Source organism: Kitasatospora sp. SUK 42 (assembly GCF_015776785.2).
In the GTDB taxonomy this organism is placed as follows: Bacteria; Actinomycetota; Actinomycetes; order Streptomycetales; family Streptomycetaceae; genus Kitasatospora.
On record NZ_LFMD02000007.1, the window covers coordinates 616,770 to 672,559 of the forward strand.

Below are 55,790 nucleotides of genomic sequence, written 5' to 3' on the forward strand. Positions count from 1 at the left end.
GAGGCCGGGGATGTCAACATATCTGGCGTTGACTTTTGGCACGCTGTTGAGTTCTCAAGGAACGGACGCTTCCTTCGAGCCGCCTTCCAGCGGGCCCTCCGGGCGCTTCGTTCTTTCGTGTTTCCAGCTTATCAGACGTTTTCCGCTCCGTTTACCGGGGCTTTTTTCGTCTGAAATCTGGTGTTAACCGCCGGGTTGCGGCGACCCGACCGACTCTAGCGGGTCGGCGGCCGGAGCGCGAATCGGGGCGCACCACGGGTCACCCGGGCGGCGGCATGATTTGTTGCTCTCGCGAGCATATACAGCAATGGTCCCGATTCGCCAAGATGCCTGTAGAGTGCGGCGCATCGACCAAGAGGACTAGACCACTCACGGGTCGGTGCGACGCCGGCCGGAAGGGCGGGCGGGGGCGTGGGTCTTCGCCCGGGAATGTCAACAGATGTCCGAAGTTGGCATGATTTAGGCTTCAGTTGATCGTGTGCCGCACACGCGGCCGCTCGCTGTACTGCGTACTTGGGAGGCACAACCATGACCACTGTGACGTCGCCGCTGACCGGCCGGGTCGTCGGGCTCGCCAATGTTCCCGACCCGGTGTTCTCGGGCGCGATGGTCGGCCCGGGCACTGCGGTCGACCCGGTTCGCGAGCCCACCGAGGCGGTGGCTCCGGTGGACGGCGTCGTCGTCTCCATGCACCCGCACGCGTTCGTCGTCGTGGATGCGGACGGGCACGGTGTGCTGACCCACCTCGGGATCGACACCGTCCAGCTCAACGGCGAGGGCTTCGAGCTCCTCGTCAACAAGGGCGACACGGTGACCCGCGGCCAGGCCGTGATCCGGTGGGACCCGGCGGCCGTCGAGGCCGCCGGCAAGTCGCCGATCTCGCCGATCGTGGCGCTGGAGGCCACCGCCGACTCGCTGGGCGACGTGCGCGAGGACGGCGACGTCCAGGCCGGCGACAAGCTCTTCAGCTGGAGCTGACCTCTTTCACTCCCTTCTAACGCCCGCCCCGCAGGAGATGACGGGGCGGCCCGGCATTCAGCGGTTCCCGGCGGGGCCGCTCCTCTCAGCGGAGAACAGGTACATGGAGAAGACACTGCGCGGCGTGGGTGTCAGCCACGGGGTCGCGATCGGCCAGGTGCGGCACATGGGCACGGCGGTCCTGGAGCCCCCGGCCACCCAGATCCCGACCGAGGACGCCCCCCGCGAGCAGGCCCGTGCCCAGGCCGCCGTCGAGGCGGTCGCCGCCGACCTGATCGCGCGCGGCAACCTGGCCGGTGGTGAGGCGCAGGCCGTGCTGGAGGCCCAGGCGCTGATGGCGCAGGACCCGGAGCTGATGGCCGACGTGTCCCGTCGGATCGCCGTCGGCAGCAGTGCCGAGCGCGGTGTGTACGACGCCTTCGCCGCCTACCGCGCGCTGCTGGCCTCCGCCGGGGAGTACCTGGCCGGGCGGGTCGCCGACCTGGACGACGTGCGCAACCGCATCGTGGCCCGGCTGCTGGGCGTGCCGATGCCGGGTGTGCCGGACAGCGACGAGCCGTACGTGCTGTTCGCGCGGGACCTGGCGCCGGCCGACACCGCGCTGCTGGACCCGACGCTGGTGCTCGGTTTCGTGACCGAGGAGGGCGGGCCGACCAGCCACAGCGCCATCCTGGCGCGGGCCATGGGCGTGCCGGCCGTGGTCGCGCTGCCGGGGGCGACGGACGTCGCCGAGGGCACCGTCGTCGCGGTCGACGGCAGCTCGGGCGACGTGCTGCTGGAGCCGACGCAGGAGAAGCAGGACGAGCTGCGGGCGGTCGCCGCCGAGCGCAAGGCCGCGCTGGCCGCCTCCTCCGGCCCGGGTCAGACCTCGGACGGGCACCGGGTGCCGCTGCTGGCCAACGTCGGCGGTCCGGCGGACCTGCCGGCGGCGCTGGAGAACGGCGCGGAGGGCGTCGGCCTGTTCCGCACCGAGTTCCTCTTCCTGGACGACTCGGCGAAGGCTCCCAGCGAGGAGAAGCAGGTCGAGGCGTACCGCAAGGTGCTGGAGGCCTTCCCCGAGGGCCGGGTCGTGGTGCGGGTGCTGGACGCTGGCGCGGACAAGCCGCTGGACTTCCTGACCCCGGCCGACGAGCCGAACCCGGCGCTCGGCGTGCGCGGCCTGCGCACCCTGCTGGAGCACCCCGAGGTACTGCGGACGCAGCTGCGGGCACTGGCCAAGGCCGCCGACGGCCTGCCGGTGCACCTTGAGGTGATGGCCCCGATGGTGGCCGACCGCAAGGACGCCAAGGACTTCGCCGCCGCGTGTCGTGAGGCCGGGCTGGACGCCAAGTTCGGTGCGATGGTGGAGATCCCGTCGGCCGCGCTGCGGGCTCGGGCGATCCTGCAGGAGGTCGAGTTCCTGTCGCTGGGGACCAACGACCTCGCGCAGTACACCTTCGCGGCCGACCGTCAGGTCGGTGCCCTGGCCCGGCTGCAGGACCCGTGGCAGCCGGCGCTGCTGGACCTGGTCGCCGCGGCCGCCGAGGCGGCGCGGGCGACCGGCAAGAGCTGCGGCGTCTGCGGTGAGGCGGCGTCGGACCCGCTGCTGGCCGTGGTGCTGACCGGTCTGGGCGTCACCAGCCTGTCCATGGGCGCGGCCTCGCTCCCGTACGTGCGCACCACGCTGGCGAAGTACACGCTGGCGCAGTGCCGCCGGGCGGCGGAGGCGGCCCGGGCCGCGGACAGTGCCGAGGAGGCGCGGGCCGCGGCGCAGCAGGTGCTCTCGGGCGAGTAGGACGAGCAGGACGAGCAGGACGAGCAGGGCGGACCAGCAGAGAAGGGGCGCTCCCCCACCTTCGCGGTGGGCGGGGCGCCCCTTCGGCGTTCGTCGGGCCGGTCAGGCCTGGCGGTCGATCCGGAGCTGCTCGAAGAAGCGCAGGTGGTCGATGTTGTCGACGGAGCCGGGGTTGACGGCCTTCTCCAGCGGGGTGCCGGAGAGGATGCGCTTGACCGGGACCTCGATGCGCTTGCCGGTGAGGGTGTGCGGCAGGCCGCGGACGGCGATGACCTCGTCGGGCACGTGGCGCGGGGAGAGTTCGGTGCGCACCGAGGTGCGGATGCGGCCGATGAGGTCGTCGTCGAGTTCGGCGCCGGGGGCGAGGACGACGAACAGCGGCATCCAGTAGCCGCCGTTGGGCTCCTCCAGGCCGATGACCAGGGATTCGGCGATCTCGGGGAGGCGCTCGACCACCTCGTAGATGTCCGAGGAGCCCATCCGGACGCCCTGGCGGTTGAGGGTGGAGTCGGAGCGGCCGTGGATGACAACGGTGCCGCGGGAGGTGACGGTGATCCAGTCCCCGTGGCGCCAGACGCCGGGGTACATGTCGAAGTAGCTGTCGTGGAACCGGGTGCCCTCGGCGTCGTTCCAGAAGCTGGTGGGCATGGACGGGAGGGGCTTGGTGACGACCAGTTCGCCAACGGCGTCGGTCAGCGGGTGGCCGTCGACGTCCCAGGACTCGACGGCGGCGCCCAGGCAGGGGGCCTGGATCTCGCCCAGGTAAACGGGGAGGGTGGGGACGCCGCCGACGAAGCAGGAGCAGACGTCGGTGCCGCCGCTGACCGAGGCGAGCCAGACGTCCGCGCTGACCTCGTCGTAGATCCAGCGGAAGCCGTCGGGCGGGAGCGGGGAGCCGGTGGTGCCGATGCAGCGGACGGCGGAGAGGTCGAGGTCGCGGCCGGGGTGGAGGTCCGCCTTGCGGCTGGCGCCGATGTAGGCGGCGGAGGTGCCGAAGACGGTGGTGCCGGTGCGGGCGGTGACGGACCACAGGGCGCCGGCGTCGGGGTGGCCGGGGCTTCCGTCGTAGGTGACGATCGTGGACCCGACCAGGAGGCCGGCGACCAGGAAGTTCCACATCATCCAGCCGGTCGAGGTGAACCAGAAGAAACGATCCTGCGGGCCGAGGCCCAGCTGGAGGCCGACCTGCTTGAGGTGCTCGACCAGGATGCCGCCCTGGCTCTGGACGATGGGCTTGGGCAGGCCCGTGGTACCCGAGGAGTAGAGCACCCAGAGCGGGTGGTCGAACGGGAGCTGCGCGAACTCCGGCTCGCCGTCAGGCTGTTGGGTCGGACCTGAGACGAGGTCGGCCCAGTCGAGGGCGCCCTCGGGGGCCGGGCCGCCCAGCAGCGGGACGTGCACGACGGTGCGCAGCGAGGACAGTTCGCGGCGGAGTTCGGCGACGACGTCGGTGCGGTCGTGGGCCTTGCCGCCGTAGTGGTAGCCGTCGACGGCGATCAGCACGTCCGGTTCGAGCTGCTGGAAGCGGTCGAGCACGCTGCGGGCGCCGAAGTCGGGGGCGCAGGAGGTCCAGACGGCGCCGATGGCGTTGGTGGCCAGCAGGGCGACGACGGCCTGCGGGATGTTGGGCAGGTAGGCGGCGACGCGGTCGTGCGGGCCGACGCCCCGGGCGCGCAGGGCGGCGGCGAGGGCGAGGACCTGGCGGCGCAGCTCGGCCCAGGTGGTCGGGACGGGGTGCTCGCTCGCCTCGTCGAGGTGGAGGATGGCGGGCTGGTCGGCGTGGGCCGGGTCCTCGGAGTGGCGCAGGACGTGCTCGGCGTAGCTGAGGCGGGCGCCGGGGAACCACTGCGAGCCGGTGCGGGTCCCGTCGGTGAGGACGGCGTCGGGCATCCGGGGGTCGGCGAGGACGGCCTCGGGGGCCTGGCTGAAGCGGACGTCGAACCACTGCGTGACCGCCGTCCAGAAGCGGTCGAGGTCGGTGGTGGACCAGGCGTGCAGGTCGGCGTAGCGCTGGGCGGCCTGCTGGTCGTCGTCGGCCGGGGCGAGCGGGGCGGCCGGGGCGCCGTGGTGTTCGGCGGCCCAGGCCTGGAAGGCCACCAGGGGGGTGGCTGCGGCGCGAGCGGGGTTGGGGCGCCAGAGCGGCTGATCCTGGGATGGGGTGCTCACGGTGGTGGTCTCCCGGCCGGTGGTGGGGACGGGCGGGCTTGTGGCGGACCCGTCCGGTTGGGCTGTCGGTGCAGACCATGCCATGCGCGCGCCCGCTGCGCCAGGGTCGGCCGGTGGGCGGCCCGCTGGTCAGCGGGGGGTGTAGGAACCGTTGAACCAGGAGCGCAGGACGTTGTTGTGGAAGTCCCAGACGAGTGCGGTGTCGGCCGTGGCGAGCAGCCAGCCCTCGGTCTCGTCGGTGGGGCGGGACGGCGGAAGCTCGGCGAGCGGGCGGGCGGGGAGCAGGCCGCAGAGGAAGACGAACCGGCCGTACGGGTCGGAGGCGGTGGAGACCAGGGTGATGTCGGCCGGGTCGGCCACGATGCCCGTCTCCTCGTGCAGTTCGCGCACGCAGGCCTGCTGCCAGCTCTCGCCGTAGTCCATGTAGCCGCCGGGGAAGGCGAGTTCGCCGTAGCCGGGTTCGATGGTGCGGCGGATGACGACCAGGGCGGGGTCGGCGTCGGGCCGGGTGACGGGAAGGACGGTGACCGCGACGGGCAGCGGGTTGCGGTAGCTGATCTCGGCGCAGCCGGGGCAGGTGCGGGGCCAGCCGTCGGTGCCGGGCGGGTAGGGGGTGCCGCAGAAGTGGCAGTGGGAGAAGGGTCGGTGGAGCGTCCGGGGTGCGTCGTCGGTGGTCATGGCCGGATGGTAGTCCGGTCGGTTGACGGGCCTTCCCCGGGCTCCGGCTCCTCTCGGGTGGGACGGAGCAGGGCGGGGTGGAGCAGTCGGGCGTCGCCGGCGTGGTAGGTGCGGGCGCGGGGGCCGCCGCGGGCGCCGCCGCGCTCGGTGGTGCCGCCGGTGCTCTCGACGAAGCCGGGGACGGAGAGGACCTTGCGGTGGAAGTTTCCGGGGTGGAGCTTCTCGCCCCAGACGGCCTCGTAGACGGCGCGCAGCTCGGGGATGGTGAAGTCGTACGGGAGGAAGGCGGTGGCCAGCGGGCTGTACTCGATCTTGGCGCGCACCCGGTCGAGGCCGTCGGAGAGGATGCGGGCGTGGTCGAAGGCGAGCCTGATCGGGTGGGGGCCGGTGTGCCCGTCGACGCCACCCCCGTGGGTGTCGGCGGGCACACCGGTGGCTCGGGGGCGGTCGCCGGACCGCGGGGCCAGGTCGAGGTCGGAGACCGGGTGCCAGGCGGCGGCCGCGGCGTCCGTACCGGCCCGGGGGTCGGGCAGGTTCGGGGCGAAGGCGAGGTAGGCGACGGAGACGACGTGCATCCGCGGGTCCCGCTCGGGGACGCCGTAGGTGCCGAGCTGTTCGAGGTGGAGGCGGCAGAGCGCGGCCTCGGCTCCGGAGCCCTGCAGGCCGGTCTCCTCGGCGAGCTCGCGGGCGGCGGCCTCGTCCAGGCCCTCCTCGCCGGCGCGCAGGAAGCCGCCGGGCAGCGCCCAGCAGCCCTGGTGGGGCGGAGCGCCGCGCTCGACCAGCAGCACGTGCAGGCTGCCCCGGCGCAGGGTCAGGGCGACCACGTCGACGGTGACGGCGATCGGGGTGTAGGCACGCGGGTCGTACGCGGCGAGCCACTCCTGCTCGGTCGCGGGCCCGGTGGTGGGGCCGGGGGACGGTTCGTCCGCCGCCATCGCCGGCTCCTCTCCGCGCGCCGGGGCAACCGCCGCTGTCGTTCTCGGGCTGAGCACAACGTAGCGACTGCGTTCCCCGGCGGCAAATGGTTTTCCCCGTCGGCGAGGGGCTCCGGCTTCTAGGCTGTGACCAGGAACGACCCGCTCCCCGAGGAGGCCGAGATGCCCACTGCTCCCCCGTCGGACTTCGCCGCGGCCCTGGCGGCCGGCCCCCTGGTCCTGGACGGCGGGATGTCGAACCAGTTGGCCTCGGCCGGCCACGACCTGTCGGACGAGCTGTGGTCGGCACGGCTACTGGCGGACGATCCGGAGGCCGTGGTGGAGGCGCACCGGGCGTACTTCGCGGCGGGCGCGGACGTCGCCATCACGGCGAGCTACCAGGCGAGCTTCGAGGGCTTCGCCCGGCGCGGGGTGGGCCACGCGGAGGCGGCCCGGCTGCTGGCCGGCAGCGTGGAGCTGGCCCGGGAGGCGGCGCGGGCCGAGCCGGGCGGGCGGCGGCGCTGGGTGGCGGCGTCGGTGGGCCCGTACGGGGCGGTGCTGGCGGACGGTTCGGAGTACCGGGGCCGGTACGGGCTGAGCCGGGCGGAGCTGACGGCCTTCCACCGGCCGCGCCTGGAGGTGCTGGCGGCGGCCCGGCCCGACGTGCTGGCGCTGGAGACGGTGCCGGACGCGGACGAGGCGCGGGCGCTGCTGGAACTGGTGCGCGGACTGGGGGTGCCGGCCTGGCTGTCGTACAGCGTGGCGGGCGACCGGACCCGGGCCGGGCAGCCGCTGGCGGAGGCCTTCGCGCTGGCCTCGGAGGTGGACGAGGTGCTGGCGGTGGGCGTCAACTGCTGCACGCCCCAGGACGCGGACCGGGCGGTGGCGGTGGCCGCCGAGGTGACCGGCAAGCCGGTGGTGGTGTATCCGAACAGCGGGGAGCAGTGGGACGCCGGCCGTCGCGACTGGCGCGGGGAGCCGACGTTCCGCTCGGCCCGGGTGGGCGGCTGGCTGGCGGACGGGGCCCGGCTGGTCGGCGGCTGCTGCCGGGTCGGGACGGACGGGATCGCCGCGCTGGCGGCCGAAGTCGCCGTGCGGCGCGGGCTCCTGAGCGGCGTGGAGGGCTAGGGCTGTCCGGCGGGTCGCCGGGGGGCGGCGGCGGAGGTTAACAGCAGCCCGAGCGCAGGTTACCGAGGGGGAAGGTGCACGGACGGAGGAGGGCCTGGCAGACTCGTCCCGTCACCACTGCGGTCGACAATGTCGACCGCCTGTCAGCGCGGAGGTACTCATGCCCGGCCCGATCCAGTCGCTTTCCCGGGCCGCCGCGATCATGCGCCTGCTGGCCGGCGGTGAGCGCCGGCTGGGCCTGTCCGAGGTCGCGACGGCGTTGGACCTGGCCAAGGGCACCGCGCACGGCATCCTGCGCACGCTCCAGCAGGAGGGGTTCGTCGAGCAGGACCCGGAGAGCGGCAAGTACCAGCTGGGCGCCGAGCTGCTGCGGCTGGGCCAGAGCTACCTGGACGTGCACGAGCTGCGGGCCCGGGCGCTGGTGTGGGCGGACGACCTGGCCCGGGCGGCCGGGGAGACGGTCTACCTGGGCGTGCTGCACCAGCAGGGCGTGCTGATCGTGCACCACGTGTTCCGGCCCGACGACACCCGGCAGGTGCTGGAGGTGGGCTCGATGCAGCCGCTGCACAGCACCGCGCTGGGCAAGGTGCTGCTGTCCTACGACCCGGTCGCGCGCGGCGAGCTGGGCGACGGTCCGTACGAGTCGTACACCCTGCGGACGTTGACCGAGACGGCCGACGTGGACGCCGAGTGCGCACTGATCCGCGAGCGCGGCTGGGCGGACTCGATCGAGGAGACCTGGGAGGGCGTGGCCTCGATCGGCGCGCTGATCCAGGACCGGCGGCGCAACCCGGTGGGCGCGGTGTGCGTCAACGGCCCGATCGAGCGGGTCTGCGAGGACGGCTTCGTGAAGCCCTCGCTGGTGGCCTCGGTGCGCAGCGCGGCGCGGGCGATCTCGCGCGACCTGGGCGCCGGGCGCTTCTGAGCGGACGCCCCGGGCGCCCCCTCCGGGAGCGCCGCGGGAGCACCGCGTCGCATTTTCGTCACGCTGAGGCGCGGACGGGCGGGAGGCCTGTCCGCGCCTTGGCGTTTTGTCCTAATTTCTGACACTCCACTGGGTAACTTCGACGGATGGGTCAAGGGAAGGGTCACAGCTGCGTAACCCCGCCTTGACGCGGGGGCGACCCGGGGAGGAAGCTTCCGCATGACGGTCGACATTGTCGAACGACGGCCGGGAAGATCACTCCCGCGATGCGCTCACCCGCACAGCGATCGACCGGCCCACCCCCACCCGCACCTCCGGGCCATATAGACAAGGGAGTCTTTGTGTCCGCGTTCTCCAACGGCGACGTCTTCGTCGGCGAAACCCTCGGCACCGCCGCCCTGATACTCCTCGGCGGTGGCGTCTGCGCCGCCGTGACCCTCAAGAAGTCGAAGGCCGTCAACGCCGGATGGCTGGCGATCACCTTCGGCTGGGGCTTCGCGGTCCTGATCGCCGCCTACATGTCGGCTCCGAAGTCGGGCGCCCACCTCAACCCGGCCGTCACCATCGCGCTCGCCGTCAAGAGCGGCGACTGGAGCCAGGTGCCGGTCTACCTCGGCTCCCAGCTGCTCGGCGCGATCATCGGCGCCGTGCTGGTCTGGGCCACCTACCTCGGCCAGTTCAACGCCAACGAGGAGCCCACCCTCGGCATCTTCTCGACCGGGCCCGAGATCCGGAACCCGATCCAGAACGTGATCACCGAGGTCATCGGCACCTTCGTGCTCTGCTTCGCGATCCTCACCATCGGCACCAACAACGGGCTCTCCCAGTCCGGCACCGGCACCCTGATGGTCGCCTTCACCGTCGTCGGCATCGGCCTCTCGCTGGGCGGCCCCACCGGCTACGCCATCAACCCGGCCCGTGACCTCGGCCCGCGCATCGCGCACGCCCTGCTGCCGATCCCCAACAAGGGCGGCTCCGACTGGTCGTACGCCTGGATCCCGGTCGTCGGCCCGATCCTCGGTGGCCTGGCGGCCGGCGGCGTCTACAACGCCGTCTTCTAGAAGCCCCTCCCCCGAGGGCGGTGTCGAACCCGCCGAGCACGGGGACTGACCGGACAGCCGCACCGCCGTGCGCCCGCGTCAGGCCCACCCACCCCGTAACCCCCCGAACCCGAGCCGAGGACCCTCCACATGACCTCCACTGGCAACTACATCGCCGCGATCGACCAGGGCACCACCTCCAGCCGCTGCATCATCTTCGGCGCCGACGGCCGGATCGTCGCCGTCGACCAGCAGGAGCACCGGCAGATCTTCCCCCAGCCCGGCTACGTCGAGCACGACGCCGCCGAGATCTGGACCCGGGTGCAGTCGGTCGTCCGCGGTGCGCTGGAGAAGGCCGGCCTGACCAAGGACGACATCCGCGCGATCGGCATCACCAACCAGCGCGAGACCACCGTCCTGTGGGACAAGCACACCGGTGAGCCGGTGCACAACGCGCTGGTGTGGCAGGACACCCGCACCGAGGCGCTCTGCCGCGAGCTGGGCCGCAACGTCGGCCAGGACCGCTTCCGCCGCGAGACCGGCCTGCCGCTGGCCAGCTACTTCGCCGGCCCGAAGATCCGCTGGCTGCTGGACAACGTCGAGGGCCTGCGCGAGCGCGCCGAGCGCGGCGACATCCTGTTCGGCACCATGGACACGTGGGTGATCTGGAACCTCACCGGCGGCGTCAACGGCGGCAAGCACGTCACCGACGTGACCAACGCCAGCCGCACCATGCTGATGAACCTGCACACCCTCGCGTGGGACGACAAGATCGCCGAGTCGATGGACGTGCCGATGGCCGTCCTCCCGGAGATCCGCTCCTCCGCCGAGGTGTACGGCGAGGCCGTCGGCGACCTGGCCGGCGTCCCGGTGGCCTCCGCGCTCGGCGACCAGCAGGCCGCGCTGTTCGGCCAGACCTGCTTCGACGAGGGCGAGGCCAAGTCCACCTACGGCACCGGCACCTTCCTGCTGCTGAACACCGGCGAGAAGGTCGTCAACTCGTACCACGGCCTGCTGACCACCGTCGGCTACCGGATCGGCGACCAGAAGCCGGTCTACGCCCTGGAGGGCTCGATCGCCGTCACGGGCTCGCTCGTCCAGTGGCTGCGCGACCAGCTCGGCATCATCTCCACCGCCGCCGAGATCGAGACCCTCGCCAACACCGTCGAGGACAACGGCGGCGCCTACTTCGTCCCGGCCTTCTCCGGCCTGTTCGCCCCGTACTGGCGCTCCGACGCCCGCGGTGTGATCGCCGGTCTGACCCGGTACGTCACCAAGGGCCACCTGGCCCGGGCCGTCCTGGAGGCCACCGCCTGGCAGACCCGCGAGGTCGTCGACGCCATGGAGAAGGACTCCGGGGTCGAGCTCACCGCCCTCAAGGTCGACGGCGGCATGACCAGCAACAACCTGCTCATGCAGAACATCGCCGACGTCCTGAACGCCCCGGTCGAGCGCCCGTACGTGGCCGAGACCACCGCCCTCGGCGCGGCCTACGCGGCCGGTCTCGCCGTCGGCTTCTGGAACGACCTCGACACCCTGCGGGCCAACTGGCACCGCGCCGCCGAGTGGACCCCGCGCATGGACGAGGACACCCGGGAGCGCGAGTACAAGAAGTGGCTCAAGGCCGTGGAGCGCACCATGGGCTGGGTGGAGGAGGAAGAGAACAACTGACCGACAGGCCGGTCGGGGCCGCGTGCCCCGACCGGCTACCCGCTGTTCCGGCAACGGACGTCACTGGGCTTCACCGGCCCGCCGCACCGGGCCGACCGGTCCCTCCAGCAGGGACCGCATCGCACACGAGAGGAGTAACGGCGCCGCCCGACCAGCGCGCCGTACACAACCACCATGGCAACCATCCCGACCCTGGGCGCCGAGCGCACCGCCGGCCACACCGCATCCCGCGCCGAGACCCGTGAGCTGCTCGGCAAGGCCACCTACGACCTGCTGGTGATCGGGGGCGGCATCCTCGGCACCGCCGTCGCCTGGACCGCGTCCCAGGCCGGCCTGAAGGTCGCCATGGTCGACTCCGGCGACTTCGCCGGCGCCACCTCCAGTGCCTCGTCCAAGCTGGTCCACGGCGGTCTGCGCTACCTGCAGACCGGCGCCGTCAAGCTGGTCGCGGAGAACCACAAGGAGCGCCGCGCGCTCTCCACCGACGTGGCCCCGCACCTGGTCAACCCGCTGACCTTCTTCGTGCCGGTCTACAAGGGCGGCCCGCACGGCGCCGCCAAGCTCGGCGCCGGCGTGTTCCTGTACTCGGCGCTGTCCGCCTTCCGCGACGGCATGGGCCGGGTCTCCACCGCCGCGCACGCCGCCCAGCAGGTGCCCGCGCTGCGCACCGAGGGCCTGCGCTCGGTGGCCGTGTACGGCGACCACCAGATGAACGACTCGCGCGTCGCCGTGATGACCGTGCGCGCCGCGGTCGACGCCGGCGCCGTGGTGCTCAACCACGCCGAGGTCACCGGCCTGCGTTTCACCGCCGGACGGGTCACCGGCGCCGAGGTGCGCGACCGCCTGGACGGCAGCGAGTTCGGCGTCAACGCCCGCCTGGTGCTCAACGCCACCGGCCCGTGGGTCGACCACCTGCGCAAGATGGAGGACGCCGGCGCCGCGCCGTCGATCCGCCTCTCCAAGGGCGCGCACGTCGTGGTCAAGCGCCGGGCCCCGTGGCGCGCCGCGCTGACCATCCCGATCGACAAGTACCGCGTCTCCTTCGCCATCCCGTGGGAGGACCACGTCCTGCTCGGCACCACCGACGAGGAGTACACGGGCGACCCGAAGGACGTCCGGGCCACCGACGCGGACATCGACCAGATCATGGGCGAGGCCGCGCACGCGATCCGCGACGAGCACCTCGACCGCGACCTGATCACCTACTCCTTCGCCGGCCTGCGCGTGCTGCCGGGCGGCCCGGGCGAAACCGCCGCCGCCAAGCGCGAGACGGTCGTCACCGAGGGCCGCGGCGGCATGCTGTCGGTCTCCGGCGGCAAGTGGACCACCTACCGCCACATCGGCCGCACCGTGCTGGAGAAGCTGGCCCACGCCCCGGGCAGCAGCCTCGGCGAGGACATGTCCCCGATCGCCCCGACGGTGCCGCTGCCCGGCGTCGGCGCGCCGAACGCGGTGGCGCACCGCCTGCTGATCGACCGGGACCCGGGCTCGCGGATGGAGCCGCTGGTGGCCAAGCACCTGGCCAGCCACTACGGCACGCTGTCCTTCGACATCGCCCGCATGATCGACGAGAACCCGGAGCTCGGCCGGCCGATCCACGAGGACGGCCCGGACGTGTGGGCGCAGGTCGCGTACGCGGCCGACAACGAGTGGGCGTACACGGTGGACGACGTGCTGCGGCGCCGTACGACCATGACCGTGCGCGGGCTGGACACTCCTGAGATCCGGGCCGAGGTCGAGGCCTTCCTCGCGAAGCGCGGAACCAAGTAAGCACAGCCTCGCGAAGCGTGGAGCCAAGTAGGCACCTGGTAGGCGAGTGGCGGGCGGGCGTTCGGGGTTTCCCGAGCGCCCGCCCGCCCGCTTTCAGACGAGGCCGCTCACATGACGGCTCCCGCCCTGACCACGTGCCTGAGGTGCCGCTCGGGGCGGGTGAGCACGGTGAGGTCGGCCAGCGGGTCGCCGTCGACCACCAGGAGGTCGGCGTGGGCGCCCGGGGCGAGGGTGCCGATCTCCCCCTCCATGCCGAGCAGCCGGGCCGCCGTGGTGGTGGCCGAGCGCAGCACGTCGGCGGTCGGCTGGACCTGGGCGCGCAGCGTGAACTCCTCCAGCTGGGCCGGGTGCAGGGGGCCGAGCAGGTCGCTGCCGTAGACCAGGTTGACGCCCGCGCGGTGGGCCCGCTCCAGCGCGGCGAGCCCCTGGTCGCGGACCTCGGTGAGCTTGGCCAGGGAGGCCGGCGGCAGTCCGGAGGCCGCGCCGAGCTCCGCGGTCTTCGCGTACGCGACCAGGGTGGGCACCAGGAAGGCGTCCTTCTCCAGCAGCAGCGCGACCGTGGTGTCGTCGAGCAGGTTGCCGTGCTCCACGCAGCGCACGCCGGCCCGCAGGGCGCGGTCGATCGCGCGCGGGTGGTAGGCGTGCACGGTGACGTAGCGGTTGTGGTTCTCGGCCTCCTCGACGGCCGCGCGGATCTCCTCCTCGCTGTACTGGACGGCGGCGATCTCGTCGTGCGGGGAGGCGACGCCGCCGGAGAGCAGCACCTTGAGGTGCCGGGCGCCCTTGCGGAACTCGTCCCGGGCGGCGGCGCGCACGGCGTCCACGCCGTCGGCGATCCGGCCGAAGTGGGGGCGGGCCTCGCAGCAGGGCAGCGAGTCGTCGCCGAGCGGGCGCAGGTCGCCGTGGCCGCCGGTCTGGGAGAGCGCCTTGCCGCCGTGCAGCAGGCGGGGGCCGGGCACCAGGCCCTCGGTCAGGGCTCGGGCCATGCCGTGGTCGGCGCCGCCGACGTCGCGCACGGTGGTGAAGCCGCGGCGCAGCATCCGCTCGGCCTCGGCGAGGGCGCGGACGGTCGCGTAGCCGGGGGTCCAGTTGGCGGCGTCGTGCAGGTCGAGCGAGGTGATCAGCAGGTGGACGTGGGCGTCGATCAGGCCGGGCAGCACGGTGCCGCCCTGCGCGTCGACGACCCGGGCCCCGTCGGGGGCGGCGGGCGGCCGGCCGGTGCCGGTGGCGGTGATCCGGCCGTCGGCGGCCTCCAGCCAGCCCCGGTCGGTGCGGGTGCCGTCCTCGGGGTGGAGCAGGTGGGCGTCGGTGATCAGCAGTCGGCTCATGTCGCGACCCTTCGCGGTTCAGTACGGCTCGTATTGAATACGACTCGTACTGAATACACCATGTATCGTGCTCCTGTGAACCCGCCCCCGGCCGAAGCCGCCACCCCCCGCCCCGGAGCCGCCGCTCCCCGACCGCCCCGCCGCCGCGCCCACACCCGGGCCCGGCTGCTCGCCGCGGCGAGCGGACTGTTCCTCTCCGTCGGCTTCGCGCGGACGAGCATCGAGGACGTCTGCGCCGCCGCCGGCTACACCCGCGGGGCCTTCTACTCGAACTTCGGCAGCAAGGAGGAGCTGCTGCTGGCGCTCTTCGACGACCAGGCGGCCGAGCGGATGGCCGAACTGGAGCGCCTGGCGGCCGCCTGCGAGGCGCTGGAGCCCCGGGAGCGGGCCCGGCTGCTGGTCGAGGCGCTGCTGCGGGTCGAGCCGGCGGAGTCCGGGTGGATCCTGCTGTTCCTGGAGTTCCGGCTGATCGCGGCCCGTACGGAGGCGCTGGCCGAGCAGGTCGCCGCACACGACCGGGCGGTCGCGCGGGCGCTGGCGGACGTCCTGGAGCGGGCGCTGCCCGAGCTGGTGCCCGCGGGGGCGAGCGCCGGGCAGGCCGCGGCGGTGGTCCTGGCGGCGCGCGAGGGCCTGCTGGCCCGTACGGCGGCGGGCGGGGCGGTCGCGGAGGAGCTGCTGGCCGCGACCACGGCGGTGCTGTCGGGGCTGCTGGGGCGGTGGTGCCTGCCTCGCGCGCTAGACGACCAGGCTCAGCGGCAGGATCAGTGCTATGGCGACGACCGAGATGATCGTCTCCATCGCCGACCAGGACTTCAGCGTCTGCCCGACGCTCATCCCGAAGTACTCCTTGACCAGCCAGAAGCCGGCGTCGTTGACGTGCGAGAGGAACAGCGAACCGGCACCGATCGCGAGCACCAGCAGGGCCGAGTGGGTCGAGGACATGCCCGCCGCGAGCGGGGAGACGATGCCGGCCGCGGTGATGGTGGCGACCGTCGCCGAGCCGGTGGCCAGGCGGATCAGCACCGCGATCAGCCAGCCCAGCAGCAGCGCGGAGATGTGCCACTTGCTGGACCAGTGGCTGACCATGTCGCCGACGCCCACGTCGATCAGGGTCTGCTTGAAGCCGCCGCCCGCGCCGACGATGAACACGATGCCCGCGATCGGGCCGAGCGCCTTGCCGACGGTGTCGGAGATCCGGGCCTTGTCGAAGCCGGCCGCCTTGCCGAGGGTCAGCATGCCGAGCAGGGTCGCGGCCAGCAGCGCGATCAGCGGGGAGCCGATGAAGTCGAACACCCGCTGGCCGAGCGCCTTCGGGTTGTCGATCACCACGTCGGACAGGGCCTTGCCGAGCATCAGCACGACCGGCAGCAGGATGGTCGCCATGACCGCGCCGAAGGACGGGGTGCGCTCGTTCCTGACCGTCTCCTCGGGGGTGACGGCGGTCGGGATCTCCAGCGGGCCCACCCAGCGCTCGGCGACCCGGGCGAACAGCGGACCGGCCACGATCAGGGTCGGGACCGCGATCAGCAGGCCCAGCGCCAGGGTGACGCCGAGGTCGGCCTTCAGCGCGTCGATGGCGACCAGCGGGCCCGGGTGCGGGGGCACCAGGCCGTGCAGCACCGACAGGCCCGCCAGGGCCGGGATGCCGACGCGCATCAGCGGCACGTTGCCGCGGCGGGCGACCAGCAGCACGATCGGGATCAGCAGGACGACACCGACCTCGAAGAACAGCGGCAGGCCGAGCACGGCCGCGATCAGCGCCATCGCCCACGGCAGCGCCTTGTTGCCGGTCCGGGACAGCACGGTGTCCGCGATGATGTTGGCGCCGCCGGAGTCGGCGAGCAGCTTGCCGAGCATCGCGCCCAGGCCGATCAGCAGACCGACACTGGCGACGGTGGAACCGAAGCCCGTGGAGAAGCTGCTGAGCAGCTTGTCGAAGGGCGCGCCCGCGACGGCGGCCAGCAGACCGGAGCCGAGCGTGAGGGCGAGGAACGGGTGCAGCTTCAGCCTGGTGATCAGCAGGACGATCACACCGATGCTGAGCAGCACCGCGATCAGCAGCTGGGAGTTGCTGCCGGTGTGCGGCAGGGCCGGTGGGGCGGCCGCCAGGAGGGTGGTGGGGGTGATGCTCACGCGAGGTCTCCATTGACGGGCCGCAGCAGCGCCACGGCCATCTCGACGAGTTCTTCGGGGGTCGGACCCACGTCAAGGACGGCGCCGTTCTCGTCCGCACCGAGGGGCTCCAAGGTGGCGTACTGGGAGTTGAGCAGCGACGTCGGCATGAAGTGGCCGGTGCGGTGGGAGAGCCGGTCCTCGACCAGGTCGTGGCCACCGCTGAGGTGCAGGAAGAAGGCGTCCGGGGCGTCCGCGCGCAGGATGTCGCGGTAGCCGTGCTTCAGCGCCGAGCAGGTGACCACGCCGCCGGTTCCGGCCTCGGCGTGCTCCTTGAGCCACGCGCCGATGGCGCGCAGCCAGGGCTCACGGTCCTGGTCGTCCAGCGGGATGCCGGCGGACATCTTGGCGATGTTGGCCGGCGGATGGAACTCGTCCGCCTCAGCGAAGGGGAGATCGAGGCGGTCGGCCAGGAGGCGGGCCAGGGTGGTCTTGCCGACACCGGAGACACCCATCACCACGATGGTGCGGGGGGCGTCCGGGAGGGCGCGGTTCTCGACGTTGAGAGCCATGGGGGGTGCTCCTTCGTATTGCAGGCCGCCACTATCGCTTCAAAGGTATGACGTATTCAAGTGGCGGAAACCAAATCGTCATACTTTTACTTCCCGGTGCCGCGACGCCCGCAGGCGGGGGGTGGCGTACGGACCCACCGGTGAGACGGGTCACGGGCCGGGGCGGAGGGGAATGGCCGGAGGGTGGCGCGGGGGTTCGGGCGGAGGGCGTCTACGCTGGGCGGATGGAGATCCAGGGGCTGCCCGGTCGGGTGCTTGACGAGCTCGGGCCCGCGATCGCGTCGGGGGAGATCCCCGAGGGCGCGGTGCTGCGCGGGGAGGAGCTTGAGGAGCGGTTCGGGGTGTCCCGGACGGTGGTCCGCGAGGCGGTGCGCGTCCTGGAGGGGATGCGCCTGGTCGCGTCCCGGCGCCGGGTCGGGATCACCGTTCAGCCCAAGTCGCTCTGGGACGTCTTCGACCCGATGGTGATCCGCTGGCGCCTGGCCGGCTCCGACCGGTCCGCCCAGCTGCGCTCGCTGGGCTCGCTGCGGGTGGCCGTCGAACCGGCCGCGGCCGCGCTCGCCGCCACCCACGCCAGCGACGACGACCGGCGCGAACTCAGCTCACTGGCCGTGGATCTGACGGTCACTGCGCGGGCGGCCGACCTGAAGACCTTCCTCACGCACGACATCGCGTTCCACTCCCTCGTGCTGCGCGCCTCCGGCAACGAGATGTTCGCCCACCTCGGGGACACCGTGGCCGCGGTGCTCACCGGACGGACCGAGTACCATCTGATGCCCCATCAGCCGGAGTCCTACGCGATCCGGCTGCACCGGGAGGTCGCGGAGGCGATCTGCGCGAAGGACCCCGCCCACGCCGAGCAGGCGATGCGCACGATCGTCAAGGGCGCCCTGGACGAGCTCAACCAGCAGTTGGGCTGAGCCGCCGGCCCGCCCTGCCCGGATGACACGATTTGGCGGCAGTTCGGTGGATTCGGACGCATAGTCCGGGTTCGACGGGGCAGAGTGAGGCGAGGGGGCGCGTTTCGCGTGCGCCCGTTCCGTGTCCGCCTACGAACATGCGCCTGGGGGTCGCCCGATGTCCGTGCCACGCCGCCGTCGCCGACTGCCCGACGAGGTGCGCGCCGCCGCCGTACGGGCGGTGCTGTGCCTGGCCTTCACCCTGGTGGGCGTGGTCGTCGCGACCTTGGCCTCGTACGCGGGCAGTTGGCTGATGACGCCCGCGCTGCTGGCGATGGGGATCGGCGTGTTCGGGACGATGTGGTGCCTGCTGGAGATCCTGATCTCCCGCCAGATCGCCGCCCAGCGGATGCGCGGGCCGAACGCCGCGCACCCGATGGCGGGCAGCCGGGCGCCCGCCGAGCCGCTGGCCGCCCGGCCGCTCCCCCGCCCCGGCGGCGCGCCCCGGCAGCCGTACCCGGGCCAGGCCCCCCACCAGACCGGTCCGTCGGGCCAGTCGGGCCAGGCCCAGGCGCCCTACCGGCCCCAGCCGCCGCACCAGCCCCAGTTGCCCACCGCCTAGGACGGAACGGCCGTAGGCCGGTTGACGTCGGATCAACCGACCACCCGGTAGTGGGTGGTGAGCCGTCCGTCGCCGTCCAGGACGTGGAAGGCGAGCATCGGCGGGTGGTCGAAGGAGATGCCGGGCCCGCCCTCGCAGGGGAGGGTGATGGTGGAGACCACGCCCGGCGCGACCAGGAGCGGCAGTCCGGCGAAGGTGGTCGCCGCCGGGGTGTGGGAGTGGCCGCAGAGCAGCGCGGCGACCCGGGGGTGGCGGCGCAGCACCCGCTCCAGCCGTATCTCCCCGAACTGGCGGATCCCGTCGACCTTCGGGACGTGCAACTCGGCCGGCGGGTGGTGGAAGGCCACCAGGGCGGGCAACTCGGTGCGGCCTTCGGCGAGTTGAGCGTCCAGCCACTCCAGGGTCGAGTCGTCCAGCAGGCCGTCGTGCCGGCCCGGGATGGACGAGTCGAGCATCAGCACGTCGGCGCCGGGCAGCCGGTGCAGCCGGTTCACCGGCTGCTCCCCCGGCTCCTCGCCCAGCAGCACCTCCCGGTACGGCTCCCGGCGGTCGTGGTTGCCGGGGCAGGTGAGCACCGGGTGGCGGGAGGCCAGCACCTCGGCGGCCTGCCGGTACTCCTCGGGCAGGCCGTGGTCGGCGAGGTCGCCGGTGACCAGCACGGCGCCCAGCGGGCCGGGCAGGGCGTCGAGGTACGCCATCACCTGCTCGGCCCGCTTCCGGGCCCGCTCGCCGCCGTCCCCGTGGCGGTCCTGACCGAGGTGGATGTCACTGAGGTGCGCGATCGTCAGCATGGCGATCACGATAGGGCCAGTCTCCGAACTCCCGCCGTCCGCCCGGAGACGGGAGTTCGACGGCAGGCCCCTGACTTCAGGACCGCGCGTCAGGACCGCGGTTCAGGACCGCGCGTCAGGACTGCGCGGGAACCTCCGCCGGGCGCTTGAACATCCGGGTGGCGGTGATCTCGCCGTGGACGGCCGGGCCGTCCGGGTCCTGCGGGGCGGGCAGGCCCGGACGCAGGTGCTCCTCCACCGAGATGTACTTGAGGCCGGCCCGCAGGTCGGCGTCGTTGCGCAGGCGGATCACCAGCGGGAACTCGGCGAGCGCGGTGGTGTCGAACAGGCCGGTGGTGTAGATGAGCTGGACGCCGAGCGCGTCGGCCACCGCACGCTGGAGCTCCAGCAGGTAGGTGGCGTTGGCGCGGCCGATCGGGTTGTCGAGGAACAGCGTGCCCGCGTGCCGCAGCTGGGACTGGCCCCGGTCGTTGGCGCGCAGCGCGGCCATCGTGCAGTAGAGCGCGATGGCGGCGGTGAGCAGCTGGCCGCCGGAGAAGACGTCGGACATCTGGCCGACGCCGACCCGCTCGGCGCGCAGCACCGCGTCGGGCTTGAGGATCTCGACGCTGACGCCCCTGGGGCCGATCGCCGCGGCGACCCCGCGCAGCAGCAGGGACATGCCGTCGCGGCGCAGGTCGCTGTTCTTCTTGACGGCGGCGCGGGTGGCCTCGTCGATGACCTCGCCGAGGCGCTCGACCAGGGTGGCGTGGTCCGGGTCCTCGAAGCGGATCCGCAGGAACTCCTGGCCGGACCACTCCCCCAGGCCCTCGGGCAGCCGGGACAGCCGCTGGGCGGCGCGCAGGGTGGTGAGCGAGGACTCGACCAGGCCGCGCAGCCGGTCCACGATCGAGCCGCGGTTCCTCTCCAGCTGGGCGAGCTCGTCGGTGAGCACCCGCAGCCGGGGCGCGAAGGCGGCGGCCCAGGCGGCGGCGTGCTCGGGCAGCGCGGAGGCGGGCAGTTCGCGGATCTGCTGGCGGGCGGGGGTGCGGACGGCCTCGTAGCGGGCGGCGTTGGCGTGCCGGACCAGGGCGTCGGAGGCGTCGCGGACGGCGAGTTCGGCGGAGGACAGCTCGCCCGCGGCCGTCCGCAGGACCCGGCGGGCCTCGGTGGCGGAGTTGCGGGCCTCGGGCAGCGAGCCGAGGTAGGGCTCGACCGGCTGGCCGTCGTCCTCCTGCTGCTCGCGCAGGCCGTCGCGCAGCTGGCCGGCCAGCTCGTCGAAGTCGGCGGCGGCGGACTGCGCGGCGTCGAAGGTGCGCTGCAGGTCGGCGTGCGCGGTGCGGGCGGCGTCCACGGCCTCACGGCATTCGGCGAGGCGGCTGGTGGCGGTGCGCAGCAGGGCCTGGGCGTGCTCGGGATCGGTGGGGACGAGGTCCTCGGGCAGCTCGGTGTGCGCCTCGCCGTCGGCGGGGGCGGAGCGTTCGGCCTCGCCGCGCAGGCGGCCGAGCTGTTCGGTGGCGGCGGTGGAGCGGGCCTCGATGGTGGCGACGAGCTCCTCGGCGCGGGCGGCGGCGGCCTGGCGGGCCGGGCCGTCGGCGCCGTCCGGGCTGCCGAGCAGTTCCTCCGCGCGGGTGCGGACCTTGTTGGTGAGGCGGTCGAGTTCGGCCGCGGCGGCGGCCTCGTCGCCCTCGGCACGGGCCTGCTCGGCGCGCAGGTCGGCGCCGACGCCGACCTTCTCGTACAGCTGGGAGGCGGCGCGGTAGGCCTCGCGCAGGGCGGGCAGCGCGGCGGGGGCGGTCTGCTCGGCGGGCTCGTCGGCCTGTTCGGCGGCGGGGATCTCGGCCCGTTCGGCGCGCAGCGCGCGGCCGGTGCGGCGGGCGTCGTCGGCGGCGCGCTGGGCGGCGCGGCGGTCCTCGTCGCAGGTGCGGGCGCGGTCGGCGCAGACGGCCTGGCGGCGGTCGCACTCGGCGGCGTCCTCGGCGAGTTCGCGTTGACGGCGGGCCCAGTTGGCGCGCTCGCGCAGCCGGAAGGCGAGGCCGGAGAGGGCGTCGGCGCGTCGGCGGGCGCGCTGGGCGGCCTCGCGGTGCTCCTCGTGGGCGGAGGCGGCGGCCGCGTGGTCGGTCTCGGCCTCGTCGTGCTCGGCGCGCAGGGTGGCCAGGGCGGCGGCGGCCTGCTCGGCGTGCTCCCGGGCGGCCTCGGCGGCGGCGGCGAGCTCGGCGAGGGTGCCGGGCGGGCAGCTGGCGTGCCAGGAGGCGAGGCGGGCGGCGAGGGCGCGGTCGGCGCCGAGGCGGCCGGCGAGTTCGCGGATGTGCTCCTCGCGGGCGGCGGCGCGGGCGCGCAGTTCGCGGCGCTCGCCGTCGGCGGCGGACTCGTCGTGCATGGCCGGGTTCGGCGGCACCAGGAAGAAGGCGGGCTCGTCGGTGATCGGGGCGATCAGCGAGGCGGCGGCGCCGACGGCCACGGTGGAGCGCGGCAGCAGGGCGGCGGCCTGGAGGGCCTCGCGGGCTCGCTCCAGCGAGGCCGGGTCGGTGACGACCACGCCGTCGACGAGTTCGGGGCGGGCGGCGAGGATCGCCTCGTGGTCGGCCGGGTCGACGGACTGGGCGAGGTAGCGCCAGCCGGGCAGGGCGGGAATGCCGTGCTCGGCGAGGTACTCGACGGTCGCCAGCACGTCCGGGCCGGGCGGCAGCAGGCCGCCGTCGCCGAGCGCGGCGAGGATGCGCGAGTCGTCGGCGGCGGCCGTACGGAGGTCGAAGAGGGTGCGCTCGGCGGTGGCGATGGCCTCGTCGAGGAGTTCGCGCAGGTACTCGGCGTTGCGGTCGAGCACGGTGGGGGTGAGGAAGCCGGCGTCCTCCTCGGCGCCCTCCTGGTACGGGGTGAGGGAGAGGAGGTCGGCGAGGCGCTGTTCGGTGGCGAGCAGGGCGGCGGTGCGCTGCTCGGCGGCCAGGGCCCGGGCGGCGGCCTTGCGGGCGTCGCCGGCCCGCTCGGCGCCGAGTTCGGACCGGGAGGTGGCGGCGGAGGCCTCGCGCAGCCGGGCGGCGGAGGCCTCGGCGGTGGTCCGGGCCTGGGCGAGGGCCGCGGCGGCGGCCTGCTCGACGTCGGCGGCGTGCAGCGCGGCGCGGGCCGGGTCCACGTCGCCGTCGGCGTCGATGAAGCCGGCCTCGACGGCGGCGGCGGTCTCCTGCTCGACCTCGGCGAGGCGCTGGCGCAGGTGCTCGGCCTCGCTGCGGGCCTTCTGGGCGGCGGTGGCGGCCTCGGTGGCGTCGGACTGCGCCTTGGCGCCGTCCTCCTGGAGCTCGCTCGCGCGCTCCTCCTCGGTGTCGGCGCGGGACTCGGCGGCCGTGGCGGCGGCCTCCAGGGCGCGGGCCAGGGCGCCGGCGGCGCGGGCACGGGCGGCGAGCGCGGGGGCGGCGTCCAGCTCGGCCTCGCGGATGGCGGCGGCGACCCGGGCGACCCGGTCGGCGGCGGCGCGCTGGCGCAGCACGGCCTCGGCGGCCTGCCAGGCGGAGTGCAGGGTGCGGGCGTCGATGAGCTCGCGGCGCAGCGCGGCGGCTTCGGCGGTGGCCGCGGCCAGGCCCAGCGTGGCGTGCCGGTGGGTGAGTTCGTCGGCGATCAGGCCGTGCCGGGTGCGGTCGGCCTCGGCGGCGGTGACGGCGCTCGCGGCGGCGGCGACCTCGATGGCGAGGTCCTGGGCGCGGTCGCGTTCGGCGGCGGCGCGGGAGGTGAGGGCGTGGGCGAGGCGGCGGGCGCGGCGCTCGGCGGTGCGGTGGGCCTCGCGGACGCTCTCGCGGGCGGTGGTGGCGTCGACGATGCGTTCCAGCAGGTCCAACGAGCCTGCGGTGAAGTCGCGTTCGGCGGTGAGTTCGGCCCGCAGGCCGAGCTTGGCGGCGAAGCCGTGCACGAGGTCGGCGAGGCCGTCGGTGTCCCGGGTGTCGGTGACGGCGCGCAGCAGCAGGTCGGTGAAGTCCTTGTCCTGCTTGACCGCGAAGAGGCCGGCCGCCTCGCCCTCGTCGGCGTTCATCTCGCGCTGGTAGCGGAAGAGTTCGGGGTCGAGGCCGAGTTCGCCGAGGTGCTCGGTCCAACGGTCGTGCCCGTCCTCGAAGACCAGGTCGAGATGGGGGTGGGCCTTGCCGGCCTCGGTGAGGGCGTCGCGGAAGCCCTTCATCGTGCGGCGGCGGCCGCGGGCCTTCTGGTCGCCGACCAGGCTGACCCGTTCGGCGACCGGCAGCGAGTCGAGGGTGAGGCCGGGGCCGGGGCGGAAGGAGTACCAGGTCTCGGCGAACTTGCGCGGGTCCGAGGAGACCTGGCGGCCGCGCCACTCGCTGACCTTGCCGACCACGATCAGCTCGCCGGTGACGGTGTGCTGCCACTCCAGGGCGACGTGGCCGCAGTCGTCGGCGAGCAGGAACTTGCGCAGCACGCCGGAGCTGGCGCCGCCGAGGGTGTTGCGGTGGCCGGGGAGCATCACCGAGAAGATCAGCTTGAGCAGGACGGACTTGCCGCCGCCGTTCTCCAGGAAGAGCACGCCGGCCGGGGCGGGGCGGCGGACCGGCCCCTCGGCGTCCTCGCCGAACAGGCCGATCTGCTGCGGGGCCGGGTCGGCGACGGGCTCGCCGACGCCGCGCAGGTCGAGCACCGTGTCGGCGTAGCGGGCGCCGGCCGGTCCGATCGAGTAGAGGCGGACCCGGTTGAGCTCGTACATGTGCGGCGGTTCTCCGTGGCTTCCGTGACGGGGGGTTGGTCAGAGCGAGTGGAACGGCAGGCCGGCGTCGGCGACCAGCTCGTCGCCGGTGTCCGGCGGCAGCAGGCTGGCGGTGCCGTCGGAGACCGCGACGATGCCGAGGTCGAGCAGTTCGGCCATCGCGGCGCTGCCGGCCAGGTCGCGGACCTGGAGCTGGTAGCGGGCGGTGGTGCGGTAGGTGCCGCCGGAGTCGTCGGAGACCTTCTGCAGGAAGCCGGAGTCGACCAGGAACATGACGGCCTTGGCGACGATGCCGATGGTGGAGCCGGAGAGCCGGCGGGCGTCCTTGGTGGCCCCGGTGGCGGTGCGCCGGGCCCAGACCCGCCAGGCGGCCTCCAGGCCGGGGGCGTCGGAGGCCGGGTCGGTGTTGGCGCCCTCGGCGTCGGCCTGCTCCTCCAGGCGGCGGCAGGCCTGGCGGACGAAGGAGTCGACGCCGTTGACGGTAATCCGGCCGAGGTAGCCGTCGTCGGCGAGGTCCTCGGGGCGGGGGAAGGCCATCGCGGCGACGGCGAGGTGGGCCAGGCCGTGGAGGAAGCGGTCGGTGGTCTCGGAGGCGGCGCGGCGGGAGTAGTCGCCCATCCGGACGGCGAACAGCGAGTCCTCGGCGGCGGCGACGGCCATGCCGGCCCGCGGCGAGACCTCCAGGACGACCAAGCCCATGCCGGTGGCGATGGCGTCGGCGAGGCGGGCGAACGGGGGGTCCTCGCGGTGGCGGCGGACGAGTTCGGCGTACTCGGCGTCACGGGCGGGCAGCAGCTTGGCCTGGAGACCGAAGGAGACCAGCCGGGCGGCGTCGGCGACGTCGGCCGGGGTGATCGGCGCGGGGGCCGCGGGTTCGGTCTCGGCCGCCCAGGACGTGTCGTGGTGGGTCGTCACGGGCGGTGCTCCTCGGGGGTGGCGCGGTGGGTGCGGTTCGTCAAGGTGGTGTTCCGGGCGGTCAGCCGGCGTCCTTGCGGTCGGCGGCCATGCCGACCGCGTCGAGCAGGGCGCTGCCGACGATCAGGTCGGCGCCGCCGAAGTCCCGGTCGCGCAGCGGGGTGCCGTCGTCCACGGCGAACAGCAGCCGCTCCTCGCCCTGGCGGTAGGCGGTGCCGACCGGCGGGCTGGCGGCGTGCACGGAGAGCAGGGCGACCAGGTACGCCAGTTCGGTGCCGCCCTGCTTGCGGGCGTCCTCCAACAGGCCGGAGAGGCGGCGGGGGGCGTCCGGGGGCAGGTCGAGCAGCTCCAGCGCGGTCTCCAGCTGCTCGTCGGAGAAGCGGCTGTCGTCCGGGGTGGCGACGAGGTCCGGGTCGGGCAGTTCGGCGCCGAGGTGCTCGCGCTCGACCGGCGGGGTGAGCAGCAGGTCGACCAGGTCGGCGACGCGGACCGAGACGGGGGTGCGCAGGCCGGCGCCGCGGGCGAAGAAGGCACCGGTGGGACGGACGGCCTGCTCTATCGGCAGCCGCAGCACGGGGGCGAGCAGTTGCCCGTACAGGTCGATGCCGCTGCGGGGGCCGGGGGTGGCGAAGGCCTGTCGGTCCTGCTCGGCGCGGAACAGCGGGCCGGCCTCCAGCAGCCGGGTCTGCAGCTGGGTGTGACGGCGGATGCAGTCCTTGACGATGTCGACCAGCTCGGCGGCGCGGCGCTTGTGCTCCGGGTCCTCGGCCTCGTCGCGGGCCTTGCGGATGTTGGTGAGAATCGCGTTCTCGTGCCGGTAGCGGTCGGCGATGTGGTCCAGCGCCTCGTCGATGAGGTCCGGGATCGCCTTCATCCAGTCGACCGCCCGGACGTTGCGGCGGGTCGCGTCGAGGGCGCGGCGCAGCGTCTCGGCGTACTGGACGGTGCGGTAGCGGGCCTGCTCGGCGGCGAGCTGGGCGTCGGCCAGGCGGCCGCGGCGGATCAGCACCTCCAGCTTGACCTCGGCGGCGATCTGGGCCGAGGTCACGTCGGTGTCGAGCGCGCCGACCAGGACGTTGACGGCCTCGTCGGTGGTGCGCAGGTAGACGCCGCCGTCGGGGCCGGGGACCTCCTCGATCAGCTTGAAGTCGTAGTCGCGGCGGACGTACTCGCCGTCCGCGCCGAAGGTGCCGTAGACGGCGCGGAAGCCCCGGTCCACGCTGCCGACGTTGATCAGCGACTCCAGCACCCAGCGGGCGACCCGCTCGTGCTCGGCGTTGTGGCGGCCCGGCGCCTGGGCGGCGACCCGGGGCAGCATCCGGGCGAGCACTATGTCGCGGTCGGCCCCGGTGTCGAAGTCCATGTGCAGGGTGACCAGGTCGATCGCGGCGAGGCCGACCTCGGCCATCGCGTAGCCGCCGTACTCGCCGGCCAGGTTGACCTTGCGGTTGTCCAGGTCGTGCAGCGGGGCGGTGCAGGCCAGCGCCTTGAGCCGGCGGGCCAGGCCCTCGTCGGCGGCGGGGCCGGGCGCGGGCCGCGCGGGGGCGGCGGGCCCGGCGGGCGGCCGGAGGCCGAGCTCGGTGGGCGGGTCAGCGATGGCGGTCACGGTGGACAAGATTAGAGGTTCGCACCGACATCGACCGAAACGGACCTAGCGGACAGGCTCGACGGCAGGTGACCGGTGGTGTGCGCGCCGGATTCAGAACTGGGTTTCGACGGAATTCCGCCATTCCCGAACCGGTATTCGAGAAAACCGTGAGGACGGCGGACAGGTTCCATGATGATCGACGCATGTTCACCCGACTGGCGAAAGCGGGCCTCGCCGCCGCGCTGTCCGTGACCACTCTCACCACCGGTGCCGCCGTCGCCGCGGCCGCGCCGACCGACGCGCCCGGCCCCTCGGCGCAGCACGTGACCGTCTCGATGTACGGCTACCTGCCGAGCACCACCCCGCCCGGGCCGGGCCAGTTCTCGCTCGGCTGGACGTCCTCCGGGACGGCCGACCTCACCGGGCCGACCCACATCACCCTCGACCTGCCGGCCGGGTTCACCACCGAGCTCGGGATGTTCTACTCCACGCCGTACGACTACACCTTCTCCGAGACCGTCTCGCCGGACGGCCGCCACCTGGACGCCGTGCTGGTCGGCAACCGGCGGGCCGGGATGTACGAGTTCATGAAGATCAGGGTGTACGGCAACCCCTCCCAGGTCTCCGGCCAGCTGGTCGCGACGGTGAGCAACCCGAACGACACCGACCCGACCGGCCACATCACGGCCGTCAACCCGGACGGCAGCACCTCGACGCCGCCCGTCCAGGCGCCGCCGGCGGTGGTCGGCCTGGACACCACCACCGGGCCGGGCGTCGGCGGCACCTCGGTGACCGTCAGCGGGAGCAACCTCACCCACGGGATGGTGCTGGTCGGCGGCGTCCCGGCGCCGGGCACCTGTACCGACACCTCCTGCACGGTGACCACGCCCGGCGGCTCGGGCAGCGCGCCGGTCAGCGTGGTGACGCCGGGCGGCACGGCCACGGCGCCGGTCACCTTCGACTACACCGGGGCCCCGCCCCCGCCGCCGCCCGCACCGACCACCGGCAGTGTGTCCCCGGCCAGCGGGCCGCTGGCCGGCGGCAACATGGTCGGGATCTCGGGCACCGACCTGACGGGCGGGTCGGTGCGGTTCGGCGACGTGCCGGCCGCCCGCTACTCCTGCGGCCCGAAGTTCTGCTCGGCGTACCCGCCGCCGACCACCCAGCCCGGGCCGGTGGACGTCACGGTGACGACGGTGAGCGGGACCACCGCACCGCTGACGTACACCTACACGGCGTAGCGCGGGTACACGGCGCAGCGCCGGTACACGCGGCAGCGCCGGTTCCACGGATGCCCGGGTGCCGCTCGGCACCCGGGCATCCGTGCGTCCGGGGTCCCCGCAAGGCATCCCGCTGGTGTGGCGATTTGTCGATATGTCGTTCGGTGTCTTCGGCGTCGTCCCCCTGCTGATCGTGCTGCGTACCGTGCGCCCGCTGGAACGTTCCTTCCAAGGACACCCGGTCGTGAACTGAGTCGGCGGAACGGCGGAGCCGCCCCGGGGCGCACGGCCGCGGCAGCGCGCCGGTGGGCCCTCCGGGGGCCCGGGTCACGAACAACGGCCTTCATCCACAGGCCCTACCATCTGGCTCAACAGCTGCTGGGAGGCGGACGGGCGTGACCGATGCGGTGATCGATCTCAATGCTGACCTCGGCGAGGGGTTCGGGCGCTGGAGCCTGACCGACGACGAGGCGCTGCTGTCCGTGGTGACCAGTGCCAACGTCGCCTGCGGCTTCCACGCCGGGGACCCGTCGACCATGCGCCGGGTCTGCGCGCTGGCCGCCGAGCGCGGCGTTCGGATCGGCGCCCAGGTCTCCTACCGCGACCTGGCAGGCTTCGGCCGCCGCGCGATGGACGTCCCCCCGGAGGAGCTGGCCGACGAGATCGCGTACCAGATCGGCGCCCTCCAGGTCTTCGCCCGTGCGGCCGGATCCCGGGTCTCCTACGTCAAACCGCACGGCGCCCTCTACAACCGGGTGGTCGCCGACTCCGAGCAGGCCGAGGCCGTGGTGGCCGGGGTCCTGCGGGCGGGCGCGATCTGCGACGGGCCGCTGCCCGTCCTCGGCCTGCCCGGCTCCCGGCTGCTCGCGGTCGCCGAGGGCGTCGGACTGCCGGTGGTCACCGAGGCCTTCGCCGACCGCGCCTACACCTGGGCGGGCACCCTCGTCCCGCGCCGCGACCCGGACGCGGTGGTGCACGACCCCGAGTCGGTGATCACCCGCGCGGTCGGCATCGCCCGGGACGGCACGGTGGAGGCCGTCGGCGGCGAGCTGATCGACGTCCAGGCCCGCTCGCTGTGCGTCCACGGCGACACGCCCGGCGCCGCCCAGCTGGCCTGGCGGATCCGCGGCGCCCTGGCCTCGGCCGGGGTCCGGGTGGAGGCGTTCACATGACGGTGGGGGCGTGCGCGTGACGGTGGGGGCGGCGCACATGACGGTGGGGGCGTGCGTATGACGGCGGAGGTGTGCTCATGACGGCCGGGTCGGTACGACGGGTCGGCGAGCGGGCGCTTCGGGTCGAGCTCGCCGGGGCGGCGGAGGTCGCCGCCCTGTACGGGTGGCTGCGCGAGCACCAGGCGGCGGGCCTCCTCGGCGAGGTCGAGGAGCTGGTCCCCGCCGCCCGAACGGTGCTGCTGGACGGCGTCGCCGACGTCGGGGCGGTGGCGGCGCTGCTGCGCACCGCCCGTCCGGACCGGGCCGCGGCGGCGGGCGGGGAGCTGGTGGAGGTGCCGACGGTGTACGACGGCGCCGACCTCGCGAGGGTCGCGGCGCTGTGGGAGGTCTCCGAGGAGGCGGCCGTACGGATCCACACCGAGCACGAGTACGCCGTCGCCTTCTGCGGATTCGCGCCCGGCTTCGGCTATCTGGCCGGGCTGCCCGCGCGGTACGCCGTCCCGCGCCGGGACACCCCGCGCAGTTCCGTCCCGGTCGGCTCGGTCGCCCTGGCCGGCGAGTACACCGGCGTCTACCCGAACTCCTCCCCCGGCGGCTGGCAGCTGATCGGGCGGACGGCGCTGGCGCTCTGGGATCCCGCGCGGGAGCCGGCAGCGCTGCTGGCGCCGGGGGTACGGGTGCGGTTCACGGCGGTACGGGCATAGCGGCAGGGGGAAGTCGGCCTTGAGGGCGGGGAGTTGAGCGAGCTACTGGTGGTGCGGCCCGGACCGCTGACCACCGTCCAGGATCTGGGGCGGCGCGGCGTCGCCCACCTCGGGGTGCCCAGGGCCGGGGCGCTGGACCAACCGGCGCTGCGGGCGGCGAACCGGCTGGTCGGCAACGCGCCGGACGCCGCCGGGCTGGAGACCACGCTCGGCGGGGTCGCGCTGCGCGCCCTCGGCCCGGTGCTGGTCGCCGTCACCGGCGCGCCCGCCCCGGTGACGGTGGACGGACGGGCGGCCGCCTGGGGTGCGCCGGTCGAGGTGCCGGCCGGGTCGGTGGTCGAGGTGGGTCCGGCGACCGCAGGGGTGCGCAGCTACCTTTCGGTGGCGGGCGGGATCGCCGTCCCGCCGGTGCTGGGCAGCCGCTCGGCCGATCTGCTCTCCGGCCTCGGGCCGGCCCCGCTCACCGCGGACGGCCGACTGCCGGTCGGCCCCCGCCCCCCGTACCGGGACCGCCCCGACCTGGTGCCGCTGCCCGCGCCCCCGGTCGAACTGGTGCTGCGGCTGCGGCTCGGCCCGCACACGGACTGGTTCGCCCCCTCGGCGGTGGACCGGCTGGCCCGCGACGGGTACCGGGTCTCCCCCACGAGCAACCGGATCGGGCTGCGCACCGAGGGCCCGGCCGTCGCCCGCGCCCGGGGCGGTGAACTGCCCAGCGAGGGCATGGTGTTGGGCGCGGTGCAGATCCCGCCGGACGGGCAGCCGGTGGTCTTCCTGGCCGACCATCCGACCACCGGGGGCTACCCGGTGATCGGGGTCGTGCCGGCCGTCGACCTCGCGGCCGCCGCCCAGGCCCGGCCGGGGGTGCCGGTGCGGTTCGTCCTGCTGCGGGAGCACTGAGGGACGGGGCGCCGAGGGACGGGGCACTGAGGGGTGGGGCACTGAGAGCGGGGGCGCCGAGGGCGGGGGCGCCGGGTCTCAGCCCCGCCCCCGCTGCCCCGACAACAGCTCGGCGATGGCGCGCTGGGCCGGATCGAGTACCGTCTCCCCCTCCTCCGTACCCCAGACCGCGTTCTGCAGCACCCGGCCGAGCGTCCAGGCCGCCGCCACCTCGCGCTCCAGCTCCAGCGCCTCCACCAGCAGGTCGAAGCGCCGCCGCAGCGCCCGGGCCGGGTCGCCGGCGGCCAGTACGTCCGTCCAGCGGTTGCGCAACGCGGGCAGCAGCTCGAAACCCGGGTGCCCGGCCAGCGGCTTGGGGTCGATGGCCAGCCAGGGTCCGCGGTCGCCACCCGGCAGCGGGGCGAGGACGTTGCCGTAGTGCAGGTCCCAGTGCAGCAGCCGGTCGCCCGGCTCGGCCCGGGCCTCGCGCAGGGCCGCCGCACAGTCCGCGAGCAGCCGCCGCTCGTCCTCGTCGGCGAGGGCCGCGCCCGCCGCCGGGGCCCGGGCCAGCAGCCCGTCCGCCACGTCCGCCAACGTCCGCAGTTCTGCGGGAGCTTGATGTTGGGTCAACTCCCTCAGCAGGTCGGCCAGTACGCGCAGCGCGGCGAGGTCGTCGGGCAGGTCGAGCAGTGAGCGGGACGCGTCCAGGCGCTCCAACAGCATGGCGCCCGAGGCCGGTTCGTGGTCGAGCAGCCGGACGGCGCCGCGACCGCCCCAGGCCCGCAGCGCGACCGGCTCGCCCACCGTCTCCTCGTCCACCGGCTGGAGCTTGAGCACCGCGGGCGCCCCGTCGGTGCGCCGCACCGGCAGCACCAGCCCGATCACCCCGTGTGCCACCGGACCGTCCGGGCGCAGCTCCCAGCGGTCCAGCAACTCACCCGCCAGGGCGGGGAGTCCGGCCGCCCAGGCGCGGCCGTCCTCACCGAGGAACTCCTGGAGCGACTCGGCCAGCGCGGGTGGAACGGTGACGGCCATCGTGCGGACTCCTCTCGGGGGTTCCCTCCACCCTAGGCCGTGCCCCCCGGAGGGTTCGCGTCATCCCAGCCCGAGCGCGACCGCGGCCTCCGTGGCGAAGCCCTCGGGGTTGTCGAGCATGATGTTGTGCCCGCAGTCCGGCACCGCCACCACCCGCACCCCCGCCGCGCGCAGCCCGTCGGCGCCGTCCGGTTCGCCGTCCACCGCCGGATACAGGAAGGTGCGCGGAAGGTCGAGCCCGAGCAGCAGTTCGCGCATGGTCGGCTCGCTCCCCCGGGCGAGGTGCAGGGCGCTGCGGTACAGACCCTCCGCCCCGGCCAGCCGCATCGTGGACCACCAGAACGGGCCGGCCTGCTCGGCGACCTCCTCCCGGCCGCCGGCCAGGAACTCCTCCTCGGTGTAGCTCGCGATGCCGCTGCTGCCGATCCGCTTCCGGTCGGGGGCGATCGGGTCCAGGTTGGCGTCCACCAGGAGCAGTCGCGAGACCAGCCCGGGGTGCCGGTGCGCCAGGACGATCGCGATCGCGCCGCCCATGCTGTGGCCGACCACCTCGACCCGGTCCAGCCCGGCCGCCGCGACCGCCGTGGCGACCGTGTCGGCGTGTGCCTCCAGGGTGTAGGCGAAGTCGGCGGGCCGGTCGCTGATGCCGAAGCCGAGCAGGTCGAGCAGCAGCGAGCGGCGCCCGGTGAGCAGCGGGTGGGCGGCGGCGGCCGCGAAGTAGACGGGCGAGCTGGCGCCGAGCCCGTGCAGGTAGAGCCGGGCGGGCTCGGCGCCGGGCAGCTCGACCCAGCGGATCTGGTCGCCGTTCGGGGTGACGGGGGCCGCGCGCATGCTCACACACTCCTGTGTCGAAGTTCGAACCGCGGAGACAATACCTCGGCATCGATGTATCTCGGAACCGATATACCGGCGGGTCAAGGGACGGTCTGAGAGAGTGGCCCCATGCTGAAGCTCGCGATCCTCGGGTTCCTGTACGACCGGCCGCTGCACGGCTACGAACTGCGCCGCCACCTCGCCGCGCTCACCGGCCACGTCCGCCCGATCAGCGACGGCACGCTCTACCCCGCGATCAAGCGGCTGGAGGCCGACGGCCTGCTGGTCCGCGAGACCGAGCCCGGCAGCGCCGCCGCGCCCCGGCACACCCTGCACCTCACCGAGGCCGGCCGCACCGCACTGCTCGACCGGCTGCGCGAGCCCGAACCGCTCGACATCAGCGACGGGAACCGCTGGTTCATCCTGCTCGCCTCGCTGCGCCACCTCGACGACCCGGCCGCCCAGGCCGCCGTGCTCCGCCGCCGCCTGGCCTTCCTCTCCGAGCCGGCCAGCTTCTTCTACGAGGACGATCGCCCGCGCACCGCCGAGGAGTTCACCGACCCGTTCCGGAGCGGCATGCTGCTGATCGCCCGCGCCACGACCGGCACCGAGGTCGACTGGCTGCGCACCACCCTGGCCGAGCTCGACGGCCGCTGACGGACCGCGAGCACCCGTACGGGAACGATCCCTGACGAACTGACCGAAAGCCGCCCGACCGGCCTTCCGCCCCCGTTCCCCCCGTGTTCCGATGGCCCCATGAGCGACAACACGAACACGAGCGACGGACGGCGCGAGGGTTACGACGGAACGGGCACGGGCGCGATCACTCCGGACGGCTGCGCGGTCGAGGTGTGGACCCGCCTGCCCGTCGGCGACGCCCCGGACGTGATCGAGGGCGCCGTGCCGTCCGGCGCGAACATCCTCGAACTGGGCTGCGGCGTCGGCCGGATGACGCACCCGCTGACCGACCGCGGCTTCACCGTCACGGCCGTGGACGAGTCCGCGGAGATGCTGGCCCGGGTGCGCGCCGAGGTCCGCACGGTGCGCAGCCCGATCGAGCGGCTGGACCTCGGCGAGCGCTTCGACGTCGTCATGCTCGCCTCCTTCCTGGTGCACGCGGGCGACCCGGCGGTCCGCCAGGGCCTGCTGGAGACCTGCCGCCGCCACGTCACCGGGGACGGCTGCGTGCTGGTGCAGCGCGAGGGCGAGGACTGGCACCTCAACGTGCCGAGGGAGAGCCGGATCGCCGGTACGGACGGGGTGGCCCGGATCGTCTCCGCCACCCCGGTGGGCGAGGGGGTGAACTCCGTCCACGCGGAGTACGAGTTCCCGGACGGCACCTGGACGCAGACCTTCCTGTCCCGCCCGCTCACCACGGAGGCCTTCGAGCGGGCCCTGGCGGACGCCGGACTGCGGGTCGAAACGTATCTGACGGAGGACCGCACCTGGGTCCGGGCCCGGCCGGTGGACTGACGTTCCGGGCCGGCCGGCGCTCCGGGCCTGCTGACGCGCCGAAAGGACCCTGTGCGCAAAGTCCGGTTAAAGGGTGAACAAAGAACTGTTACCTTCACCCCGTACCATCGGGCGCGCCGGGTCCCTGCGCGGCCTGGGCCGTGCGGGGCGCGGTCGTCCGCACGCCCCTTCCGACCCGCAAGGACCCGTACATGCCGCACCAGCACGTCGACCGCCGGATACCCCTGGCGGGTGTCCGGTGATCGACTGGTTCCACGGGGCCGTCCTCGGCCTGATCCAGGGGCTCACCGAGTTCCTGCCCGTCTCCTCCAGCGCCCATCTGCGGGTCTCCTCCGCCCTGTTGGGCTGGGACGACCCCGGCGCGGCCTTCACCGCGGTCACCCAGCTGGGCACCGAGGCCGCGGTGCTGATCTACTTCCGCCGGGACATCGTCGCGATCGTCCGGACCTGGGCGCTGTCGCTGTTCCGCCCCGCGCTGCGCTCCGACCCGGACGCCCGGATGGGCTGGTTCGTGATCATCGGCACCCTGCCGATCGGCATCCTCGGCAAGCTGTTCCAGGACAGCATCGAGACTCATCTGCGCGATCTCCGGATCATCGGCACCACGCTGATCGTCTTCGGCCTGATCCTGGCGTTCGCCGACCGCACCCGCGCCATCCGCCACGCCCGTCCGATCACCGACCTGACCCTGCCGCACGCCGGCGCCTACGGTCTCGCCCAGGCCCTGGCGCTGATCCCGGGCGTCTCCCGCTCCGGCGGCACGATCAGTGCGGGCCTGCTGCTCGGCTACAGCCGGGAGGCGGCGGCCCGCTACTCCTTCCTGCTCGCGATCCCGGCGGTGCTGGCCTCGGGGACGCTGGAGCTGTTCAAGATCGGCGAGGGCCCGGCCCCGGCCTGGGGCCCGACCATCCTGGCCACCGTGATCGCCTTCGTGGTCGGCTACGCGGTGATCTCCTGGTTCCTGAAGTACATCTCGCGCCGCAGCTTCCTGCCGTTCGTGGTCTACCGGGTGCTGCTCGGCGCTCTGATCATCGGCCTGGTGGCGGGCGGCGTCCTGGCCCCGGACGCGGGCTCGATCAAGTAGAACGCGGTTCCAGAAACACCGCGGTTCTCCGAGGACAGCAGTGGGCCGGGACACCCGCGAGGGGTGCCCCGGCCCACTGGACGTCGAGGACCTAGCGCCCGGACTCCCGGGCGGTCAGTCGGCCGCGCACGGCGGCATGGACCTCGGCCTCCTCGGCCGGGTCGGCGGCGAGCCTTCGCAACCGCTCCAGCACACGCGCGTCGCCCGTGGTGGCGACATGGCGCGCGGCGAGCTCACGCGTGGACTCCTCGCAGTCCCAGAGGCACTCGACCGCGGGCCCCTCGGGGAAGTGCACATCGGTGGCGGCGAGCGCCCGGGCCGCGCGGCCACGCAGTTCGGAGGAGGCGGCCTCCCCGTAGATGTGGCGCAGGACCGGTACGGCGTCGGCGGCGGCCAGCCGCCCCGCACCGTCGACCAGTGACCCCAGTCCGGTACCGCTGACCCCGCGCACGGAGATCCAGCGGCGCAGCCCGGCGACCACCAGCGGCGCGTCGGCCGGCTCCCCGGCGTCGGCGAGCAGCTGGACGGCGGCCTCGCCGAGCGCGCTGTCGGCTCCCCCACTGGCCGGGTCCGCCCAGCGGCGGGCCTGCACCAGCACCTCCGGGCCGCGCATCCGGCCGAGCAGCTCCAGTGCGGCCCGCACGATCCGGTCGTCCACGTCAGCTGCGGCGACCTCGATCAGTTCGAGGGCGGCCGCGTCCCGCTGGTCGACCAGGTAGCGCAGCGCGCACCGCCGGGCGCCGGGCAGGCCGTCGCGGGCGGCCTCCAGCAGGACGGGCCGGTCCTCGGGCCGGACCACGGCGGTCAGACAGCGGGCGGCCGCGGCGGCGCGGCGGTCCACCGCGTCCGGGCCGGACGGGTCCTCGTCGGTACTCGCGGGCTCGGGACGGCCCAGGAAGGCGCCGACGCCGAGGCCGCCCAGCTCGCCCTGGTCGGCCCAGGCCAGCACGTCGGCGGTGGACCAGCCCGGGGTGACGCCGCTGCGGTTGAGCTGGCGCTGCCAGAGATCGAAGGGGGAGTGCTCGCTGGCCGCGGCCACTCTCGGGTGGTAGGCCGCCCAGAGCCGCCAGGGCCGGGGCTCGTACGCGTTGCGGATGAACTCACGCAGTTCGGCGTCGCCCTCGGGGCCCGGCGCGAAGCGGTCCAGCACAGCGGTGCCGAGCAGCAGCAGGCCGCGGTCGTCGTCGCGCAGGGCGAGCTCGTCCAGGGCCCAGGCCCAGTTGGCGCCGGTGGCGGCGTACTCGCGCAGCATCAGCAGCGCGTCGCGCCGGCCGTACGCGGCGAGGTGGCCCAGGACGGAGAGGGCGAGACCGGTGCGGCTCTCGTCGTCGCTGACGAGGTCCTCGGCGGCGTGGAGGTGGTCCTCGATCCCGTCGAGGGAGGCTTCCAGCTCCATGTAGAGACGGGCGTAGTAGAGGGAGCGGCTCTCGACCTGCCAGTCGGCTCGCGGATCCCTGGTGACGCACTCCTCCAGCGCGGCGATGGCCTCGGCGCGGTCGGCGGCCAGCGCATGGAGCTGCCCGTCACCGCGGCCTCGCTGCAGGAGGCCGAGGAGGCTGGCACTGGGTGCTATCACTGGCTCGAACATGAGGTCAGCATCCGTTGCGGCGGTCGTAGTGGCAACGGGATTTCCGTCGCCGGGGTCTCTGGTCGGTACTGCGGTGGGCGCCCGGGCGCCGGAATCACCGAAGGTTACCGCCTCGGACCCCCGTCCGCACACAGGGCGACGAGTGCTGCTGCCACAGTGGCATATGCCAGAGGAATTTTGCGTGCGATCTGTCCAAATCGCCCGCAACGGTCAGAACCCCGTGCGACAGTCTTCTCACTACCCGACCGGCCCACACCCCGCGGGCCGCACCAGAGCTATGGACCTGCCATGACCATGCCTTTAGGCACCGCCCGCCCGCCGGACACCGCCACGGCCGACGTCGCCCCGGCGGGCACGGACGGCCCTGGCGCGGGACGGGCGGGCGGAACGGACCACGCCCGCGACGAGTCGGACGGCGGCTCCGAGAGCGGAACGGACGGCAGAGTGGACGGAACGGCACAGGAGCCGTCCGGCCCGCACCTCAACGACGGCGGCACCGACGGCGGCATCGACGACGGCACCATCGGCTCGGCCGAGTGGGACCTGCTGACCGACGGCGTCCACTGGAACCCGGAGACCTACGTCCTCCTCGGGTGCGACCCCGACCACGGCCCACTCAGCCTCGACCGGCTGCCCGACCGCCTCCCGGAGGCGGACCGGCCGCTGCTGCGCCGGATGATGACCGACGCCCTGGTGCACGGCCGCCCGGCCGCCGGCACCCTGCGGATCCGCCGACCCGGCGGGCGGCACGACAGCGTCGACTGCGCGGGCGAGCCCGTGCTCGGCGCGGACGGCACCGTCACCGCGCTGCGGATGCTGCTCCGGCCCGCCCCGCCGATCTGAGCCGCGCGCCACCCCGGGCGCGCGCCACCTTGAACGCGCGCCCCCACTTCGCACCACACCCCGCCAGTCCGCGACGAGCACCGGCGTGCCCCGGCGCACCCCGGAGTACTCCCGCCTCCGGCGCGCGCCCGACCGTTCACGCCGGCCGTGGCCCGCTCACATCGACCGCAGCCGCTTCTTCGCATCGGCCGCCCGCAGCTCCCGGCCGAGCTCCGCCCGCAGGTCGTCCACCACCGGCAGTCCCTGGTACCGCGCGGTCAACCGGTGCATCTCGCGCAGCCGGTCCCACGTCCGGTGCGAGGAGTTCTGGCCGATCAGGTCCAGCACCGCCCGGGCCTGGAACTCCGCCGCCTCCGGGTCCCCGGTGAGCCAGTGCACCGACGCCAGGGTGATCCGGTCGAACAGCGCCGAACGCAACTGCCCGGTGCCCTCGCGCAAGGTGATCACCCGCTCCGCGTGCCGCCGGGCCCGGGCGGCGGCGGCCGGGTCGTGCTCGGCCAGGGTGCGCAGCGCCAGGGCCTGCATCCCGCGCAGCTCCGCCTCGTCGAAGATCTGCATCCAGGACGGCGGCGGCTCCGGCGACTCCTCGGCGAACAGGTCCTCGGCCTCGCCGAGCAGCCGATGGGTGTCCTGCGAGTGCCCGATCGAGGCGCGCGCCCAGGCCTCGACGGTGTTGAACATCGCGCGCGTTCTCGGCAGCAGCCGGCCGCCCCCCGCCTTGGCCGCCGTCATGAGCTCGATCGCGTCGTCGGCCCGGCCCAGGTGCACCATCTGACGCGCGGCCCGGGAGATCGCCTCACCGGTCCGCGGCCGGTCCCCGGCCTCCTTGGCCGCCTCGGCCGCGATCATGAAGTACCGCTGGGCGGTGGGCTCCAGACCCACGTCGTGCGACATCCAGCCGGCCAGCACCGCCAGGTTGGCCGCCACCAGCCACAGGCGCTGCTCCACCGCCGGTGAGTGCCGGTGCGTCAGCAGTCCACCCACCTCGTTGAGTTGGCCGACCACCGCCTTGCGCTGGAGCCCGCCGCCGCGCGCCGCGTCCCAGGCGCGGAACACCTGCACCGACCGCTCCAGCGACTCCACCTCGTCGAGCCCGACCGGGCCCGCGTCGTACACGTCCACCGCCGGGCGTGCCCCGCCCCCGGTGACCACCTGGCGCGGCCCGGGGACGGAGGCCGCGTACGCGACCGCGTCCCCGCCCAGCCAGCCCTTCAGCGAGTCGGCGATGACCGCTCCTGCCGTGAGCGCGGCTCCCGCGCCCACCAATCCACGTCGGTTCAGCATGAGGTCCATTCCCGTGAACTCGGTGAGGACCGCGGCTGTTCGATCCGGCGACCACGGCACTGCCGCGGACGACTCCGCTCCGGACCTGGTGGGCCGGTGTCGTTCCAGACCGAGGTCCTCAGTGGTGACGACACGTCCGAGCCGCTCCGTGAACACGGCCGCCAGCACCCGCGGCACCGGATCGCGGGGAATCTCCCCCTGCTCGATCCAGCGTCGTACCCTCGACGTGTCGGTGGACAACTGCTGCTGCCCCATCGCGGCACCCCGACGGTTGACCAGCCGTGCGAGTTCGCCCTTGGACCATCCGGTCAGGACGAACAGATCGGCGAGTCGGGTGTTGGGTCCCCTGCTCAACGAAGCCCCCAGGTTCCTCGGCTCCTCCGAGGCTAGAGGTTCGGGCAAGTGCCAGGCGAGCATTCGCCACCGTTCGCCAGGGCCCGCCAGACTACTAAGCCAGTGCCCGGAGGGTGTGTTGTAGAGGTGCGCCACCCCGCCTCGCGGGTCGGACGGCGTTCCACCGGCGTCGGGGCACTCCCCCGGCGGTGGCACGGAACGCTCCCGGCCCTCACCCGAGGGGGTGGCGCGGCCGGGTGGCGCGGGAGCGCCGGGCACGGCCGCGGCAGTCCGGCCGACCGCATTCCCCAGGGTGCGGACGGCCGGAACACCGCCGAACAGGGGTTCCCCTACCCCGCGTCCGTGCCCGGCGCTCGCGCACCATCCACCGAAGCAGGGCCGCCGTCATGCCAGGAAGCACACGGCACCGGCCCTCCCCCGCCCCCGCGGGGCGAACCCCCCGACGGACCGGAAGGGACCACCCTCAGCCCATGTACTCCTCAGCGACGACCCCCACGCCGACCGCGACCCGCGCCGCGCTGCGACCCCCCACCGCAGCCGCCGGCCGTCCCGGTCCCAAGCAGGTGCCCCCGACGAGCCGTCCGGCGGCTCCTCGCGGCACCGAGGGCCGGTCGACGGACACCCTGGTCCCGGTCGGCCGTACGGCGCTGGGACTGCGCGGCCCCGAGGCCGCGCCGCCGGCCGGGCACCGCCTCCCGCTCGCCCGTCAGATCGACGGCCAGGTGCTGCGGGCCCGGCGGCCCGGCCAGCCCGCCGGGCCGGAGCGGATCGACCCGGCGGCGCTGCAGACCCCGGCCGTGCGGGCCGCGCTGGCCGGTGTCGCGCGGATATGTCCCGCGTTCACCCCGCGCCAGGTACTGCGCGAGGGCAGCCGCCACATCCTGGTGGCGGGCACCATCGGGCGGGCTCCGGTGGTCGCCAAGTGCCTGGCGCCGCAGGCGGTGCGGAGTGAGTACTTCGAGCAGCTGGTGGCCGACTTCCACCACGAGGTCGCGGTCTACCGGGCGTTCGTCCGGCACCGCCCGCCGGTGCGGCTGCCCCGGCTGGTCGCGGCCGACCACGACCGCTGCGTGCTGGTCATGGAGCGCGTTCCGGGGCGCCCGGCGGCCCGCGAGCGCCACCCGGTCAACGCGCCCACCCCGGGCGAGGTACGGGCGCTGCTCGGCGCCGTACGGACGCTGAACCTGTGGCGGCCGCCGAGCGACGTGTTCCGGCCGCGCCTGGACTACCAGTTGGAGATCGCCCGCTACCACTCGGTGGGCCAGCTCACCGACCGGGACGCCGGCGACCTGCGCGGCCTGCTGCACGGCCTCGGCCACACCCCGCTGCAGCTGTGCCACGGCGACGCGCTGCTGAGCAACATGCTGCTGGCGCCGTCCGGGCCGGTCCTGGTCGACTGGGAGCAGGCCGGCTGGTACCTGCCGGGCTACGACCTGGCGGTGCTGTGGAGCGTGCTCTCCGGCGACACCGCGGCCCGTCGCCAGATCAGCCAACTCGCCCAGAGCGGCGGCACGATGGCCCGGGACGCGTTCCTGGTGAACCTGGTGCTGGTGCTGATGCGGGAGATCCGGCTGTACGACGTGCCGGGCGCCGGCGAGGAGCAGCGGATCATGATCCGCCGGCTCTACGACGACGCCGCGCTGGCCCGTCGGGCCGTCCGGGCCGCGGTCGGGACGCGCTGAGTCCAGCGGGCCGTCACGGCCGGGCGCCCCGCTCCAGGGCGGCCCGGCCGGCGGCCTCCAGCACGGTCTCGTCCGGCGCCAGGTGCACCCGGCTGCTGAGCACGTCCCGCAGGTAGCGCTCCAGCGGGTGACGCCGGCTCAGCCCCGGGTTGCCGGTGAGTGCGACCGCCTGCTGGACCGCCGCGGTGGCGGCCCGGGTGGCCAGCAGGTGGGCCGGGCCGGTCCGGGCCACGGCGTCCGGCTCGCCCCGGTCCACCCGGGGGGCCAGGCCCGCCACCAGTTCCTCGGCGCCGATCAGTTGGGCCTCGATCTCGCCGAGCGCGCAGCGGTAGCGGGGCAGGGTGCCGAGCGGTTCGGTCAGGTTGGCCGGGGTGCGCTGGTTGAGGAAGCGGACCAGCCAGGACTCCGCGGCCCGGGCGACACCGATCGCCACCGCGGAGAGGGCCAGATCGTGCCAGGCGCGGGCGAGTTGGACCTCCGCGTCGTCCTGGCGGGCAGGAGTGCCGAGTCCGAGCGCGAGTTCGGCCGGCACCCGGACCCGGTCGAGCACGACGTCGTGGCTGGCGCTGGCCCGCAGGCCGAGCTGGTCCCAGGTCGGGTCGATCTCCAGGCCCTCGCTCTCGCCGCGGACCAGGAAGGTCCCGACCCTCGGCTCGGGCTCGTCGGTCCGCGCGGTGACCGCCATCCAGGCCAGCGCCTCGGCGCCGGTGCAGTAGGTCTTCCGGCCGGTCAACAGCCAGCCGGAGCCGTCCCGCCGGGCCACCGTCCCGGGCAGTTCGCCCGGCCGGCCGCCGGGCTCGGCCCGGAGCGTGTTGACCAGCGCGGGCCCGCGCCGGGACTCGGTGAGCAGTCGCCGGTAGCCGGCCGTCGGCCAGCTCGCGCGGCGGGCCTGCTCGGCGTGCTGGAGCAGGGTGCAGGCGGTGACCACCGCCACCGAGGCGTCGCCGCGGCCGAGTTGGGCGAGCACCCGGACGGTGTCGGCGAGCGTGCCGCCCGGTCCGCCGTACCGCTCGGAGACGGTCAGGGTGAGCAGGCCGGCCTCGTGGACCGCCTCGATGCCCTGGTACGGGAAGGTGGCGTCGCGGTCGTGCTCCTCGGCGCGGGCGGCGAGCAGGTCGACCACCCGGGGCAGCCCGGCCAGGGCGGCCTCGACCGCCGAGCGGTCGGGCGCGGAATGGCCGGAACCCGACGGCTCGTCTCGGCCCCGGTCGTTCGAGGGTTCGGTCCGGCGCCGGTCGTTCGAGGGGCGTTCGACGGTGGAACGATCATCGGACGAACGTTCATTGGGCGAACGGTCGTCCGACGGGCGGTCGGTGGCGGCGGTGATCGTCATGGTGCTGGTGCCTCCGGGCGGCAGCGTGGGCTCAGCGAGTGCGGACGGCACGCCGTACGGGCGCGCGGAACCGGTCAGCGGCTCCGGAGGTCAGCGCACGGCGCGCCCCCGGATTCGGCGCCGACCCGGTCCGGTCGGCCACCCGCCGCCACGGGGACGAATCCCCCTCAGCGGCCCGGACACGCCGCGCTGGCGGTGCGTCGCAGGTCCAGGTGCCTGCGGCGGGTCAGCAACGGAAAACGGCACGACATGTCCGCGACTTTACGAACCTGTGATCGATACCGTCAAGCAGCGTCCGGCCCCCGGGCAGGGGGCGGTCAGCCCTGCTGGAACATGTCCGCCGGGAGCGGCTTCAGCAGCTGATACAGGTCGTCCGAAATCGGTCGGTCCCACGACGCGATGGTGACCAGGACGCCGTCGCTGCGGCCGAACTGGGCGCAGAACACGCGTTCCTCGCTGACCTTGACCTTCTTCACGATCAGCAGGTCGTCCCCGAGCATCACCGGGAAGTCCTCGGCCGAGGCGAACTCGACCGGCTCGTCGTTCTCCAGCGCCGCGAGCAGCTGCCGCACCTCGAAGGGCACGCCGTCGCCGGTCTCCCGGGCGGGCGAGCCCTCGGGGAGGTTGCCGATGAACATCGCCGGGCCTCTGCCGCCGAACAGGTCGTAGCGCAGGAAAATCCCCTGGCAGGAGCCGTCCGGGCCGGTCATCATGGCCGCACCGAAGTCGCCGGGCCAGTCGCCCGGGTCCATGGCGAGCACGTCGAAGTCCGGACCGGCGGGCTGGCCGGAGCGACGGCGGAGAAAAGACATGGGAACATCGTACGTGCCCAGCACACCACGCTCGCGAGGTGGGTGGGGCGCCGACGGGGCACCGGCCGGAGATCGACGCTCAGAGACCAATGTTGACTCTGAGCAACCGTCCGGGCTACGTTCGGTTCAGCACGACAGCCGTTCTGGGTTTCACCCTTCGGGGGGACGGCATGTCGCAACGCGGCCCTACACGCGTTTCCCTCACTGTGCACTTGTCGTGCCGAACTGCCGAGCACCCAGCTTCGTCGTCGCACACAGCGCAACACAAGCCAACAGTTCCATGCAACAAGAGCCAGATCCGCGGGGCCCCGGCCCGTCGCTCCCGTGGATCTGCTCGGGACGCCGCCGCGTGGGGGCGTGCGGGTCCCGAGCACAGGTGCCGTCATCCGAGTCGCTCTCGGGCTTCGGCGCCAGCCTCCCGGCGACTGCCGGCCCCTCGTGGGCCGGGACCGGCCGACGCACCCCGGTGCGCAGGGGATGACTGGGAGGCATGGCCTGGCAGCGCTGCCGGGCTGCACAGCAGGCGCCGTGTCTGGCCGCGTGGGGGCGGTGGGCACGGCGTCTGCCTGTGCTCATACTCTGAGCTGCGTTTGTCTAACAGTCAACAGAAATTCTGACGGGGCACGCTCAATAGATCATCAGTTGTGATGATCGGTGTCGAAATCATCCACGGAACGGATCCGCCCGTTCCCGCCCGCTGCCGTGCTCGGCACCGGGCGGGGGCCGCTCCGCGGGGACCTGCCGGTCAACTCAGGCGAGGCCGGTCAACTCGGGCGGGGCCTGTCGCTCGGACGAGGCCGGGCGCTCAGGTGAGGTCGAACTCGCCGTCCCGGGCGCCGAGCACGAAGGCCCGCCACTCGGCCGGGGTGAAGACCAGGATCGGCCCGTCCTCCTGCCGGCCGTCCCGCATCCCGATGTACCCGTCCACGAACGCGATCTGGACGTCCCCGACGCCCTGGCTGCTGCACAGCCACTCGGCCCCGGTGAAGTCCACCTTCGGCTTCCCGTTCGGTGCCGGCTCCGGCTCGGCGCCGATCGCCCCGGTGTCCGTCCCGCTGTTCACTGTCGTCACTGATCGATCTCCTCCCGACGGCTTTCCCCGGTCAGCCTAGTCACCCCGCCCACGCCGGTCAGCGGGTTCACGAGGACTCCCCCGACGGGGTGGAGAACCGGCGGAGGAACGCTTGAGACCGGGTGGAGCGTGTCCCGACCGGCGGGGGCCCCGGGCAGCTGCCAGAGTGCTGCCAGGAGGCGGGCACGGCCCCGCACGCCGCACGCCGGCCGCACCGCGGCCCCGTACGGGCCCTGGGCCCTCCTGACCGCCGCTCGACCAGCACCCCGTCCACCGCCCACCCACGACCCGTTCTAGGGAGCAGCCGATGAGCCGCCGGGACGGCACCCGCGCCGACGTCATCCCCATCTCCGACGCCCCCTCGGCCCACCCCCCGGCGCCCCGCACCCCGACCGCGCGCACCCCGCTGCCCCGGCCGACCCCCTCCCGGCCCGCCACCCACGGCCGGGTCGGGATCGTCCTGGTCTCGCACAGCCGGGAACTGGCCACCGCCGTACGGGACCTGGCGCTCGCGCTGACCGGATCCGACTCCCCCGCGCCGGTCGCCGCGACCGGCGGCGACCCGTCCGACGGACCGGGCATCAGCGCGGTGCTGGTGGCCGCCGCCACCCGGCGGGTCGACCAGGGCCACGGCGTGGTGGTGCTCGCCGACCTGGGCACCGCGGTCGGCACCGTACGGGCCCTGCTGTCGGAGGCCGACGAGCACGGGCTGCCGTTCCCGGTGCGCTTCGCCAACGCGCCGTTCGTCGAGGGCGCGGTGGCCGCCACCGCCACCGCCACCGCCGGCGGGGACCTGGCGGCGGTGCTGGACGCGGCCGAGGAGGCCTACCGGCAGGGCAAGGGCTGAGCCGTTCGGGCTACGGGCGCTCCCTGCCCTCCCAGGTGTAGACCGCCGGCCCGCGGGACTCCAGCGCGTGCCGCAGCCGGTCGTGCTCGGAATCGATCATCGGCGGCAGTTCGTCCAGCCCGAACCAGCCCACCGCCAGCGACTCGTCGTCGTTCACCCGGGCCTCGCCGCCGACCGCCCGGCAGCGGAAGGTCAGCACCAGGTACTGCGTCACATCGCCGTTCGGGTAGGTGACCTCGGGCGAGACGGTGGCCGAGGCGAGCAGCTCGGGCACGACCACCACCCCGGTCTCCTCCAGGCACTCGCGCACCACGCAGTCGGCGGGCTGCTCCCCGGGGTCGAGGATGCCGCCGACCGGCGCCCACCGGCCGTCGTCGGCCCGGCGGGTGAGCAGCACCCGGTCGCGGTCGTCCAGCACGACGGCGACGACGGCGCTCAGCCAGAGCGGGCGGTTGCCCACCACGGCGCGGAGTTCGGCGAGGAAGGGGGGAATGGCCATGTGGCGCAGCCTATCGAGCCGGTCTCGAACGGCTCGTACGGGTGGGCGGCTCGTACCTGCGGCAGCCCTACGGGCGCCGGGTGGGCGGATCGCCGGGCCGGCCGCCGGGCGGACTCAGCAGGGCGAGGACGGTGAGGGCGAGGATGCGCAGGTCGAGGCGGAGCGAGCGGTTCTCGACGTACCAGAGGTCGAGTTCGGCCCGGTCCGGCGGCGGGCCGGGCGGGTGGCCGGTGTGGAGCTGGGCCCAGCCGGTGAGTCCGGGCCGTACGGCGAGGCGGCCGCGCTCGCGGCGCGAGTAGCGGAGCACCTGGTCGGGACGGTCCGGGCCGGGGCCGATCACCCCCATCTCGCCGCGGGCGACGTTCCACAGCCGCGGCAGCTCGTCCAGGCCGGTGCGGCGCAGCAGGGTGCCGAGGCGGCCGTCCCGGCCGGTCCGGAAGCGCAGGAGCTGGAACTCGCGGCCGTGCCGTCCGGCGCGGGTCTGCCGCTGGAGCACCGGGCCGCCGGTGGTGCAGCGGAGCAGGACGGCGATCAGCAGGCCCAGCGGGAGCGCCACGATCGCGGCCAGGGCGGCGAGGGCGAGGTCGCCACCGCGTTTCATGAGGCGGACACGGCGCTGTCCGGTCTGCCGCTCATCGCTCCCCCTCCACGGCGCTTCGAGCAGCGAGAACGCATTCACAGTAGAGGGGGGATGAAGCCGGTGCCCGGGAATGGTGAAAGAAGGCGGAAGAAGATTGTCAGACACGCCGAAATTCGGTCGATCTGACCAATTTCACTCGATCTACTGATCCATCGCCCCGCAGTTCCCCACTCCCCGTTCGGGGGAATCCCCGGCCGAGGGGTTCCGGCGGAGCGGCCCTGCCCCGGGGCCCGCGCGGAGGCGCCGCTAGAGAGCGGTGCCCCGCCGGTAGCGGAGCACCCCGAAGGCGATCCGGCCGAGCAGCAGGACGCCCGTCGCCAGGCAGCCGGCCACCGCCATCGCCCAGGCCGGTCCGTCACTGTCCGGAACGGTCACCGCCACGACGATGCCCAGCGCCAGGCAGGCCAGGCCCGTCACGGTCAGCGGAACCCGGTGGGTGACCAAGGCGCAGCCGCTCCAGGCGCGCGCCATCCGGGTCGCACCGTGCAGGTGCAAGTGATCACGGTCCGCATCTGCCATGAGCCCAAGGTACCCCGGGCGGGCCCCGGAGGCAGCCCGCGCGGAGTGAGTCCTCCGGCACTTCGCACGACCGCCCGTCAGGGTGTGGTGCCGGCCCGTGGAAACGTGTCCGAGCTCCACAATCAGTCCACGAAAAATCCTCGTCCCCCCGGTACAACCATCCACCCGGTGCAGCGGTCTCAATGGCATCGAGTGATCCAGGAGCCGTTCCCGGGACGGGTGTGAACCCCCCACCGGAAACCGGAAATACCCAGATGGCGGAGCCGCCGCCGTCTGGAGTCGGAGGCCGGGCTCCGTCCTCCGGCGGTACCGCCACGCCGCTCGGCGACCGAGGGGGAACCGTTGCCGCAGTCCCAGTCCACCACATCGATCTCCATGGCCCGCGCCAGGCCCGTCCCCGGCGTCCGGGCACTGCCGCCGCCCACCGGGTGCGCGGCCGACCACCACGGCGTGGACCGGCGCCGTCCGCCCCTTGAGGCGGAACAGCAGGACGCGCGGGGCGAATGGCTGCGGTTCGCCCCCGTACAACCGCTGTTCCGGGCCCGGGCCGCCCAGCGGCTCGCCGTCCTCGCCTACCACGGGGTCACCGACCACCGTTCCTTCGGCGCCCAGCTCGACCGGCTACGGAGGCTGGCCACCCCGGTCTCGCTGGAGGCCGTGCTCCAGGCCGTCACGGAGCGGCGGCCGCTGCCGCCCCGGAGCGTCCTGGTCACCTTCGACGACGCCGACCGGAGCGTCCTCACCCACGCCCTGCCCGCCCTCGACGCCCGCGGCATCCCCGCGACCGCCTTCGTCATCTCCGAGCTGATCGGCACCGAGCGCCCCTTCTGGTGGCACGAGGCCGACTTCCTCGCCCGGCACGGCGGCCGCGCCCGCTCACTCGACTGCGGCCACCCGTCCCAGCTGCTCCGCCGGCTCAAGGCCATGCCCGATCCGGACCGGCGCCGCAGCCTGCACGAGCTGCGGGTCAGCGCCGACCGCCGGCCGCCCAGCCAGGAACAGCTCACCCCCGCCGACCTGCTCGCCCTGCGGGACGGCGGCGTCGCCATCGGCAACCACACCCAGGGGCACCCGTGCCTCGGCCGCTGCGACGACGCCACGGTCCGCGCCGAGATCACCGGCGCCCACGAGGCCCTCACCCGCTGGCTCGGCGAACCCCCGATCGCCTTCGCCTACCCCGACGGCGGCCACGACCCCCGTGCGGAAACCGTCCTGCAGGAACTCGGCTACCGACTCGGCTTCCTCTCCGACCACCGCCTCGGCCCCCGCATCCCCACCCACCCCCTCCAGATCAGCCGCCTCCAGGTCGACTCCAGCACCAGCACCCGCCGCTTCGACACGATCCTCTCCGGCCTCGAACCCGCCTATCGCCGCTGGCGCCGCCAAGCCGTCGCCTGACACCCCGCCGCACGGGAAGTCGGGGCAGTCGACTTCGTACGCGGTGGCTTCGGGGACAAAGCACCCGCACGGGAAGTCGGACGGACCGACTTCCCGTGCGGGTGCTCACTCCAACGGGCGATCACATCCCGGCCGGGTGCCGTGCCCGGTTCGCCACCAACGCACGCGGGAAGGCCGGGCCGGCCGCGTGCCTCACAGGCATGCGGAATGCCCGCCGGGCCACGGACCTCATGCCCCGAGGCGCTCGCACGAGGAGTCGGGCGAGGTTTCGGGGGCTTCCCCCGCGGGTGCCGGTGTCAGGGAATGAGGGTGGCGAGGGCCGCGCCCTGGGGGTAGAGGGTGGCGGTGGCGGGGAGGGTGGCCGGCCGGCCCGCGTGCAGGACGGTGAGGGTGCCGGTGCCGGTGCGCGTGGGGTCGGCGACGCGGCGCAGGGCCTGGGCCGCGACCGCGTCGGCGGAGCCGAACAGGGTGAGGGCCGGGGAGGCGGTGGGGGCGACGGCGGCACGGATGCGGTCGTCCACGAGTTCGTAGTGGGTGCAGCCGAGGACGATGACGTCGGTGCCCGTCGGCGTACGGGCGGCGGCGTCGGCGATGGCGGCGGTGATGGCGTCGTCGTCACCGTGCTCGACGGCGTCCGCGAGGCCCGGGCAGGCGACCTCGGTGACCTCGGCCGTGCCGCCGAAGTCGCGGATCAGGCCGCGCTGGTAGGCGCTGCCGGTGGTGGCCGGGGTCGCCCAGATGGCGACGCGTCCGCCGAGCGCGGCGGCGGGCTTGATCGCCGGGACGGTGCCGATGACCGGCAGTCCGGGTTCGAGCTCGGCCCGCAGGGTGGCGAGCGCGTGGACCGAGGCCGTGTTGCAGGCGATCACCAGTGCGTCCGGCTCCAGGGCCGCCGCCGCCCGGCAGCAGCCGAGGGCGAGTTCGGTGACCTCTTCGGGGGTGCGCGGCCCCCAGGGCATCGAGGCCGGGTCGGAGGACAGCACCAGATCGACGTCCGGGCGCAGCTTCCGAAGGGCGGCGGCGGCGGCCAACAGGCCGATTCCGGAGTCCATCAGTGCGATCTTCACGGGGAACGACTTTAGTCGATCCGCCCCTCGGGGCCCGTTCTGCGGCAGACTGCCGGGGTGACCGCCCTGCTGTGGATCGCCTCGTCCTCCCTGCTGGTCTGGCTCTGGCTGGCGTGCTGCCACGGCTTGTTCTGGCGCACCGACGTGCGGCTGCCGCCGCGCCGCCCCCCGGTGCGGTGGCCGCAGGCGGCGATCGTGGTTCCGGCCCGGGACGAGGCGGCGGTGCTGCCGGTGAGCCTGCCGAGCCTGCTGGCGCAGAAGTACCCGGGGCGGGCGCGGGTGATCCTGGTGGACGACCACAGCTCGGACGACACCGGCGCACTGGCGGCGGCGCTGCGGACGATCGACGGGCTGGAGCTGACCGTCACCACCCCTCCCCCGCTGCCGCCGGGCTGGACGGGCAAGCTGTGGGCGCTGCGGCACGGGGTGGAGCTGGCCGGTCCGGACGTCGAGTACCTGCTGCTCACGGACGCGGACATCGCGCACGGCCCGGATTCGCTGGCCGAGCTGGTGGCCGCCGCCGAGAGCAACGGTCTCGACCTGGTGTCGCAGATGGCCCGGCTGCGGGTGGAGACCGGCTGGGAGCGGTTGGTCGTCCCGGCGTTCGTGTACTTCTTCGCCCAGCTGTACCCGTTCCGGTGGAGCAACCGCCCCGACGGCCGGACGGCGGCCGCGGCGGGCGGCTGCTCGCTGGTGCGGCGGGAGGCGCTGGAGCGCGCGGGCGGAGTGGCCGCGATCCGGGGCGCGGTGATCGACGACGTGTCGCTGGCCCGGGCGGTGAAGTCCTCGGGCGGTCGGATCTGGCTGGGCCTGGCCGGGGAGGTGGACAGCGTCCGCCCGTACCCCCGGCTGGAGCAGCTGTGGCGGATGGTGTCGCGCAGCGCGTACGCCCAGTTGAGGCACTCGCCGGCGCTGCTGCTCGGGACGGTGCTGGGGCTGCTCCTGGTGTACCTGGTGCCGCCGGTGGCGGCGGTGGCCGGGCTGGTCGCGGGGGCACCGCTGGTGGCGGGCGTCGGCGCGGCGGCCTGGGCGCTGATGGCGGGCACCTACCTGCCGATGGTGCGGTACTACGGGCGGCCGGCCGCGGCGGTCCTGCTGCTGCCGTTCACCGCCGTGCTGTACCTGCTGATGACGGTGGACTCGGCGGTGCAGCACTGGCGCGGCCGGGGCTCGGCCTGGAAGGGCCGGACGTACTCGCGGGGGTGAGAATTCCCCGCCGCGCCGGCCCCGGCGGATCCATACTGCTCGAATGGACCGTCAGCAGATCTCCCGGCTCGCCCACGCCCACCACCCGATCGCGGCGCCGCTGGCGGACGAGTCGGTGGCCCGGCTACTGGACCGCGCGCTGGCCGGACGGGAGTCCGGCCGGATGCTGGACCTCGGCTGCGGCGAGGGCTCCTGGCTGCTGCGGGCGCTGGCCGCGCGCCCGGGCTGGCGGGCCGTGGGGGTGGACGTGGACGCGGCGGCGCTGACGAGGGCGTGGGAGAGCGCGACCACGCTCGGCCTGGTGCGCCGGATCGGCCTGCACCACCAGGACGTCCGGGAGTTCACCGCCGTGGGACCCTTCGACCTGGTGCTGTGCGTCGGCGCCACCCACGCCTTCGACGGACTGCTGCCGACGCTCGCGGCCGCCCGTGAACTCCTGGCCCCGGGCGGCCTGTTGCTGGTCGGCGAGGGGTTCTGGGAGCGCGAGCCGTCCCCGGCCGCGCTGGACGGCCTGGGCGCGGCCCGGGAGGACTTCGCCGACCTCGCGACCACCACCGACCGGGTGCTCGCGGACGGTTGGACTCCGGTGTACGGGCACGTCAGCACGGTGCGGGAGTGGGACGACTACGAGTTCTCCTGGACCGGTTCGCTGGCCGAGTGGGCGCTGGACCACCCGGACCACCCCGACGCGGCGGCTGCCCGGGAGGCCGCGGACCGGCACCGCGCCGAGTGGCTGCACGGCTACCGGGGGACGCTCGGCTTCGTCACCTACCTGCTGCGCCGCGACTGAGCAGCCGCCAGGGGAGCGAACCGACCGGGCGTCATCCGCGCGGTGCGGCTCAGCCCTTCTGAAGCCGCTCCCGCTGCACCAGGTAGTCCAGCACCTCGGGCATCGCCTCGACGCCGCCGGCCTTGGTCGGCGAGGTGCGGTACTCGCCCTGGACGACCACCGTCGGGAGCTCGTTGACGCCGTAGCGCTTGAACTGCGCGGCCGCGTCGTCCACCGACCGCCGCACCTCGGCGGAGCCGTACGCGGCCCGGAACCTCTGGGCGTCGACGCCTTGGCGCGCGGCCCAGTTGGTGGCGGTGGCCTCGGTGGTGACGTCGACCCCGTCGTTGTGGATCGAGCGGAAGGCGGTGGTCTGCAGGCGCTCGACCAGGCCGAGGCGCTCCAGTGTGAAGTACAGGCGCGCGTGGGCACGCTGCACGCGCTCCTCCGGGCTGCCCGGCCAGATCGCCGGGACGCGGCGCAGCGCGACGTCGGCGCGGTGCTTCTCGGCCCAGGCCTGCAACGACGGTTCGAGCGCCTGGGAGTGGCCGCAGTCGTACCAGAAGAACTCGGCCGCCTCGGTGCGGGCGCTCTCGCGCACCGGCTGGGGGTGGTCGAGCCTGACGAACTGGACGCCCTCGACGGGGTGCCGGTGGGGCGCCGCGCCGGCCTGGAGGGGGGACGCGACGATCCCGGCGGCGACGGCGAGCAGGACGGTGGACCGCAGCAGCGACTTCGATTTCACACCGGGCAGTGTGCTGGTGACGTTTCGTTACCGACGAGTCCGCTGCGGGCGGCCGGGCCGGATTCCCCCGAACGGCGCACCGCGGTCCCTCGGCAGGACTCGCGACGCGAGCCCGCTCCGAACCCCCGAGCCCCCCGTCAGCGCGCGACCGGTGGACCGGCGGACCACACCTCGGCGACCAGCCGCTGCCAGTCGTCCACCACCGAGCCCAGCTCGAAGTGCTCCAGCGCGTGCGCCCGGGCGGCCGCGCCGAGGCCCGCCCGGTTGACCGCGAGCACCTTGGCCAGCGCCTCGGCCAGGGCGAGCGGGTCCCCGGGGGCGACCAGGGCTCCGGTGGCGCCGTCCCGGACCACTTCGCGCACCCAGCCGACGTCGGTGGCGACGGCCGGCACCCCGGCCAGCGCCGCTTCGATCAGCGCGCCGGGCACGCCCTCGCTGTCGCTGGTGAGCAGCAGCGCGTCGGCGGCGCGGTAGAGCGGGGCCGGGTCGGGCAGGGCGCCGAGGAAGTGGGCGCGGGCGGCGGCCGGGTGGCGGGCCAGGGCCTCGCGCAGCGGGCCGTCCCCGGCGATGGCGAGCCGGACGTCGGGCAGGCGGTCGAGCACGTCGAGGGCGAGGTCGAGCCGCTTCTCCGGGGATATCGCACCGATCCAGGCGACCAGCAGGACGTCCGCGGGCAGGCCCAGGGCGTGCCGGGCGGCACGCCGGTCGGCCCGGCCGTCGGCGGGCGGATAGCTCTCGGCGGCACGGGAGTTGGGGATCACCCGCACCTTTCCCGCGGGGAGTCGGAACTGCTCCTCCAGCACCGCGCGCGCCTCGTCGGTGAGCGTGGTGACGGCGGCCGCGCGGTGCATCAGCGCGCCGCCGCGCAGCCGGCGCAGGCGGGTGACGGTCCAGTAGCGGGGGTGGCCGACCGAGACGTAGACGAAGGGGGTGCGGGTGCCGGCCAGGGCGAGGGCGCAGGCGGCCAGGGTGTGGGAGCCGTGGGCGAGCACCACGTCGGCGGCGCGGGCGGCGGAGCGCAGCGCCAGCAGGGTGCTCGGGTGCATCCGGCCGGGGCCGAGGACGGCGGCGTAGTGCAGGGCGGAGGCGCCGGGGCCCTCGTCGGGGAGTCCCTCGGGCGGCTCCCCCGAGCGGGGTTCGAGGGGTTCACCGGCCTCGGCCCCCGCCGCGTCGTCCCGGCGTCCGCCGGTTCCGGCGCGCATGCCGGACTCGGGGCGTCTGCCCGGTGGGACGGCGAGCGCGGCGGGGTGCGGGGCGAGGGCGCACAGCGCGGAGGACTGGCCCCGGCGCCGCAGTTCCCGGTGGAGGTCACGGGCGAAGTTCTGGGCTCCACCGCGTCGGGAGTCACTGATCAGGTGCAGGACGCGCGGGCGGGTTCCGGCCGGATCGGCCGACGTACGGTCGGGCATGGACTGACCTTGGCACAGCAACGCGCCCGGTACAGCCCCTTCGCGCAACCTCGCGGTGGCCCGTGCGCCCGCGCCCGTACACCCGATGTGCGCTGAAGAGCCGCTGTCGTGCGCCGGTTGCGACCGCCGTGCGCCCCGCCTCGCCCCGTACCGCTCCACGTCGCCGCCCTCCGAACCACCGCACGCCGCGTCAAGTACCGGCTCACGACGCCATGTTGTCGGTCGCCCGGACACCGATGGACCGGTACGCGGAGCACCCTCCGGCCGTCCGGGGACAGCGGGTGCGGGCCGTCGACCGGTTACGCGGTTCGGGTGAACGCGGTTGGACCTCGACCCGGGCCGCTCGGCAGGATGTCCGGCCAGGGCGTCGTCGTACCGCCCCATCTCCCCCTCTCCCGCTCGGATTTGGAGTCACCCGGTGTTCAAGGGATTCCGCAGCTTCCTGCTGCGCGGAAACGTGGTCGACCTCGCGGTCGGCATCGTGATCGGCGCGGCCTTCACCGCCGTCGTCACCGGGTTCGTCAGCGCCTTCCTCACCCCGCTGGTCGGGGTCGCCTCCGGCGCGGTCGGCGACTTCACCCAGAAGACCTTCGAGGTGGGCGGCACCGAGTTCCCGTACGGGCTGTTCGTCAACGCGGTGATCGGCTTCGTGCTGACCGCCGCGGTCATCTACTTCGCCGTGGTGGTGCCGGTCGGCAGGCTGCGGTCGCGCTTCGAGAAGGAGAAGCCGGCCCCGGCCGCGAAGGTGGACTGCCCGGAGTGCCTGAGTTCGATCCCGGCCGCCGCGACCCGGTGCTCCTTCTGCACCTCGGAGGTCGGCCCCCGGCCCACCCTGCCCGCGCAGTCCCAGGCGCTGCAGTCGCACTGACGCCGTGCGGGCACCCGCGACCGCGCCCGTTCGACCGGTGCCGGCGCGGCCCGTGGCGGCCTGACCTGTGCTGACGGGAATTTTATTCCCGAAACATTCACGAGCCCCCGTCGCACCGGCGGCGGGGGCTCGAACGCGCCGGCGCACGCCCTGCCCGCAAAAGTTTCTCCGCAGGGACCGCGACCGTCCATCGCCCGGTCACCACAAGGCCTCGCGGCACCACCGTCCGGGCGCTGTTCGATCACTGACGGAACGCCAGGGTTGTCCGGAAGTGGTCGCCGTTATGTCCGTTCTTCCTACTTTCGAAACCTTTGTGCGAGCGAAGACTGTGTAAACACTCGAACTGCTCCGCCTCCCGCTCTCCTCAGCAGGCGCATTGTGGGCTTACCGTATGCCCCATGACCTCGCCCCGCTCCTACGACGGAGTCGGCTACCCCTCTCCGTCCTTCTCCTCCGGCACGCCGATCTACGACAGCCTCGTGGCTGAGCGCGGCGTCCCCCAGATCGCGCCCATCAACGTGCCGGCCGCCCTCCCGCCGGCACTGCCCTCCGCCTACGGCTCCGGTCTCAACCCGTCCTACGAGAACCGGTACGGCACCGGGTACGAGAGCGCCGGCAGCAACCTCCCCGCGCTGCCGCCCGCCCGCCTCGCCCTGGGCCCGGGCCCGAGCAGCGGCCCCTCCTCCGGCCCCGCCACGGCGTACATCCCTGCGCAGAGCGCGCCGGCGTACGCCTCCGCCCCGCAGCCGCCCGTCCCCGGGTACGGCGGCCCCCAGCCGTACCAGCGGCCGCAGCCCGCCGCCCCGGCCTTCGCGCAGACCTCCAGCGGCGGCTACCAGCCGACCGGCGGCCAGAGCTTCGGCGGCCAGAACACCTTCATCGGCCAGGGCGGCGGCCAGCAGACCTTCGGCGCGCAGCCGACCGGCGGACCGGCCGGTTTCGGCCAGCCCGGCGGTCAGCCGCAGGGCGGTCCGCAGAGCTTCGGCGGCCAGCAGTCCTTCGGCGGTCCCGCCCCGGCCGGCCCCGGCCTCCAGGGCCAGGGCGGCGACCAGGGCTTCGGCGGCGCCCAGTTGCGCCCGGCCATGGCTCCGGTCGCGCCGGTCCGCCCGATGCAGCCGCAGCGCCCCGGCCCGTACGGCGAGCCGGGCAACTACCAGCAGGGCGGCTACCAGCCGCAGGGCCAGGGCTACTGAGCCCGACGCCCCAGGGCCGACCCCACCCGGCCCGCACCCGCACCACCTGAGCACACCCCGGCGGGCCTGAACGCCGGGCGAACGGAGAAACGGGTCATCCACGGACCGCCCGGAACGCCCCCCACACGGCGTCCGGGCGGTCCGTGCGCGTACGGGGCCGGCATCTTCGGGGCCTGCCCCCCGGAGGAGAGCGTCGGGCCGTCCGTGCGCGTACGGGGCCGGCCGGGGCCCACGGGGGCCCGCGAGCGGGCGGCGGTGCGGCTGGCAGGATGGGGGAATGCACCTCACCGGACTGCACGTCTACCCCGTCAAGTCGATGTACCGTCTGAGCCCGGACACCGCCGCGGTCCACCCGTGGGGCCTGGACGGGGACCGCCGCTGGATGCTCGCCGACCCCACCGGACGGTTCGTCAGCCAGCGCGAGAACCCCGCCATGGGGCAGATCCGGGTCGGTCTGCTGCCCGGCGGCACGCTGACCCTGACCGCCCCCGACGGCTCCCGGATCGAGGTCCCCGCCCCCGCCGTCACCGCCGGCGACCCCGTCGCCGACGTCGAGGTCTGGGGCACCCGCTTCCGCGCCGTCGAGGCCGCGAAGGAGGCGCACCAGTGGATCGCCGACCACCTCGGCGACTACCGCCTGATCCACCTGGACGACCCGCGCGCCCGCCCCGTCGACCCCGAGTACGGCGAGCCCGGCGACACCGTCTCGATGGCCGACGGCTTCCCGCTGCTG

51 protein-coding genes and 1 pseudogene (1 of these 52 only partly in view) are annotated in these 55,790 nt (G+C 74.2%); 27 read left to right on the plus strand and 25 right to left on the minus strand.

The features are described from left to right. The first annotated feature begins 528 nt into the window (after positions 1-528). Both RZ50_RS24420 and ptsP read left to right on the plus strand, forming a co-directional pair. Entirely contained in the window at positions 529-978 is a 450-nt protein-coding gene (locus RZ50_RS24420) for a PTS glucose transporter subunit IIA (RefSeq protein WP_196948479.1), read from the plus strand. Between the two features lie 103 nt (positions 979-1,081). Further along, positions 1,082-2,752: a phosphoenolpyruvate--protein phosphotransferase gene (gene ptsP / locus RZ50_RS24425; RefSeq protein ID WP_196948478.1), complete on the plus strand. Its 1,671-nt coding sequence runs from the start codon at positions 1,082-1,084 to the stop codon at positions 2,750-2,752. Between the two features lie 102 nt (positions 2,753-2,854). Here ptsP and RZ50_RS24430 read toward each other — a convergent pair whose 3' ends face one another. The 3 genes from RZ50_RS24430 to RZ50_RS24440 form a co-directional block, all read right to left on the minus strand. Further along, entirely contained in the window at positions 2,855-4,918 is a 2,064-nt protein-coding gene (locus RZ50_RS24430) for an acetoacetate--CoA ligase (RefSeq protein WP_308272197.1), read from the minus strand. A 129-nt stretch (positions 4,919-5,047) separates the two neighbouring features. After that, positions 5,048-5,596 carry an NUDIX domain-containing protein gene (locus tag RZ50_RS24435; RefSeq protein WP_196948476.1) on the minus strand — a complete coding sequence of 183 codons (549 nt, stop codon included), beginning with the start codon at positions 5,594-5,596 and terminating at the stop codon, positions 5,048-5,050. Next, a complete protein-coding gene (locus tag RZ50_RS24440; protein ID WP_196948475.1) occupies positions 5,593-6,531 on the minus strand; it encodes an NUDIX domain-containing protein in 939 nt (312 codons plus the stop codon). Before RZ50_RS24440 ends, RZ50_RS24435 begins: the two co-directional genes overlap by 4 nt. A gap of 162 nt (positions 6,532-6,693) precedes the next feature. Here RZ50_RS24440 and mmuM point away from each other — a divergent pair, with 162 nt between their 5' ends. The 5 genes from mmuM (at position 6,694) to RZ50_RS24465 (ending at position 13,044) form a co-directional block, all read left to right on the plus strand. Further along, positions 6,694-7,638: a homocysteine S-methyltransferase gene (mmuM, locus tag RZ50_RS24445; protein WP_196948474.1), complete on the plus strand. Its 945-nt coding sequence runs from the start codon at positions 6,694-6,696 to the stop codon at positions 7,636-7,638. Positions 7,639-7,798: 160 nt separating this feature from the next. Then, positions 7,799-8,563, plus strand: a complete 765-nt coding sequence (locus RZ50_RS24450) for an IclR family transcriptional regulator (protein ID WP_196948473.1) — start codon at positions 7,799-7,801, stop codon at positions 8,561-8,563. Positions 8,564-8,904: 341 nt separating this feature from the next. After that, complete coding sequence (locus RZ50_RS24455; RefSeq protein ID WP_308272200.1) at positions 8,905-9,624, plus strand: MIP/aquaporin family protein; 720 nt, start codon at positions 8,905-8,907, stop codon at positions 9,622-9,624. A gap of 129 nt (positions 9,625-9,753) precedes the next feature. Further along, positions 9,754-11,274 (plus strand): glycerol kinase GlpK, encoded by a 1,521-nt coding sequence (gene glpK, locus RZ50_RS24460; protein WP_196948471.1) that lies wholly within the window; start codon positions 9,754-9,756, stop codon positions 11,272-11,274. A gap of 174 nt (positions 11,275-11,448) precedes the next feature. Further along, complete coding sequence (locus RZ50_RS24465; protein WP_217680830.1) at positions 11,449-13,044, plus strand: glycerol-3-phosphate dehydrogenase/oxidase; 1,596 nt, start codon at positions 11,449-11,451, stop codon at positions 13,042-13,044. Positions 13,045-13,151: 107 nt separating this feature from the next. Here RZ50_RS24465 and RZ50_RS24470 read toward each other — a convergent pair whose 3' ends face one another. Further along, complete coding sequence (locus RZ50_RS24470; protein ID WP_196948470.1) at positions 13,152-14,372, minus strand: amidohydrolase family protein; 1,221 nt, start codon at positions 14,370-14,372, stop codon at positions 13,152-13,154. A gap of 60 nt (positions 14,373-14,432) precedes the next feature. On the opposite strand from RZ50_RS24470, the pseudogene RZ50_RS30360 reads away from it, so the two are divergent. Beyond that, positions 14,433-14,618, plus strand: a pseudogene (locus tag RZ50_RS30360) (hypothetical protein); the annotation flags it as partial. A 17-nt stretch (positions 14,619-14,635) separates the two neighbouring features. Here the strand turns inward: RZ50_RS30360 and RZ50_RS24480 are convergent. From RZ50_RS24480 to RZ50_RS24490, 3 genes are read right to left on the minus strand one after another with little or no spacing between them, the layout of a single operon-like run. Continuing rightward, on the minus strand, positions 14,636-15,061 hold the full coding sequence (locus RZ50_RS24480) for a hypothetical protein (protein WP_196948469.1): 426 nt from the start codon (positions 15,059-15,061) through the stop codon (positions 14,636-14,638). A 46-nt stretch (positions 15,062-15,107) separates the two neighbouring features. Beyond that, positions 15,108-16,505 (minus strand): gluconate:H+ symporter, encoded by a 1,398-nt coding sequence (locus RZ50_RS24485; RefSeq protein WP_374199978.1) that lies wholly within the window; start codon positions 16,503-16,505, stop codon positions 15,108-15,110. Continuing rightward, positions 16,502-17,056 carry a gluconokinase gene (locus RZ50_RS24490; RefSeq protein ID WP_196948468.1) on the minus strand — a complete coding sequence of 185 codons (555 nt, stop codon included), beginning with the start codon at positions 17,054-17,056 and terminating at the stop codon, positions 16,502-16,504. Before RZ50_RS24490 ends, RZ50_RS24485 begins: the two co-directional genes overlap by 4 nt. Before the next feature lie 224 nt (positions 17,057-17,280). Between RZ50_RS24490 and RZ50_RS24495 the strand changes: the two genes are divergently transcribed. Then, the gene (locus RZ50_RS24495; RefSeq protein ID WP_196948467.1) at positions 17,281-17,976 is read left to right on the plus strand and encodes a FadR/GntR family transcriptional regulator; all 696 of its coding nucleotides are present in this window, start codon (positions 17,281-17,283) and stop codon (positions 17,974-17,976) included. A 157-nt stretch (positions 17,977-18,133) separates the two neighbouring features. Continuing rightward, positions 18,134-18,577, plus strand: a complete 444-nt coding sequence (locus RZ50_RS24500; RefSeq protein WP_196948466.1) for a hypothetical protein — start codon at positions 18,134-18,136, stop codon at positions 18,575-18,577. Between the two features lie 32 nt (positions 18,578-18,609). Here RZ50_RS24500 and RZ50_RS24505 read toward each other — a convergent pair whose 3' ends face one another. The 4 genes from RZ50_RS24505 to RZ50_RS24520 form a co-directional block, all read right to left on the minus strand. Continuing rightward, positions 18,610-19,368, minus strand: coding sequence for a metallophosphoesterase (locus RZ50_RS24505; protein WP_196948465.1), 759 nt, complete (start codon positions 19,366-19,368; stop codon positions 18,610-18,612). A 115-nt stretch (positions 19,369-19,483) separates the two neighbouring features. Next, positions 19,484-24,049, minus strand: coding sequence for a hypothetical protein (locus RZ50_RS24510; RefSeq protein WP_217680831.1), 4,566 nt, complete (start codon positions 24,047-24,049; stop codon positions 19,484-19,486). A gap of 39 nt (positions 24,050-24,088) precedes the next feature. Next, on the minus strand, positions 24,089-24,964 hold the full coding sequence (locus tag RZ50_RS24515; protein ID WP_196948607.1) for a hypothetical protein: 876 nt from the start codon (positions 24,962-24,964) through the stop codon (positions 24,089-24,091). A gap of 61 nt (positions 24,965-25,025) precedes the next feature. Beyond that, on the minus strand, positions 25,026-26,561 hold the full coding sequence (locus RZ50_RS24520; protein ID WP_196948612.1) for a hypothetical protein: 1,536 nt from the start codon (positions 26,559-26,561) through the stop codon (positions 25,026-25,028). Positions 26,562-26,755: 194 nt separating this feature from the next. On the opposite strand from RZ50_RS24520, the gene RZ50_RS24525 reads away from it, so the two are divergent. The 5 genes from RZ50_RS24525 to RZ50_RS24545 all read left to right on the plus strand — a co-directional run bounded on the left by RZ50_RS24525 (position 26,756) and on the right by RZ50_RS24545 (position 30,545). Beyond that, complete coding sequence (locus RZ50_RS24525; protein ID WP_196948606.1) at positions 26,756-27,793, plus strand: IPT/TIG domain-containing protein; 1,038 nt, start codon at positions 26,756-26,758, stop codon at positions 27,791-27,793. 58 nt (positions 27,794-27,851) lie between these two features. Further along, the gene (locus RZ50_RS24530; RefSeq protein WP_196948605.1) at positions 27,852-28,025 is read left to right on the plus strand and encodes a hypothetical protein; all 174 of its coding nucleotides are present in this window, start codon (positions 27,852-27,854) and stop codon (positions 28,023-28,025) included. A 142-nt stretch (positions 28,026-28,167) separates the two neighbouring features. Then, entirely contained in the window at positions 28,168-28,944 is a 777-nt protein-coding gene (locus tag RZ50_RS24535; protein ID WP_308272202.1) for a 5-oxoprolinase subunit PxpA, read from the plus strand. A 77-nt stretch (positions 28,945-29,021) separates the two neighbouring features. After that, positions 29,022-29,648: a 5-oxoprolinase subunit PxpB gene (gene pxpB / locus RZ50_RS24540; RefSeq protein ID WP_196948604.1), complete on the plus strand. Its 627-nt coding sequence runs from the start codon at positions 29,022-29,024 to the stop codon at positions 29,646-29,648. A gap of 33 nt (positions 29,649-29,681) precedes the next feature. After that, positions 29,682-30,545 carry a biotin-dependent carboxyltransferase family protein gene (locus RZ50_RS24545; protein WP_196948603.1) on the plus strand — a complete coding sequence of 288 codons (864 nt, stop codon included), beginning with the start codon at positions 29,682-29,684 and terminating at the stop codon, positions 30,543-30,545. 78 nt (positions 30,546-30,623) lie between these two features. Here the strand turns inward: RZ50_RS24545 and RZ50_RS24550 are convergent, their stop codons facing one another. Both RZ50_RS24550 and RZ50_RS24555 read right to left on the minus strand, forming a co-directional pair. Further along, entirely contained in the window at positions 30,624-31,559 is a 936-nt protein-coding gene (locus tag RZ50_RS24550; RefSeq protein WP_196948602.1) for an aminoglycoside phosphotransferase family protein, read from the minus strand. Positions 31,560-31,619: 60 nt separating this feature from the next. Next, the gene (locus tag RZ50_RS24555; RefSeq protein ID WP_196948601.1) at positions 31,620-32,390 is read right to left on the minus strand and encodes an alpha/beta fold hydrolase; all 771 of its coding nucleotides are present in this window, start codon (positions 32,388-32,390) and stop codon (positions 31,620-31,622) included. 111 nt (positions 32,391-32,501) lie between these two features. Between RZ50_RS24555 and RZ50_RS24560 the strand changes: the two genes are divergently transcribed. The 3 genes from RZ50_RS24560 (at position 32,502) to RZ50_RS24570 (ending at position 34,929) form a co-directional block, all read left to right on the plus strand. Beyond that, positions 32,502-33,029 carry a PadR family transcriptional regulator gene (locus RZ50_RS24560; RefSeq protein ID WP_196948600.1) on the plus strand — a complete coding sequence of 176 codons (528 nt, stop codon included), beginning with the start codon at positions 32,502-32,504 and terminating at the stop codon, positions 33,027-33,029. Between the two features lie 99 nt (positions 33,030-33,128). Beyond that, a complete protein-coding gene (locus tag RZ50_RS24565) occupies positions 33,129-33,845 on the plus strand; it encodes a bifunctional 2-polyprenyl-6-hydroxyphenol methylase/3-demethylubiquinol 3-O-methyltransferase UbiG (RefSeq protein WP_196948599.1) in 717 nt (238 codons plus the stop codon). Positions 33,846-34,086: 241 nt separating this feature from the next. Then, positions 34,087-34,929 (plus strand): undecaprenyl-diphosphate phosphatase, encoded by an 843-nt coding sequence (locus RZ50_RS24570; RefSeq protein WP_374199996.1) that lies wholly within the window; start codon positions 34,087-34,089, stop codon positions 34,927-34,929. 91 nt (positions 34,930-35,020) lie between these two features. Here the strand turns inward: RZ50_RS24570 and RZ50_RS24575 are convergent, their stop codons facing one another. After that, a complete protein-coding gene (locus RZ50_RS24575; RefSeq protein ID WP_196948597.1) occupies positions 35,021-36,517 on the minus strand; it encodes a HEAT repeat domain-containing protein in 1,497 nt (498 codons plus the stop codon). Between the two features lie 288 nt (positions 36,518-36,805). Between RZ50_RS24575 and RZ50_RS24580 the strand changes: the two genes are divergently transcribed. Beyond that, positions 36,806-37,360: a hypothetical protein gene (locus RZ50_RS24580; RefSeq protein WP_196948596.1), complete on the plus strand. Its 555-nt coding sequence runs from the start codon at positions 36,806-36,808 to the stop codon at positions 37,358-37,360. Between the two features lie 156 nt (positions 37,361-37,516). Here RZ50_RS24580 and RZ50_RS24585 read toward each other — a convergent pair whose 3' ends face one another. Beyond that, complete coding sequence (locus tag RZ50_RS24585; RefSeq protein ID WP_196948595.1) at positions 37,517-38,998, minus strand: hypothetical protein; 1,482 nt, start codon at positions 38,996-38,998, stop codon at positions 37,517-37,519. Positions 38,999-39,468: 470 nt separating this feature from the next. Here RZ50_RS24585 and RZ50_RS24590 point away from each other — a divergent pair, with 470 nt between their 5' ends. Next, the gene (locus tag RZ50_RS24590) at positions 39,469-40,680 is read left to right on the plus strand and encodes an aminoglycoside phosphotransferase family protein (protein WP_254803041.1); all 1,212 of its coding nucleotides are present in this window, start codon (positions 39,469-39,471) and stop codon (positions 40,678-40,680) included. Positions 40,681-40,693: 13 nt separating this feature from the next. Here RZ50_RS24590 and RZ50_RS24595 read toward each other — a convergent pair whose 3' ends face one another. From RZ50_RS24595 to RZ50_RS24605, 4 genes are all read right to left on the minus strand, one after another. Then, on the minus strand, positions 40,694-42,013 hold the full coding sequence (locus RZ50_RS24595) for an acyl-CoA dehydrogenase family protein (protein ID WP_196948594.1): 1,320 nt from the start codon (positions 42,011-42,013) through the stop codon (positions 40,694-40,696). Between the two features lie 167 nt (positions 42,014-42,180). Further along, positions 42,181-42,264, minus strand: coding sequence for a putative leader peptide (locus tag RZ50_RS30365; RefSeq protein WP_374199997.1), 84 nt, complete (start codon positions 42,262-42,264; stop codon positions 42,181-42,183). Between the two features lie 66 nt (positions 42,265-42,330). After that, positions 42,331-42,825 carry a hypothetical protein gene (locus RZ50_RS24600; protein WP_196948593.1) on the minus strand — a complete coding sequence of 165 codons (495 nt, stop codon included), beginning with the start codon at positions 42,823-42,825 and terminating at the stop codon, positions 42,331-42,333. 805 nt (positions 42,826-43,630) lie between these two features. Then, positions 43,631-43,861, minus strand: a complete 231-nt coding sequence (locus RZ50_RS24605) for a DUF397 domain-containing protein (protein WP_196948609.1) — start codon at positions 43,859-43,861, stop codon at positions 43,631-43,633. A gap of 343 nt (positions 43,862-44,204) precedes the next feature. Here RZ50_RS24605 and RZ50_RS24610 point away from each other — a divergent pair, with 343 nt between their 5' ends. Beyond that, positions 44,205-44,744, plus strand: coding sequence for a PTS-dependent dihydroxyacetone kinase phosphotransferase subunit DhaM (locus RZ50_RS24610; protein WP_196948592.1), 540 nt, complete (start codon positions 44,205-44,207; stop codon positions 44,742-44,744). A gap of 10 nt (positions 44,745-44,754) precedes the next feature. Here RZ50_RS24610 and RZ50_RS24615 read toward each other — a convergent pair whose 3' ends face one another. The 3 genes from RZ50_RS24615 to RZ50_RS24625 all read right to left on the minus strand — a co-directional run bounded on the left by RZ50_RS24615 (position 44,755) and on the right by RZ50_RS24625 (position 46,402). Then, entirely contained in the window at positions 44,755-45,243 is a 489-nt protein-coding gene (locus RZ50_RS24615) for an NUDIX domain-containing protein (RefSeq protein WP_196948591.1), read from the minus strand. A gap of 67 nt (positions 45,244-45,310) precedes the next feature. Further along, entirely contained in the window at positions 45,311-45,844 is a 534-nt protein-coding gene (locus RZ50_RS24620; protein ID WP_196948590.1) for a sugar transferase, read from the minus strand. Between the two features lie 285 nt (positions 45,845-46,129). Further along, positions 46,130-46,402: a hypothetical protein gene (locus tag RZ50_RS24625; RefSeq protein ID WP_196948589.1), complete on the minus strand. Its 273-nt coding sequence runs from the start codon at positions 46,400-46,402 to the stop codon at positions 46,130-46,132. A gap of 342 nt (positions 46,403-46,744) precedes the next feature. Between RZ50_RS24625 and RZ50_RS24630 the strand changes: the two genes are divergently transcribed. Then, a complete protein-coding gene (locus tag RZ50_RS24630; protein ID WP_254803042.1) occupies positions 46,745-47,800 on the plus strand; it encodes a polysaccharide deacetylase family protein in 1,056 nt (351 codons plus the stop codon). 296 nt (positions 47,801-48,096) lie between these two features. Here the strand turns inward: RZ50_RS24630 and RZ50_RS24635 are convergent, their stop codons facing one another. Then, positions 48,097-48,867 (minus strand): glutamate racemase, encoded by a 771-nt coding sequence (locus RZ50_RS24635; RefSeq protein WP_196948588.1) that lies wholly within the window; start codon positions 48,865-48,867, stop codon positions 48,097-48,099. 57 nt (positions 48,868-48,924) lie between these two features. Between RZ50_RS24635 and RZ50_RS24640 the strand changes: the two genes are divergently transcribed. Continuing rightward, complete coding sequence (locus RZ50_RS24640) at positions 48,925-50,073, plus strand: glycosyltransferase (RefSeq protein WP_196948587.1); 1,149 nt, start codon at positions 48,925-48,927, stop codon at positions 50,071-50,073. 43 nt (positions 50,074-50,116) lie between these two features. Then, positions 50,117-50,863, plus strand: a complete 747-nt coding sequence (locus RZ50_RS24645) for a cyclopropane-fatty-acyl-phospholipid synthase family protein (RefSeq protein ID WP_196948586.1) — start codon at positions 50,117-50,119, stop codon at positions 50,861-50,863. 49 nt (positions 50,864-50,912) lie between these two features. On the opposite strand, the gene RZ50_RS24650 is transcribed toward RZ50_RS24645, so the two are convergent. Together RZ50_RS24650 and RZ50_RS24655 are read right to left on the minus strand one after the other, a co-directional pair. Continuing rightward, positions 50,913-51,587, minus strand: coding sequence for a thiol:disulfide interchange protein DsbA/DsbL (locus RZ50_RS24650; protein WP_196948585.1), 675 nt, complete (start codon positions 51,585-51,587; stop codon positions 50,913-50,915). 137 nt (positions 51,588-51,724) lie between these two features. Continuing rightward, a complete protein-coding gene (locus RZ50_RS24655; protein WP_196948584.1) occupies positions 51,725-52,996 on the minus strand; it encodes a glycosyltransferase family 4 protein in 1,272 nt (423 codons plus the stop codon). Between the two features lie 418 nt (positions 52,997-53,414). On the opposite strand from RZ50_RS24655, the gene mscL reads away from it, so the two are divergent. The 3 genes from mscL to RZ50_RS24670 all read left to right on the plus strand — a co-directional run. Further along, positions 53,415-53,864 (plus strand): large conductance mechanosensitive channel protein MscL, encoded by a 450-nt coding sequence (gene mscL, locus RZ50_RS24660; RefSeq protein ID WP_196948583.1) that lies wholly within the window; start codon positions 53,415-53,417, stop codon positions 53,862-53,864. 398 nt (positions 53,865-54,262) lie between these two features. Continuing rightward, positions 54,263-55,057: a DUF6643 family protein gene (locus RZ50_RS30370; protein ID WP_374199979.1), complete on the plus strand. Its 795-nt coding sequence runs from the start codon at positions 54,263-54,265 to the stop codon at positions 55,055-55,057. 277 nt (positions 55,058-55,334) lie between these two features. Beyond that, on the plus strand, positions 55,335-55,790 hold the 5' portion of the coding sequence (locus RZ50_RS24670) for an MOSC domain-containing protein (protein WP_196948582.1). 420 nt of this gene lie beyond the right edge of the window; the window shows 456 of its 876 coding nt (coding positions 1-456); it begins with the start codon at positions 55,335-55,337; its stop codon lies beyond the right edge, outside the window.

What these genes read in the sequence shown, in the direction of transcription:
- RZ50_RS24420 (WP_196948479.1), top strand. Translation starts at nt 529, where the DNA reads ATGACCACTGTGACGTCGCCGCTGACCGGCCGGGTCGTCGGGCTCGCC.
- ptsP (WP_196948478.1), top strand. Translation starts at nt 1,082, where the DNA reads ATGGAGAAGACACTGCGCGGCGTGGGTGTCAGCCACGGGGTCGCGATC.
- RZ50_RS24435 (WP_196948476.1), bottom strand. Translation starts at nt 5,596, where the DNA reads ATGACCACCGACGACGCACCCCGGACGCTCCACCGACCCTTCTCCCAC.
- RZ50_RS24440 (WP_196948475.1), bottom strand. Translation starts at nt 6,531, where the DNA reads ATGGCGGCGGACGAACCGTCCCCCGGCCCCACCACCGGGCCCGCGACC.
- mmuM (WP_196948474.1), top strand. Translation starts at nt 6,694, where the DNA reads ATGCCCACTGCTCCCCCGTCGGACTTCGCCGCGGCCCTGGCGGCCGGC.
- RZ50_RS24450 (WP_196948473.1), top strand. Translation starts at nt 7,799, where the DNA reads ATGCCCGGCCCGATCCAGTCGCTTTCCCGGGCCGCCGCGATCATGCGC.
- glpK (WP_196948471.1), top strand. Translation starts at nt 9,754, where the DNA reads ATGACCTCCACTGGCAACTACATCGCCGCGATCGACCAGGGCACCACC.
- RZ50_RS24465 (WP_217680830.1), top strand. Translation starts at nt 11,449, where the DNA reads ATGGCAACCATCCCGACCCTGGGCGCCGAGCGCACCGCCGGCCACACC.
- RZ50_RS24470 (WP_196948470.1), bottom strand. Translation starts at nt 14,372, where the DNA reads ATGAGCCGACTGCTGATCACCGACGCCCACCTGCTCCACCCCGAGGAC.
- RZ50_RS24490 (WP_196948468.1), bottom strand. Translation starts at nt 17,056, where the DNA reads ATGGCTCTCAACGTCGAGAACCGCGCCCTCCCGGACGCCCCCCGCACC.
- RZ50_RS24495 (WP_196948467.1), top strand. Translation starts at nt 17,281, where the DNA reads ATGGAGATCCAGGGGCTGCCCGGTCGGGTGCTTGACGAGCTCGGGCCC.
- RZ50_RS24500 (WP_196948466.1), top strand. Translation starts at nt 18,134, where the DNA reads ATGTCCGTGCCACGCCGCCGTCGCCGACTGCCCGACGAGGTGCGCGCC.
- RZ50_RS24505 (WP_196948465.1), bottom strand. Translation starts at nt 19,368, where the DNA reads ATGCTGACGATCGCGCACCTCAGTGACATCCACCTCGGTCAGGACCGC.
- RZ50_RS24510 (WP_217680831.1), bottom strand. Translation starts at nt 24,049, where the DNA reads ATGTACGAGCTCAACCGGGTCCGCCTCTACTCGATCGGACCGGCCGGC.
- RZ50_RS24525 (WP_196948606.1), top strand. Translation starts at nt 26,756, where the DNA reads ATGTTCACCCGACTGGCGAAAGCGGGCCTCGCCGCCGCGCTGTCCGTG.
- pxpB (WP_196948604.1), top strand. Translation starts at nt 29,022, where the DNA reads ATGACGGCCGGGTCGGTACGACGGGTCGGCGAGCGGGCGCTTCGGGTC.
- RZ50_RS24550 (WP_196948602.1), bottom strand. Translation starts at nt 31,559, where the DNA reads ATGGCCGTCACCGTTCCACCCGCGCTGGCCGAGTCGCTCCAGGAGTTC.
- RZ50_RS24555 (WP_196948601.1), bottom strand. Translation starts at nt 32,390, where the DNA reads ATGCGCGCGGCCCCCGTCACCCCGAACGGCGACCAGATCCGCTGGGTC.
- RZ50_RS24560 (WP_196948600.1), top strand. Translation starts at nt 32,502, where the DNA reads ATGCTGAAGCTCGCGATCCTCGGGTTCCTGTACGACCGGCCGCTGCAC.
- RZ50_RS24565 (WP_196948599.1), top strand. Translation starts at nt 33,129, where the DNA reads ATGAGCGACAACACGAACACGAGCGACGGACGGCGCGAGGGTTACGAC.
- RZ50_RS24575 (WP_196948597.1), bottom strand. Translation starts at nt 36,517, where the DNA reads ATGTTCGAGCCAGTGATAGCACCCAGTGCCAGCCTCCTCGGCCTCCTG.
- RZ50_RS24580 (WP_196948596.1), top strand. Translation starts at nt 36,806, where the DNA reads ATGACCATGCCTTTAGGCACCGCCCGCCCGCCGGACACCGCCACGGCC.
- RZ50_RS24590 (WP_254803041.1), top strand. Translation starts at nt 39,469, where the DNA reads ATGTACTCCTCAGCGACGACCCCCACGCCGACCGCGACCCGCGCCGCG.
- RZ50_RS24595 (WP_196948594.1), bottom strand. Translation starts at nt 42,013, where the DNA reads ATGACGATCACCGCCGCCACCGACCGCCCGTCGGACGACCGTTCGCCC.
- RZ50_RS30365 (WP_374199997.1), bottom strand. Translation starts at nt 42,264, where the DNA reads ATGTCGTGCCGTTTTCCGTTGCTGACCCGCCGCAGGCACCTGGACCTG.
- RZ50_RS24600 (WP_196948593.1), bottom strand. Translation starts at nt 42,825, where the DNA reads ATGTCTTTTCTCCGCCGTCGCTCCGGCCAGCCCGCCGGTCCGGACTTC.
- RZ50_RS24610 (WP_196948592.1), top strand. Translation starts at nt 44,205, where the DNA reads ATGAGCCGCCGGGACGGCACCCGCGCCGACGTCATCCCCATCTCCGAC.
- RZ50_RS24615 (WP_196948591.1), bottom strand. Translation starts at nt 45,243, where the DNA reads ATGGCCATTCCCCCCTTCCTCGCCGAACTCCGCGCCGTGGTGGGCAAC.
- RZ50_RS24620 (WP_196948590.1), bottom strand. Translation starts at nt 45,844, where the DNA reads ATGAAACGCGGTGGCGACCTCGCCCTCGCCGCCCTGGCCGCGATCGTG.
- RZ50_RS24625 (WP_196948589.1), bottom strand. Translation starts at nt 46,402, where the DNA reads ATGGCAGATGCGGACCGTGATCACTTGCACCTGCACGGTGCGACCCGG.
- RZ50_RS24645 (WP_196948586.1), top strand. Translation starts at nt 50,117, where the DNA reads ATGGACCGTCAGCAGATCTCCCGGCTCGCCCACGCCCACCACCCGATC.
- RZ50_RS24655 (WP_196948584.1), bottom strand. Translation starts at nt 52,996, where the DNA reads ATGCCCGACCGTACGTCGGCCGATCCGGCCGGAACCCGCCCGCGCGTC.
- RZ50_RS30370 (WP_374199979.1), top strand. Translation starts at nt 54,263, where the DNA reads ATGACCTCGCCCCGCTCCTACGACGGAGTCGGCTACCCCTCTCCGTCC.